General features: G+C 35.7%; 69 protein-coding genes and 1 pseudogene (2 of these 70 only partly in view). 57 read left to right on the top strand and 13 right to left on the bottom strand.

Translation table 11 applies throughout. From position 1 onward, the window contains the following. The 5 genes from SFA27_RS17240 to SFA27_RS17220 form a co-directional block, all read left to right on the top strand. On the top strand, positions 1–26 hold the 3' portion of the coding sequence (locus tag SFA27_RS17240; protein ID WP_407293862.1) for a histidine kinase. It extends 1,768 nt beyond the left edge of the window; only the last 26 of its 1,794 coding nucleotides appear in the window; its start codon lies off the left edge, out of view; it ends in the stop codon at positions 24–26. A 105-nt stretch (positions 27–131) separates the two neighbouring features. Further along, complete coding sequence (locus tag SFA27_RS17235; RefSeq protein ID WP_407293860.1) at positions 132–824, top strand: DUF4386 domain-containing protein; 693 nt, start codon at positions 132–134, stop codon at positions 822–824. Between the two features lie 12 nt (positions 825–836). Next, a complete protein-coding gene (locus SFA27_RS17230) occupies positions 837–1,253 on the top strand; it encodes a DUF6326 family protein (protein WP_407293858.1) in 417 nt (138 codons plus the stop codon). A gap of 97 nt (positions 1,254–1,350) precedes the next feature. Then, a complete protein-coding gene (locus SFA27_RS17225; RefSeq protein WP_264518592.1) occupies positions 1,351–2,085 on the top strand; it encodes a LytTR family DNA-binding domain-containing protein in 735 nt (244 codons plus the stop codon). A 75-nt stretch (positions 2,086–2,160) separates the two neighbouring features. Then, positions 2,161–2,703: a lipocalin family protein gene (locus SFA27_RS17220; RefSeq protein WP_407293856.1), complete on the top strand. Its 543-nt coding sequence runs from the start codon at positions 2,161–2,163 to the stop codon at positions 2,701–2,703. A gap of 62 nt (positions 2,704–2,765) precedes the next feature. Here SFA27_RS17220 and SFA27_RS17215 read toward each other — a convergent pair whose 3' ends face one another. Beyond that, complete coding sequence (locus tag SFA27_RS17215) at positions 2,766–3,239, bottom strand: hypothetical protein (RefSeq protein WP_407293854.1); 474 nt, start codon at positions 3,237–3,239, stop codon at positions 2,766–2,768. A gap of 115 nt (positions 3,240–3,354) precedes the next feature. On the opposite strand from SFA27_RS17215, the gene SFA27_RS17210 reads away from it, so the two are divergent. The 4 genes from SFA27_RS17210 to SFA27_RS17195 all read left to right on the top strand — a co-directional run bounded on the left by SFA27_RS17210 (position 3,355) and on the right by SFA27_RS17195 (position 12,789). Further along, on the top strand, positions 3,355–4,605 hold the full coding sequence (locus SFA27_RS17210) for a CinA family nicotinamide mononucleotide deamidase-related protein (RefSeq protein WP_264518591.1): 1,251 nt from the start codon (positions 3,355–3,357) through the stop codon (positions 4,603–4,605). Between the two features lie 87 nt (positions 4,606–4,692). Then, positions 4,693–8,091, top strand: a complete 3,399-nt coding sequence (locus SFA27_RS17205; protein ID WP_407293851.1) for a polysaccharide deacetylase family protein — start codon at positions 4,693–4,695, stop codon at positions 8,089–8,091. Positions 8,092–8,278: 187 nt separating this feature from the next. Then, on the top strand, positions 8,279–10,336 hold the full coding sequence (locus SFA27_RS17200; protein ID WP_047377146.1) for a M13 family metallopeptidase: 2,058 nt from the start codon (positions 8,279–8,281) through the stop codon (positions 10,334–10,336). A 356-nt stretch (positions 10,337–10,692) separates the two neighbouring features. After that, on the top strand, positions 10,693–12,789 hold the full coding sequence (locus SFA27_RS17195; protein WP_407293848.1) for a M13 family metallopeptidase: 2,097 nt from the start codon (positions 10,693–10,695) through the stop codon (positions 12,787–12,789). Between the two features lie 61 nt (positions 12,790–12,850). Here SFA27_RS17195 and SFA27_RS17190 read toward each other — a convergent pair whose 3' ends face one another. Next, on the bottom strand, positions 12,851–13,897 hold the full coding sequence (locus tag SFA27_RS17190) for a hypothetical protein (protein WP_047377143.1): 1,047 nt from the start codon (positions 13,895–13,897) through the stop codon (positions 12,851–12,853). A gap of 353 nt (positions 13,898–14,250) precedes the next feature. Between SFA27_RS17190 and SFA27_RS17185 the strand changes: the two genes are divergently transcribed. From SFA27_RS17185 to SFA27_RS17140, 10 genes are all read left to right on the top strand, one after another. Then, positions 14,251–14,697, top strand: coding sequence for a type VI secretion system contractile sheath small subunit (locus SFA27_RS17185; protein WP_047377213.1), 447 nt, complete (start codon positions 14,251–14,253; stop codon positions 14,695–14,697). Positions 14,698–14,717: 20 nt separating this feature from the next. Next, positions 14,718–16,079 carry a DUF5458 family protein gene (locus SFA27_RS17180; RefSeq protein ID WP_047377142.1) on the top strand — a complete coding sequence of 454 codons (1,362 nt, stop codon included), beginning with the start codon at positions 14,718–14,720 and terminating at the stop codon, positions 16,077–16,079. 78 nt (positions 16,080–16,157) lie between these two features. Beyond that, entirely contained in the window at positions 16,158–16,619 is a 462-nt protein-coding gene (locus tag SFA27_RS17175) for a hypothetical protein (RefSeq protein WP_264518589.1), read from the top strand. A gap of 165 nt (positions 16,620–16,784) precedes the next feature. Then, complete coding sequence (gene mutY, locus SFA27_RS17170) at positions 16,785–17,819, top strand: A/G-specific adenine glycosylase (RefSeq protein WP_407293845.1); 1,035 nt, start codon at positions 16,785–16,787, stop codon at positions 17,817–17,819. A 44-nt stretch (positions 17,820–17,863) separates the two neighbouring features. Next, complete coding sequence (gene gldD / locus SFA27_RS17165; RefSeq protein WP_047377138.1) at positions 17,864–18,421, top strand: gliding motility lipoprotein GldD; 558 nt, start codon at positions 17,864–17,866, stop codon at positions 18,419–18,421. A gap of 27 nt (positions 18,422–18,448) precedes the next feature. Then, positions 18,449–19,372 (top strand): PfkB family carbohydrate kinase, encoded by a 924-nt coding sequence (locus SFA27_RS17160; protein ID WP_047377137.1) that lies wholly within the window; start codon positions 18,449–18,451, stop codon positions 19,370–19,372. An 86-nt stretch (positions 19,373–19,458) separates the two neighbouring features. Beyond that, the gene (locus SFA27_RS17155) at positions 19,459–20,826 is read left to right on the top strand and encodes a peptidylprolyl isomerase (RefSeq protein WP_047377136.1); all 1,368 of its coding nucleotides are present in this window, start codon (positions 19,459–19,461) and stop codon (positions 20,824–20,826) included. Between the two features lie 61 nt (positions 20,827–20,887). Next, positions 20,888–21,385: a hypothetical protein gene (locus SFA27_RS17150; RefSeq protein ID WP_407293842.1), complete on the top strand. Its 498-nt coding sequence runs from the start codon at positions 20,888–20,890 to the stop codon at positions 21,383–21,385. 72 nt (positions 21,386–21,457) lie between these two features. After that, entirely contained in the window at positions 21,458–22,447 is a 990-nt protein-coding gene (locus tag SFA27_RS17145) for an NAD(P)H-dependent flavin oxidoreductase (RefSeq protein WP_407293839.1), read from the top strand. Positions 22,448–22,462: 15 nt separating this feature from the next. After that, complete coding sequence (locus tag SFA27_RS17140) at positions 22,463–23,239, top strand: alpha/beta fold hydrolase (RefSeq protein WP_407293837.1); 777 nt, start codon at positions 22,463–22,465, stop codon at positions 23,237–23,239. 87 nt (positions 23,240–23,326) lie between these two features. Here SFA27_RS17140 and SFA27_RS17135 read toward each other — a convergent pair whose 3' ends face one another. After that, positions 23,327–23,944, bottom strand: a complete 618-nt coding sequence (locus SFA27_RS17135; protein WP_407293835.1) for a hypothetical protein — start codon at positions 23,942–23,944, stop codon at positions 23,327–23,329. Positions 23,945–23,972: 28 nt separating this feature from the next. Beyond that, on the bottom strand, positions 23,973–24,272 hold the full coding sequence (locus SFA27_RS17130) for a rhodanese-like domain-containing protein (protein ID WP_309432708.1): 300 nt from the start codon (positions 24,270–24,272) through the stop codon (positions 23,973–23,975). Between the two features lie 176 nt (positions 24,273–24,448). Here SFA27_RS17130 and queG point away from each other — a divergent pair, with 176 nt between their 5' ends. From queG to SFA27_RS17090, 8 genes are all read left to right on the top strand, one after another. Further along, positions 24,449–25,387, top strand: a complete 939-nt coding sequence (queG, locus tag SFA27_RS17125) for a tRNA epoxyqueuosine(34) reductase QueG (protein WP_047377211.1) — start codon at positions 24,449–24,451, stop codon at positions 25,385–25,387. Between the two features lie 359 nt (positions 25,388–25,746). Further along, positions 25,747–26,430 (top strand): TIGR02117 family protein, encoded by a 684-nt coding sequence (locus tag SFA27_RS17120; protein WP_264518582.1) that lies wholly within the window; start codon positions 25,747–25,749, stop codon positions 26,428–26,430. Positions 26,431–26,433: 3 nt separating this feature from the next. Further along, complete coding sequence (locus SFA27_RS17115) at positions 26,434–27,081, top strand: murein L,D-transpeptidase catalytic domain-containing protein (protein WP_407293832.1); 648 nt, start codon at positions 26,434–26,436, stop codon at positions 27,079–27,081. 51 nt (positions 27,082–27,132) lie between these two features. Next, a complete protein-coding gene (locus tag SFA27_RS17110; RefSeq protein WP_407293829.1) occupies positions 27,133–27,585 on the top strand; it encodes an SRPBCC family protein in 453 nt (150 codons plus the stop codon). Positions 27,586–27,951: 366 nt separating this feature from the next. Continuing rightward, positions 27,952–28,203, top strand: a complete 252-nt coding sequence (locus SFA27_RS17105; RefSeq protein ID WP_156118414.1) for a hypothetical protein — start codon at positions 27,952–27,954, stop codon at positions 28,201–28,203. A gap of 59 nt (positions 28,204–28,262) precedes the next feature. Next, the gene (locus SFA27_RS17100) at positions 28,263–29,351 is read left to right on the top strand and encodes an efflux RND transporter periplasmic adaptor subunit (protein ID WP_407293827.1); all 1,089 of its coding nucleotides are present in this window, start codon (positions 28,263–28,265) and stop codon (positions 29,349–29,351) included. Between the two features lie 28 nt (positions 29,352–29,379). After that, positions 29,380–32,502, top strand: coding sequence for an efflux RND transporter permease subunit (locus SFA27_RS17095; RefSeq protein ID WP_407293824.1), 3,123 nt, complete (start codon positions 29,380–29,382; stop codon positions 32,500–32,502). Next, on the top strand, positions 32,483–33,934 hold the full coding sequence (locus tag SFA27_RS17090) for a TolC family protein (protein ID WP_407293822.1): 1,452 nt from the start codon (positions 32,483–32,485) through the stop codon (positions 33,932–33,934). Before SFA27_RS17095 ends, SFA27_RS17090 begins: the two co-directional genes overlap by 20 nt. 445 nt (positions 33,935–34,379) lie before the next feature. Here SFA27_RS17090 and SFA27_RS17085 read toward each other — a convergent pair whose 3' ends face one another. Beyond that, positions 34,380–34,802 (bottom strand): cold shock domain-containing protein, encoded by a 423-nt coding sequence (locus SFA27_RS17085; RefSeq protein ID WP_047377124.1) that lies wholly within the window; start codon positions 34,800–34,802, stop codon positions 34,380–34,382. Positions 34,803–35,538: 736 nt separating this feature from the next. Between SFA27_RS17085 and SFA27_RS17080 the strand changes: the two genes are divergently transcribed. Beyond that, entirely contained in the window at positions 35,539–36,294 is a 756-nt protein-coding gene (locus SFA27_RS17080) for an SDR family oxidoreductase (RefSeq protein ID WP_047377123.1), read from the top strand. 78 nt (positions 36,295–36,372) lie between these two features. Here SFA27_RS17080 and lgt read toward each other — a convergent pair whose 3' ends face one another. After that, positions 36,373–37,209 carry a prolipoprotein diacylglyceryl transferase gene (lgt, locus tag SFA27_RS17075; RefSeq protein WP_047377122.1) on the bottom strand — a complete coding sequence of 279 codons (837 nt, stop codon included), beginning with the start codon at positions 37,207–37,209 and terminating at the stop codon, positions 36,373–36,375. A 218-nt stretch (positions 37,210–37,427) separates the two neighbouring features. On the opposite strand from lgt, the gene SFA27_RS17070 reads away from it, so the two are divergent. Next, positions 37,428–38,123, top strand: coding sequence for a VIT1/CCC1 transporter family protein (locus SFA27_RS17070; RefSeq protein WP_407298179.1), 696 nt, complete (start codon positions 37,428–37,430; stop codon positions 38,121–38,123). Positions 38,124–38,203: 80 nt separating this feature from the next. Here the strand turns inward: SFA27_RS17070 and SFA27_RS17065 are convergent, their stop codons facing one another. From SFA27_RS17065 to SFA27_RS17055, 3 genes are all read right to left on the bottom strand, one after another. Further along, positions 38,204–39,274, bottom strand: a complete 1,071-nt coding sequence (locus SFA27_RS17065) for an acyltransferase family protein (RefSeq protein ID WP_407293819.1) — start codon at positions 39,272–39,274, stop codon at positions 38,204–38,206. Between the two features lie 538 nt (positions 39,275–39,812). After that, positions 39,813–40,352: a hypothetical protein gene (locus SFA27_RS17060; RefSeq protein ID WP_407293816.1), complete on the bottom strand. Its 540-nt coding sequence runs from the start codon at positions 40,350–40,352 to the stop codon at positions 39,813–39,815. Then, positions 40,345–40,824: a Panacea domain-containing protein gene (locus SFA27_RS17055; protein ID WP_407293814.1), complete on the bottom strand. Its 480-nt coding sequence runs from the start codon at positions 40,822–40,824 to the stop codon at positions 40,345–40,347. Before SFA27_RS17055 ends, SFA27_RS17060 begins: the two co-directional genes overlap by 8 nt. A gap of 245 nt (positions 40,825–41,069) precedes the next feature. Here SFA27_RS17055 and SFA27_RS17050 point away from each other — a divergent pair, with 245 nt between their 5' ends. Beyond that, positions 41,070–41,492 (top strand): hypothetical protein, encoded by a 423-nt coding sequence (locus SFA27_RS17050; RefSeq protein WP_407293812.1) that lies wholly within the window; start codon positions 41,070–41,072, stop codon positions 41,490–41,492. A gap of 8 nt (positions 41,493–41,500) precedes the next feature. On the opposite strand, the gene SFA27_RS17045 is transcribed toward SFA27_RS17050, so the two are convergent. After that, positions 41,501–42,031, bottom strand: coding sequence for a DUF4468 domain-containing protein (locus tag SFA27_RS17045; RefSeq protein WP_407293810.1), 531 nt, complete (start codon positions 42,029–42,031; stop codon positions 41,501–41,503). Positions 42,032–42,249: 218 nt separating this feature from the next. On the opposite strand from SFA27_RS17045, the gene SFA27_RS17040 reads away from it, so the two are divergent. From SFA27_RS17040 to SFA27_RS17030, 3 genes are all read left to right on the top strand, one after another. Then, positions 42,250–42,543 (top strand): hypothetical protein, encoded by a 294-nt coding sequence (locus SFA27_RS17040; RefSeq protein ID WP_407293808.1) that lies wholly within the window; start codon positions 42,250–42,252, stop codon positions 42,541–42,543. Between the two features lie 100 nt (positions 42,544–42,643). Next, positions 42,644–43,042 carry a hypothetical protein gene (locus SFA27_RS17035; RefSeq protein ID WP_407293806.1) on the top strand — a complete coding sequence of 133 codons (399 nt, stop codon included), beginning with the start codon at positions 42,644–42,646 and terminating at the stop codon, positions 43,040–43,042. A 1-nt stretch (position 43,043) separates the two neighbouring features. Then, positions 43,044–43,286: a hypothetical protein gene (locus SFA27_RS17030; protein ID WP_407293804.1), complete on the top strand. Its 243-nt coding sequence runs from the start codon at positions 43,044–43,046 to the stop codon at positions 43,284–43,286. 7 nt (positions 43,287–43,293) lie between these two features. Here SFA27_RS17030 and SFA27_RS17025 read toward each other — a convergent pair whose 3' ends face one another. Next, positions 43,294–43,770, bottom strand: coding sequence for a hypothetical protein (locus SFA27_RS17025; RefSeq protein WP_407293802.1), 477 nt, complete (start codon positions 43,768–43,770; stop codon positions 43,294–43,296). A gap of 231 nt (positions 43,771–44,001) precedes the next feature. Between SFA27_RS17025 and SFA27_RS17020 the strand changes: the two genes are divergently transcribed. The 16 genes and pseudogenes from SFA27_RS17020 to SFA27_RS16945 all read left to right on the top strand — a co-directional run bounded on the left by SFA27_RS17020 (position 44,002) and on the right by SFA27_RS16945 (position 51,929). After that, on the top strand, positions 44,002–44,232 hold the full coding sequence (locus SFA27_RS17020; RefSeq protein ID WP_407293800.1) for a hypothetical protein: 231 nt from the start codon (positions 44,002–44,004) through the stop codon (positions 44,230–44,232). Positions 44,233–44,245: 13 nt separating this feature from the next. Next, complete coding sequence (locus tag SFA27_RS17015) at positions 44,246–44,461, top strand: hypothetical protein (protein ID WP_407293798.1); 216 nt, start codon at positions 44,246–44,248, stop codon at positions 44,459–44,461. Between the two features lie 65 nt (positions 44,462–44,526). Next, positions 44,527–44,916, top strand: coding sequence for a hypothetical protein (locus tag SFA27_RS17010; protein ID WP_407293796.1), 390 nt, complete (start codon positions 44,527–44,529; stop codon positions 44,914–44,916). A 79-nt stretch (positions 44,917–44,995) separates the two neighbouring features. Beyond that, positions 44,996–45,226, top strand: coding sequence for a hypothetical protein (locus SFA27_RS17005; protein ID WP_407293794.1), 231 nt, complete (start codon positions 44,996–44,998; stop codon positions 45,224–45,226). 103 nt (positions 45,227–45,329) lie between these two features. Beyond that, positions 45,330–45,551 carry a hypothetical protein gene (locus SFA27_RS17000; RefSeq protein ID WP_407293792.1) on the top strand — a complete coding sequence of 74 codons (222 nt, stop codon included), beginning with the start codon at positions 45,330–45,332 and terminating at the stop codon, positions 45,549–45,551. Between the two features lie 2 nt (positions 45,552–45,553). Then, positions 45,554–47,065: a hypothetical protein gene (locus SFA27_RS16995; RefSeq protein ID WP_407293790.1), complete on the top strand. Its 1,512-nt coding sequence runs from the start codon at positions 45,554–45,556 to the stop codon at positions 47,063–47,065. Positions 47,066–47,076: 11 nt separating this feature from the next. Further along, positions 47,077–47,310, top strand: coding sequence for a hypothetical protein (locus SFA27_RS16990; RefSeq protein WP_407293788.1), 234 nt, complete (start codon positions 47,077–47,079; stop codon positions 47,308–47,310). A gap of 57 nt (positions 47,311–47,367) precedes the next feature. Continuing rightward, positions 47,368–47,523, top strand: a complete 156-nt coding sequence (locus SFA27_RS16985; protein WP_407293786.1) for a hypothetical protein — start codon at positions 47,368–47,370, stop codon at positions 47,521–47,523. Between the two features lie 84 nt (positions 47,524–47,607). Further along, on the top strand, positions 47,608–48,090 hold the full coding sequence (locus SFA27_RS16980) for a hypothetical protein (protein WP_407293784.1): 483 nt from the start codon (positions 47,608–47,610) through the stop codon (positions 48,088–48,090). Next, positions 48,090–48,821 carry a lambda exonuclease family protein gene (locus SFA27_RS16975; RefSeq protein WP_407293782.1) on the top strand — a complete coding sequence of 244 codons (732 nt, stop codon included), beginning with the start codon at positions 48,090–48,092 and terminating at the stop codon, positions 48,819–48,821. The genes SFA27_RS16980 and SFA27_RS16975 overlap by 1 nt, the downstream gene beginning before the upstream one ends. Continuing rightward, a pseudogene (locus SFA27_RS16970) lies at positions 48,800–49,066 on the top strand (DUF3127 domain-containing protein); the annotation flags it as partial. The gene SFA27_RS16975 and the pseudogene SFA27_RS16970, both read left to right, overlap by 22 nt. Before the next feature lie 8 nt (positions 49,067–49,074). Further along, on the top strand, positions 49,075–49,209 hold the full coding sequence (locus SFA27_RS16965) for a hypothetical protein (protein ID WP_407293780.1): 135 nt from the start codon (positions 49,075–49,077) through the stop codon (positions 49,207–49,209). After that, positions 49,178–49,588: a hypothetical protein gene (locus tag SFA27_RS16960; RefSeq protein ID WP_407293777.1), complete on the top strand. Its 411-nt coding sequence runs from the start codon at positions 49,178–49,180 to the stop codon at positions 49,586–49,588. The genes SFA27_RS16965 and SFA27_RS16960 overlap by 32 nt, the downstream gene beginning before the upstream one ends. Positions 49,589–49,661: 73 nt before the next feature. Further along, entirely contained in the window at positions 49,662–50,321 is a 660-nt protein-coding gene (locus SFA27_RS16955) for a hypothetical protein (RefSeq protein ID WP_407293775.1), read from the top strand. Beyond that, positions 50,309–51,766, top strand: a complete 1,458-nt coding sequence (locus SFA27_RS16950) for a replicative DNA helicase (protein ID WP_407293773.1) — start codon at positions 50,309–50,311, stop codon at positions 51,764–51,766. The genes SFA27_RS16955 and SFA27_RS16950 overlap by 13 nt, the downstream gene beginning before the upstream one ends. Next, positions 51,747–51,929, top strand: coding sequence for a hypothetical protein (locus tag SFA27_RS16945; protein WP_407298193.1), 183 nt, complete (start codon positions 51,747–51,749; stop codon positions 51,927–51,929). The genes SFA27_RS16950 and SFA27_RS16945 overlap by 20 nt, the downstream gene beginning before the upstream one ends. Here the strand turns inward: SFA27_RS16945 and SFA27_RS16940 are convergent. Together SFA27_RS16940 and SFA27_RS16935 are read right to left on the bottom strand one after the other, a co-directional pair. Beyond that, positions 51,918–52,229, bottom strand: a complete 312-nt coding sequence (locus SFA27_RS16940) for a GIY-YIG nuclease family protein (RefSeq protein WP_407293770.1) — start codon at positions 52,227–52,229, stop codon at positions 51,918–51,920. The genes SFA27_RS16945 and SFA27_RS16940 overlap by 12 nt on opposite strands. Positions 52,230–52,278: 49 nt before the next feature. Further along, positions 52,279–52,491 (bottom strand): hypothetical protein, encoded by a 213-nt coding sequence (locus tag SFA27_RS16935; protein ID WP_407293767.1) that lies wholly within the window; start codon positions 52,489–52,491, stop codon positions 52,279–52,281. Positions 52,492–52,608: 117 nt separating this feature from the next. On the opposite strand from SFA27_RS16935, the gene SFA27_RS16930 reads away from it, so the two are divergent. The 8 genes from SFA27_RS16930 to SFA27_RS16895 form a co-directional block, all read left to right on the top strand. Continuing rightward, complete coding sequence (locus SFA27_RS16930) at positions 52,609–52,854, top strand: hypothetical protein (protein ID WP_407293765.1); 246 nt, start codon at positions 52,609–52,611, stop codon at positions 52,852–52,854. A gap of 604 nt (positions 52,855–53,458) precedes the next feature. Beyond that, positions 53,459–53,767 carry a hypothetical protein gene (locus tag SFA27_RS16925; RefSeq protein WP_407293763.1) on the top strand — a complete coding sequence of 103 codons (309 nt, stop codon included), beginning with the start codon at positions 53,459–53,461 and terminating at the stop codon, positions 53,765–53,767. Next, positions 53,764–54,141, top strand: a complete 378-nt coding sequence (locus tag SFA27_RS16920; protein WP_407293761.1) for a hypothetical protein — start codon at positions 53,764–53,766, stop codon at positions 54,139–54,141. The genes SFA27_RS16925 and SFA27_RS16920 overlap by 4 nt, the downstream gene beginning before the upstream one ends. A gap of 11 nt (positions 54,142–54,152) precedes the next feature. Next, entirely contained in the window at positions 54,153–54,425 is a 273-nt protein-coding gene (locus tag SFA27_RS16915; RefSeq protein WP_407293759.1) for a hypothetical protein, read from the top strand. A gap of 54 nt (positions 54,426–54,479) precedes the next feature. Next, a complete protein-coding gene (locus SFA27_RS16910) occupies positions 54,480–54,830 on the top strand; it encodes a hypothetical protein (protein WP_407293757.1) in 351 nt (116 codons plus the stop codon). 46 nt (positions 54,831–54,876) lie between these two features. Beyond that, positions 54,877–55,131, top strand: coding sequence for a hypothetical protein (locus tag SFA27_RS16905; RefSeq protein ID WP_407293755.1), 255 nt, complete (start codon positions 54,877–54,879; stop codon positions 55,129–55,131). Between the two features lie 17 nt (positions 55,132–55,148). Continuing rightward, entirely contained in the window at positions 55,149–55,598 is a 450-nt protein-coding gene (locus SFA27_RS16900; RefSeq protein WP_407293753.1) for a hypothetical protein, read from the top strand. 82 nt (positions 55,599–55,680) lie between these two features. After that, positions 55,681–55,934: the 5' portion of a hypothetical protein gene (locus SFA27_RS16895; protein WP_407293751.1), read on the top strand. 217 nt of this gene lie beyond the right edge of the window; the window shows 254 of its 471 coding nt (coding positions 1–254); it begins with the start codon at positions 55,681–55,683; its stop codon lies beyond the right edge, outside the window.

Raw genomic sequence — 55,934 nt, 5'->3', positions numbered from 1 at the left:
TTACTATAAAAATAAAAATACCATAAACCCCTGAAAATAGTCTTTTACCTATTATCTTTTACTCCCACCTTAAAAAATCTGTAACCATTTTGAACAAGTTATTGTCTTAACAGATAAAAACGTAACCCAAAATGACTACAACTCCTAAAATAACCAGACTCGCGGGATTTTTTTATCTCATTGTGATTATAACCGGATTTTTCAGTTTAATGTACGTTCCGTCAAAGCTGATCGTCTGGGAAAATTCTGCATTGACTTTTCAAAATATTTCGTCTTCAGTGCAGTTATTCAGAGTAAGTATAGCAAGCAGCATTATTTGTTATATTGCTTTTACTTTACTTCCTTTAGTTTTGTATAAACTATTGGAAGTTGTAGATGATCGTTATGCAAAACTGATGGTTATTCTTGCCCTTATCAGTATTCCTATTTCCTTTATCAATCTCCAAAACAAATTTTCTGTTCTTACTATTATTGAAGGAGCTGATTATCTGAAAATATTTGATCTGAAGCAGCTGCAGGCCCAGATGATGTTCTTGCTGAGCAGTTATAACAAGGGACTTTTAATTGCACAGATCTTTTGGGGATTATGGCTTTTCCCTTTTGGATATCTGGTGTATAAGTCAGGATTCTTACCCAAAGTTTTAGGCATCTTCTTAATGTTGGGGTGTTTTGGATATCTGATCAACGTTTTTGGAAGAATTGCAGTTCCTCATTTTTCAGACTACCTGATATCAGGTTATATTACATTACCGGCAACAATAGGAGAGATAGGAACCTGTTTGTGGCTGCTGCTGGTTGGGATACGAAATAAAAAAATAAATTAAAAAATCATAACCATGAACAATTCTACAAAATTTGAAGATGTACAGATCAATGTGAAAATCATATTGGCAGGTCTTTGGGCTTCAGTTACTCTGTGCTATCTGTACGGTGATTATTTCGAGCTTTATACTCCGGGGAAAGCACGCAGTCTGGTGGAAGGAACCAATTTATTAGATTCTCCGCCGAAATTATTTCTTGCTTCTGTTGTTCTGACAATTCCAGCGGTGATGGTATTTCTTTCTCTGATCCTGAAACCAGTGATCAACAGAATTCTCAACATCATTTTTGGTACATTTTTTACTTTGGTTATGTTGTTTATTGGTGTTATTTCCTTCTCGGATTGGTATTTGTTTTATGTTTTCCTTGCAATGGTAGAATGCATCATTACAATATTAATCGTAAAGTACGCATGGTGCTGGAAGAAAGTATAGCCTTTATCCACAGATGGTTTGGGTAAGATTGTAAGGTTGATTAAATATTCCTAATTTGCACCTGCAACCTATTATCCTCCACCTAAAATCTGATGTAATGAAAATAAAAGCTGTCATTGTAGATGATGAACTCATAGCAAGAGAAGTTTTACGAAGCTATCTTACCAAATACTGCCCGCAGGTGGAAATTCTTGGTGAAGCTGAAAATATTAAAGAAGCCGTACCATTGATTGCTGAAAAGCAGCCTCAATTGGTTTTTCTCGATGTAGAAATGCCTTTTGGAAATGCTTTTGACGTTCTGGAAGCCACCAAAGATTTCTCCTATGAAACCATTTTCATTACTGCATTTTCACAATACTCTTTGCAGGCTTTAAATAAATCGGCAAGTTATTATATTTTAAAACCTATTGATATTCAGGAGTTGATTCTTGCGGTGAATAAAGTGGTGGAAAGCCTTGAGAAAAAAGAAGAACTCAACCGGAATAAGATCCTGCTTGAAAACCTGAAATTAAAACCAGAAAAGCAGCAGCTGATTCTTCCAACCCTGCAGGGATTTGATGTCGTAAAGACTGAAGATATTGTGAGACTTCAGGCTGATGGAAACTTTACACAGGTTTATCTTACCGACGGTTCCAAGAAAATGGTGTGCCGGTTTTTAAAACACTTTGATGACCTGTTGGAAAGCCCTTTTGTGAGAGTTCACCGTTCCCATATTATCAATACGGGTTTCGTAAAATCTTATCATAAAAGCGGAACTGTAATGTTGTCTGACGATACAGAAATTGAAGTTTCAGGTAGTTTTAAAGATAATTTCCTGAAGGTATTTTCATAGAATTTATTGTTCCTTAACAGCTTTAAGGCATTATTTTTGAAGTTTTTATAAGAACCACACAAAAATATTTCTGTCATGAAAACTATTCATAAAATTATACTCCCCGTTTCGTTGGGAGCATTAGGGCTTATCGTTTTTAATTCCTATTCTGCAAGAATTCCCAGAGGAGCATCTGCGGTAAAGAATTTTGATCTTAAAAAATATCTTGGCAGATGGTATGAGATCGCCCGTTTTGATTACAGGTTTGAAAAAAATATGGATAATGTTACTGCTGAATATACGGAGAATCCGGATGGAACAGTTCAGGTCAGAAATAAAGGGTTCGACTACATAAAAAAAATATGGAATGAATCGATTGGGGAAGCAAAATTTGTAAAAGATACTACGGAAGCCCGCCTGAAAGTTTCATTTTTTAAACCAATCTGGGCTGGTTACAATGTCATAGATATTGATGAAGACTATCAATATGCTCTGGTGGCGGGAAGCAGTTTAAAATATTTATGGATTCTTTCCCGTACAACAAATATTCCGGAAAGCATTCGTCAGCGTTTCATTCAGAAAGCAAAAAAAATAGGTTATAATACCGATGAACTGATCTGGGTGAAGCATAATCAATAAAAAGTAAAAGAGCAAAATCGTAGAAAAATTGATGGATTTCAGTGATTTTGCTCTCTCGCTCTTTAGTTTTTAATATACTCTTTCCATTCCTCAAAACGGTGATCAATAACCTGTTTCATCAGATCATAGTTTTCATAGGTATCCTCAATGTGATAGAAGGTTTCATATTCATAGTCATTTTCCTCTGCTTTAGCATCAAAAATATTTACATAATCATCAGCAAATGAGCTGTGTCTGTTTCCGAAATCGGTATCATCTGCATAATAATCCTTTGCAAAAAGATTTCCCAGCTCATTCAGGTCATATTCAGAAAATTTCCCGTCGCAGGAATCCATAATGAATTCTGCAACGGTAATTTCTCTTCGTTTTAATTTCTCAATTTCCTCTTTACCATCTTCTTTCAGTTCATCAGAAATCAGATCATTCTGAATGCACCAGTTCAGGAACATTCCTGTATGTGTTGCTCCGTTTTTCTGAGGAAGTCCTTCAGGAAAATCACCACCATAATGCCATGAAGCATCATCATATTTAGACATAATTCTTATTGTTGTTTTAAATAAATTTCGTCAAAAATAGAAAAAATCAATTTATATTGTCGCTGCCACATAATTTTCCGTCATTTGCATAGAATTTTTTTCAACAAAAAAGCATATGGAAAAAGCTGTTCTGATTACGATTGGTGATGAAATCCTTTCGGGAAATACGGTAGATACCAATTCTAATTTTATTGCTGCTGAACTTAAAAACATAGGAATAAAAGTTACTCAGATTCTTACGATCTCAGACGAAATTGAAACCATTAAAGAGGCACTCGGTGTTGCTTTTGAAGCAGGCGACTTAGTCATTACAACAGGAGGGCTGGGGCCTACCAGAGATGACAAAACCAAAAAGGCACTGGCTGAATATTTCAATGATGAAATTGCCCTGGATGAGGTAACGTTCAACCATCTTAAAGACTATATGGAAAGAAGAGGACGGGCAGATATTCTCGAAAGAAACAAAGAACAGGCTTTTGTACCCACCAGATCCATTGTTTTTCAGAATCATTACGGAACGGCACCCTGTATGATGATGGAGCAGGACGGAAAGCTGTGCTATAGTCTTCCGGGAGTTCCTTACGAGGTGAAACCGCTTATTAAAGATCAGATTATTCCTTATTTGCAGCAAAGATTCAGCCTTCATTATATTCATACCAGAATTGTTTCCGTAGTGGGAATTCCTGAGAGTATCCTTGCAGACAAAATTGAAGATTGGGAACTTGCACTTCCGGAAAATACAGCACTGTCTTATCTTCCGGTAGGCACTCGTGTAAAACTCCGCCTGACGGCTTCCGGTGATAATGAAGAATTATTGAAAGAAAGAACAGAAGAAGAAATTCAGAAGCTGCTTCCCTTGGTAGAAGGCCATGTCATAGCAGTATCTGAAGATAAAATTGAAAATATTCTGGCAGAAATGCTTACGGAAAGAAACTTGACAATTTCCACTGCTGAAAGTTGTACCGGAGGGGAACTGGCAAAAATGATTACTTCAGTTTCCGGCAGTTCAAAATATTTCCTTGGTGGAATGGTGGCTTATGCTACAGAAAAGAAGATTAAAATTTTGAATGTTTCTAAAGAAACCGTAGATCATTTTACTGTGGTAAGTGAAGAGGTAGCTCAGGAAATGGCAAAAGGCTGCCAGGAATTATTTGAAACCCATATTTCCCTTTCTACAACGGGTGTAGCCGGCCCGGGAAAAGGAGAAGACGGTAAAGATATTGGGACGGTTTACTACACAATAAGAATTCATGAGAAAACGGTAACCTCCAAATTATATATGCCGCATCTGGAAAGAGTAGACTTCATGGATTTCGTTTCTCAAAAGGTGATTCAGGATCTTGTAAGCCTTCTTATAAACAGTTAGATACATTTCTGTTTTTTAATTTTTTTTTAATTAATTTTAGTAGGGTTTTTCACAGTTTTTGAGAGTCATTCAATAAATTTCAAAATCGTGGAAAATTCCAATCAGATTTTTCAGACCAACAGCAAGAAACGTTGGAAAAGTGTACAATGGGGAAGCCGTATTTTTATCTTTGTAGGAATTCTGCTTTTGCTTGCTTTGGGGCTGATGATGACTCTGGACAGAAGTCCTAAAATTCCTTTTAAAGAGGATTACAAAGCTGTAATTACGGCCAATAAACCCTATCTTCAGGAGAATAAAATTTCCAAAGAATATAAAGGTTTCAGAAGCTTTATCTCAGAAAAAACAATCCATACCAATCTCGACAAAATCCAGAAGGCGAGAGCAGAAAGATATAAAAATCAGAACAGAAACTGGGCTCAGTTTCCAGGAGGAATCCGGTCTGCATTTTATGTAGCATGGGATCCCCAGTCTCTGATGTCTCTGAAACGAAATATCAGACACGTTAATCTGGTTTTCCCGGAATGGTTTTTCCTTGATCCCAAAACAGGTGATTTGAAAACCAATGTGGATCCGGAAGGATATAAAGTGATCAAAAGAACAGGAGTTGCTGCAATGCCAATGTTGAGTAACAACTCTGACCAGGAATTTCATTCGGAAGGATTAGTGAAAGTGCTTAATGATCCTCAGAAAAGAACAAATCTGATCCAAAAAATTACCCAGCAGTGTAAAAAATATCATTTCAAAGGAATTAATATTGACTTTGAGGATATGAACCTTAATTCTGATGAAAACCTGATTGCCTTTATGAAAGAGCTTTCAGAAACTTTCAAAAAGAACCAGCTGCTGGTGACGATGGATATCATGACGGATAATGATGATTACAACATTCCTAGATTGAATCCTTATGTAGATTACTTTGTGCTGATGGCTTATGACGAATATTCTGCAGGAAGTGATGCCGGTCCGGTTTCTTCTCAAAAATGGATAGAAGAACAGACAGGAAAAATTGTAAAACAAACCTCTCCGCAAAAAATTATACTGGGCCTGGGAGCTTATGGCTACGACTGGAGTTCCAATACAGATGATAACACCTCTGTTACCTACATGCAGGCGATTACAAAAGCCAGTGCCAGTAAAGCTGTCATTGATTTTAATGACAATACGTTTAATTTAAATTATTCTTATACTGATTCTAAAAATTTAACCCACACTGTGTTTTTCAATGATGCGGCTTCTATTTTCAATACAATGCGCTTTTCCTCAGAATATCCATTGGCAGGAACAGCACTCTGGAGACTGGGAAGTGAAGACAGCAGAGTCTGGAATTTTTATGATAAAGACCTTACGTTTGGTGGTCTTTCCAAGCTGAATCTGAAAACCCTGGAAAATGTAAAAGGGCAGACCATGGTGGATTATATCGGTGATGGAGAAGTGCTGGATGTTCTGAATACTCCTCATGACGGAAAAATAGCACTGGAAATTGATCCGAAAGAAAAAATAATCACAGACGAAAATTATATTACCTACCCAAGCTCTTATGAGGTGAAAAAATATGGAAGTGCCCCACAAAAAGAACTGGTGCTTACTTTTGACGATGGTCCGGATGAGACCTATACTCCGCAGATACTGGATGTGCTGTCTAAATACCATGTTCCGGCTGCATTCTTTCTAGTAGGATTAAATGCAGAAAAGAACCTTCCGCTTGTTAAAAGAATTTATCGTGAAGGACACGAAATCGGAAACCACACCTTCACCCATGAAAATGTAGCGAAAGTAAGCCCGGAAAGAGCTTTGCTGGAACTGAAACTGACAAGGTTACTGATAGAATGCGTGACAGGGCACAGTACTATTCTGTTCAGAGCTCCCTATAACGCAGACTCTGAGCCTACCACTTCAGAAGAGATTATTCCGGTAGCACTGGCAAGACAGCAAAACTATCTGGATATCGGGGAAAATATAGACCCTGAGGACTGGCAGCCGGGAATAAAAGCAGATGAAATTGTAAAACGGGTAATGGCCGGGCTCAAACTACAGAGAGGAAATATTATCCTTCTTCATGATGCTGGTGGAGATACGAGAGAAGAAACGGTAAAAGCTTTAAAAATTCTGATCCCTACACTTCAGAAACAGGGCTATCATTTTACAAACCTGACCAGTATTCTGCATAAAACCAGAAATGAACTGATGCCTGAGGTTCCGAAAACAAAGTCATATTATATCATGCAGCTTAACCTTGTACTGGCCACCATTATTTATGGAATAAGTCATTTTCTGGTTGCATTATTTACCATTTTCATTGTTTTAGGACTAATCAGACTGGTATTAATGGCGTACTGGGCTTTTAAAGAAAGAAAAAAAGAAAAAAAACTGGGCGGATTTCCGATTTTGGAATCCTATCCGAAAGTTTCCATCATTGTACCTGCTTATAATGAGGAAGTGAATATTGTTTCTTCCCTGCATAATCTGTTGAAGCAGACCTATCCTAATTTTAACATCATTATGGTAGATGACGGAAGTAAAGATTCTACTTATGAAAAAGCATTGGAAGCATTTCCGGATCACCCGAAACTGAAAATTTTCACCAAAAGAAACGGTGGAAAAGCCACAGCTTTAAACTTCGGAATCTCAGAAACTGATGCAGAATATGTAGTATGTATTGATGCTGATACCAAACTGCAGCAGGATGCTGTAAAATATCTGATTGCAAGATTTTTAAACTCAGATCCGGAAGAAAAAATTGCAGCAGTAGCAGGAAATGTGAAAGTTGGAAACAGAGTCAACTGGCTCACCAGATGGCAGGCTATAGAATATACGACAAGTCAGAATTTTGACAGGCTGGCATACGCGAATATCAATGCGATTACTGTCATTCCGGGAGCTATCGGTGCATTCAAAAGATCTGTGATCATGGAAGCTGGAGGCTATTCATCCGATACCTTAGCAGAAGATTGTGATATTACCGTTAAGATTTTAAAAGCAGGATATACGGTTGCCAATGAAAACAGAGCTGTTGCAGTTACTGAAGCTCCGGAAACCGCGAGTCAGTTTTTAAAACAGCGTTTCCGCTGGACCTATGGGATCATGCAGATGTTCTGGAAACAGAGACAGACTTTCCTTAACCCCAAATATAAAGGATTGGGACTTTGGGCAATGCCGAATATTTTATTATTCCAATATATCATACCATTTTTCTCACCGCTGGCGGATGTGATTATGTTCTTTGGAATTCTGTCCGGAAACGGTGATAAAATATTTACCTACTATCTGATCTTCCTTTTGGTGGATGCTTCCTTAGCTTTAGTGGCATTCATCATGCAGCGAGAAAAATTAATCAACCTGTTGTATATTATTCCGCAGAGATTCGGGTATAGATGGCTGATGTATATTGTATTGTTTAAAAGTTTAAGAAAAGCATTGAAAGGCGAAATGCAGTCCTGGGGATTCCTGAAAAGAACCGGGAATGTAAAAGAGATAGCAGCTTCTTAAGAAGCCGGGAAGCCGGAAGAATGATGCTGGAAGTTATTGTATGATTTTCATAATTTCCAGCTTCCTTCTCCCAGCTTTCATCTTTTATAAATTTTTATAATGCTGTAATGTTATTTGTTTAAATTTGTTTGCTTAAAAAGTAACAAATAAGAAATAAATCATACATATTCTAAAAATTGTTATCATAATGAAAAAAATAACGCTTTCTTTGTTTTTAATAGCAGGGATTTGTACTCAGACGACTATGAGCGCACAAGCTAAAGCTGCTAAAGTAGCAGTAAATAACACAGACAAAGGTTTAGACCTTAGCTTGATGGACACTTCAGTGCGTCCTCAGGATGATTTTTACAACTATGTAAGTGGAACATGGATGAAAACTGCCAAAATTCCATCTGACAAACCAACTTGGGGAAGTTTCAATAAACTGGCTGAGGATACGGATAACAATTCCATGACAATCCTGAACTCTCTTCTGAAAGATAAATTTGCTGACGGAAGCGAAGGTAAAAAAATTCAGGATCTGTATGCTACTTACATGAATATGGAGAAGAGAAATGCAGACGGAATCAAGCCTATCCAGGAAAATCTGAATAAAATTGATGCCATTAAAAATATGGCAGATCTTCAGACTTATCTTACATCGGTAACCAAAGAAGGAGAAAATGTTTTCTACGGATGGGGTGTAGATGCAGACCTTAAAGATTCTAAAATGAATGCCGTTTACTTAGGAAATGCTTCTCTAGGTTTAGGAAGAGATTACTATCAGAAAGTAAACGAAAAAAATACAGAAGCCATTGCTGAATATCAGAAATATGTAGCTTCTATGCTAAAAGAATTAGGATACAAAAATGCTGATGAGGCAGCAAAAGGTATCGTAAATTATGAAAAAAGTATCGCACAAACTTACCTGACAAACGAGCAGAGCCGCGATAACACACTTCAGTACAATCCTAAGACGATGGCTGAACTTTCTGCTTTGGTAAAAAATGTTGATCTTCCGGGATATCTTAAAAAAGTAGGAGTAAATTCTGACAAAGTAATTATCAGTGAATTAGGATTCTATAAGAATTTCGATAAATTAGTAAATGCTCAGAATCTTCCTGTAATTAAAGATTATCTGAAATTCCACATGATCCACGGAAGTGCTTCTTACTTAAGTGAAAACTTAGGAAACATGAAGTTCGCTTTCTATGGTAAATACCTTAGAGGACAACAGGAACAGAGAGCTCTTAACAAAAGAGGGTTTGAGCTGATCAACGGTTCTTTGGGAGAAGCTTTCGGAAAATTATATGTTGAGAAATATTTCCCTGCTGAAGCAAAAGCTCAGATGGTAGAATTGATCGACTATTTAAAGAAAAGCTTCGCCGTTCACATCAATAACTTAGCTTGGATGTCTTCTACAACTAAGGAAAAAGCAATGCAGAAACTGAATAAGTTCACTGTAAAAGTTGCTTATCCGGACAAATGGAAAGACTATTCAAAGTTAAATATCCTTTCTGAAGCAAATGGTGGAAACCTTTATAAAAACCTTCAGAACATTGGAGAATGGCAGTACAACAAAGACTTAGCTAAGATTGGTAAGCCGGTAGATAAAACAGAATGGGGAATGACTCCACAGACTGTAAATGCATATTACAACCCGGTAAACAACGAGATTGTATTCCCTGCTGCAATCCTTCAGCCGCCATTCTTCAACCCTAAAGCTGATGCTGCTGTAAACTTCGGAGGTATTGGTGCTGTTATTGGTCACGAAATGAGCCACGGATTTGATGATTCAGGAGCACAGTTCGATGCAGATGGTAACTTAGTAGACTGGTGGACTCCTGAAGATAAAGCGAACTTCGAAAAAGCAACAAAAGCTCTAGCTTCTCAGTATGATAAATATGAGCCTGTAAAAGGAACTTTTGTAAACGGTACTTTCACAAACGGTGAAAATATCGCTGACTTAGGTGGAGTAAACATCGCTTATGATGCTCTTCAAATGTATTTAAAAGATAAAGGAAACCCAGGAAAAATCAGTGGATTCTCTCAGGATCAGAGATTCTTCCTAAGCTGGGCAACTGTTTGGAGAACATTATCCAGTGAGAAATATATGGTGAATCAGGTGAAAACTGACCCGCACTCTCCGGGATATTTCAGAAGTTTTGGTCCGCTTATCAACGTTGATGCCTTCTACAAAGCATTCGATGTGAAAAAAGGAGACAAACTATACAAAACTCCGGAAGACAGAATCAAAATCTGGTAAAAATAACAACCGCTCAGCAATGGGCGGTTTTGTTTTTTAGGAGGTAGCAGGTGATAGGTAGCAGGTAAAAGGTTATAGGGATTAGGGATTAGGGAATCGGAAGAGTACCTTTGTCATAACGGCTTTTATCATTCCCCTCCGAGGGAGGGGTGGCAAAAATTCAAAGAATTTTTGACGGGGTGGTCTACCCATTAACTTCAAACCTTAAACCTTAAACCTTAAACCTTAAACCTTAAACCTTAAACTCAAAACTTTAAATTTTTAACCTTACATTCCCATATATCAATTATCATTCATTACATATCATTAAAGTTTGTATATTTGATAAGTTTGTGTAAAATCAAAAATTATCTTTAATGAAAAAGCTAAATATTGGAATACTTGCCCTTTCAGGTATTGTATTTCTTAATTCGTGTGGTGCAGCTAAGACTGCAGGGACAGAGAATAAAACTGAAGCTACAGCAAAAGTGGCTGAACCGGTAAAAGAAGAAGCAAAAGAGGAGGGGATCAATTTATCGTATATGGATACCAGTGTCCGTCCACAGGATGACTTTTTTAGCTATGTGAACGGAAATTGGGTTAAGACTACTCAGATTCCTTCCGATAAAGCCAATTGGGGTTCTTTCAATGCGTTGAGAGAAAATGTGGATGATGCTTCATTAGATATATTAAACAAAATCCTTACAGAATCATATCCTGCCGGATCTGAAGGGCAGAAAATCCAGAATTTGTATGCCTCTTTTATGGATACCAATAAGAGAAATGCAGAAGGTCTGGCGCCTATCAAGGCTGATCTTGCCAAAGTAGATGCTATTAAAAGTCTTGGTGACCTTCAGAAATACCTTTTGGAAGCTACAAGATTGGGAGACAACTCTTTCTATGGATGGAGAGTGGGCGCTGATATGAAGAATTCCAATATGAATGCGGTATATCTTGGCGGTCCGGATCTGGGATTGGGAAGAGATTATTACCAGAAAGTAAACGAAGCAAACACTAAAACACTTGCAGAATATCAGACTTACATTGGAAAACTATTCGGAGTTTTAGGATATAAAAACTCTACTCAGGCTGCACAGAATGTCGTTGATTTTGAAAAACAGCTTGCCAATTACTTGCTGACACTTGAGCAGAACAGAGATGCCAATTTAAGATACAATCCTAAAAATGTATCTGAGTTATCTGGTGTTGTTAAGAATGTAGACCTTGCAAAATACCTGAAAGATGCAGGTGTAAATACAGACAGAGTAATCATAGGAGAACTGAAATATTATCAGAATATGGATCAGTTCATCACACAGAAAAACCTTCCTTTGCTGAAAGATTATCTGAAATATCATATTATCAACGGAAATGCAAGCAATCTGGATGACAGCTTAGAGCAGATCAGATTCGATTTCTATGCTAAATATTTACAGGGCCAGAAAGAGCAGCGTCCAATGAACAAAAGAGGGCTTACCCTTGTGAATGGCGTTCTTGGAGAAGCGTTCGGGAAATTGTATGTAGACAAATATTTCACTCCGGAAGCTAAAAAGCAGATGGAAACTTATATTGATTACCTTTTAAAATCATTCAAAACACATATCGCTAACATAGACTGGATGTCTCCTGAAACTAAAGTAAAAGCTCAGGAAAAACTTTCCAAGTTTACCGTAAAAATCGCATATCCGGATAAATGGAAAGATTATACTCAATTGAAAGTAGACTCTCCAAAAGAAGGTGCTACACTATATTCTAACCTTCAGAATGTAGCAGCATGGCAGTATCAGAGAAGTTTAGATAAAGTAGGAAAACCTGTTGACAAGACAGAATGGGGAATGTCTCCACAAACTGTAAATGCTTATTACAGCGGATCAAATAACGAAATTGTATTCCCTGCAGCTATTCTTCAGCCGCCTTTCTATAACCCTAAAGCTGATGCAGCAGTGAACTTCGGAGGAATTGGTGCCGTTATCGGTCATGAAATTTCTCACGGATTTGACGACAGTGGTTCCCGTTTCGATGGAGATGGTAACCTTAATAACTGGTGGAGTGATGCAGACCGTAAAAACTTTGATGCAAAAGTAGGTCAGCTGGCAGCTCAGTACAGTGCTTATGAGCCTGTAAAAGGGAGCTTTGTGAATGGTAAATTTACAAGCGGTGAAAACATCGGTGACTTAGGTGGAGTAGCTGTTGCTTACGATGCCCTTCAAATGTATTTAAAAGACAAAGGAAATCCAGGTAAGATCAGCGGATTCACTCAGGATCAGAGATTCTTTATGAGCTGGGCTACTGTTTGGAGAACTAAAGCTACCGATCAGTATATGATCAATCAGGTGAAAACAGACCCGCACTCTCCGGGAATGTTCAGAGCTTTCGGACCACTGGTAAACCAGGATTCATTTATCAAAGCATTTGATATCAAGCCGGGAGATAAACTATACAAAGCTCCTCAGGACAGAATAAAAATCTGGTAATTTTACCTGAAAATTGTTAGAAAAGAAAGAATCCGCCTCAATATGAGGCGGATTCTCTTTTTTAATATTCTTTCTTATAATTCCGGAGAACAAATTTTATTCCGGTTTCTATAATATCTCCCATGGTTGTACAATACTTGAAATTCACATCATAAGTGAGTTTTTGTAAAGCGGTCTTTAGTTCTTTAACATTGGCTTCCGGCGCAATATTATCTTTTTTCATAATAGAAATGAGTTCATCAAATCTGTTTTGGCTGCTCGTTACTCTTTTTACGATCTGTGAGCGTACCTCTTTACGGTACTGCTCTATAGAACTGGGCTTCAGCTTTTCTAATACCATATTCACCATCTGACTGTTTTCTTTGAAATACTGTGGAAGATAGACTTTCAGATTTCCCTCATAAGACTGCTGGTCAAAATCAATAGGACGAATTCTGTAAATTACCTGGTCGAAATCATGTATGGGAATAATCACATAATTATAAGAACGCATATCACCAAGAAGTCCAATAAGGCAGCGCTCATTGAATTTCACAAATTCCTTGGAAATCTGTGCCTTTTCCAATTCCGTACAGTTGAACATATGCTTTTGGATAAAAACATCCCCGGGAATTCCCAAAATATGTTCTTCAATCAAAGTGTTTTTGTAAACCAGAAAATTAATCCGGTTGGGAGAAAGCAAATCTTCAAGTTCCAGCCCGAATATTCGGGAAGCATCCGCCTGCTTAATATAAAAATAAGTATAATTATCGTTAAGGATATTTCTTACCCGAACCCGAAAAGGTTTAGAATTTCCGAAGGTACAAAAGTCAATTGTATCCACTTTCAGATAAGGTAAAGTAGCGATGTCTCCATCAGAATGAAGTAGAGTATAAATCTTATTTAAATTGGCTTCTATTTCTTTAAACTCAAATTCAGGATACAATACCCCAAGCCACAAAGTATCTTTTCCGTCTTTATCCAGAATACTCACACTGTCACTGAACCTTAGAAGGTCTTCATACAAAAACTTAATCTTGGTAGTTCTGTTATATTTTTCCAAATATTGCTGTAATGCTTCTGAAACTGGAAATATCGGTTTTCTGAACGCTATTTTTACATCTTTCATGACACTGTTCACTTTGATTAAATATAAAGAATATTTTTTGTAATAACTGAGGAATCCTTATTTTAACATTCATTGGATACTTTTGTATAAGAATAAAGCGAACAAAAATTTTATTTATTTTTTCTTGAATTTTTTTATTTATTTTTTCATAGCTTAGTGATATCGTAATATGGTGATTTTATGTTGAATAAATGTAGATAAATTTAGATGATTCAAGAAAAATCTTAGTAAAATTTTTTATGTTACAGTTTTTTTTTAAATTTAAACACTGGATTGGTAATTTATTTGATTCATCTGTAAATTACTCAAAGACAGATCCAAACCAGAATAAGAAATCTCAAAATAACAATAATATGGCAATGTTTAATTATGGTGTTGGCGGAAACGAAGTAAAAGTAGACGCTAATGAAGCTATTCAGGAAATACAGGAAAATAAATCACTGATAGTAAGCCAGCTTACAACAGAAGAGTCTTATACCCCTGAAATCGTAACAGGATTAAAAACAGTGGAAGACGTTTTCAAACATTTTCAGCCTTCAATATCGGTACAACACGAAACAGAAGACGGAGGAATGGTAGAAGAAGAATTCCGTTTTCAAAACCTTGGAGACTTTACCCCTAAAAGCCTTACTCAGAAGTCAGATTATCTGCAGCAGCTGAGCATGGAGCAGGAGCAGTACAATAAAATAGTACGTCAGCTTAAAACAAACAAAATTCTACGCAATATGCTGGAGAACGATCAGACAAGAGCTGCGTTCATAGAGGTATTGAAAGAAGTGGCACAAGAACTTGAAAAATAATTAAAGACTTACATTAAATCATGGATAGCAAATTACAGGCACAAGAAAGCCAGCAGCAGGGTCAGCAGCAGCACTCGGGACAACCGAAAGGCAACCCGCTTGCAGAGCTCAATAAAATGGGAGGATTTGGCTTTGTTGAATCCGTTGTAGACGGTATTGCCAATATGAACCCAACAAGAAAGGCAAGAAAAGAAATCTTCCTGAATGACAGCAATAAAGCAGATGAAAGAAAAGAACTTCTTCAGAAGATCAATCTTTGGGTAAACCTTTTAGAAGGCAGCGAATCTGCAGATAAAATGGCTGATACGTGCAAAAGTAAAGCACAGCAGGCCGATCAAAACTTAAAGACAAACTTAAAAAATACACTGGATGCCGTTCGTCTGTTGGAAACCAACTACAGAACAGTAGCTCAATTCTACAAAAATACAGAATTGGATAAAGTGGACAACGTAAGTATTGTAAACGCAAGCATCGAACAGGTTTCAGATTTGGATAATCCTCTGTTTATTGATGCAATCTCAGAAGAATTTAAAAATTATTACGACCGTCTTGACCTTAGAGATAACTACTCAATCCTTGCAATACCAGGATATTTAGGATCCAATAAGGTCATCGAGAAATGGGCAAAAATCTGTAACGAAAACAAAGTAATGATGGTTACAGACTTCGCCAACCTTGATAAGCCGGATGATGTGGTAGACTTATTCCACTCTGCCAATCTTACAGGAGGTGAACTTCACAGAAGTAACGTTATTATGACGTGTAACTGGCTGGTAGGACGTGGTAAAGCAGAAGAAGTAGGAGAAGAAGAAAACGTAGAACTTCCACCTTCCACTTCATTAGCAGGAAAAATCCATAAAACCCTGATGTCTCAGGTAGCAGCAGGTAAAAAACATGGTAACATCAACGAAGTAGACGCTGTAAAATTTGAATTGAAGAAAAGTGAAATTTCTCAGTTGGAAAAAATGGGTCTTGTACCAATGGTAAACGAGTACGGAAAAATTATGGCCTTCTCAGCGAAGACATTATTTACAGGAGACAATATCGGTCTTCAGACGTATTCCGTAGTTCGTGTATTCGACTATGTAACCAAAGTATTGCTTGACTTCCTTAACAGAAGAGCTTTTGAAAACTGGAATGCTAAAAACGAAGATGATTTGAGAAGACAGATCGTAACCTTCCTTGATAATATCAAAGGACCGGACAAATTGATCGAAAAATTCAAAATTGTTCGTTTCGAGCAGGATAGAGTAAACAAAGACAGAGTATGGCTGGATATCCGTATGACACCTTATTTCCCTACAAAAAGTTTCGTTATTAAACTTGACGGACACAAAGGAGATGATGGTAACGAATGGGATGCAGAATACACTCAGGAGTAACATAAACGTACTTTATATATCAAAAACCGATGCAATTTTACATCGGTTTTTTTTCAACCAACACCTATGAAATTTAATATGAATAAGAAACTTATCATTAGCTTACCTGCTATATTAATGGTGATTTTGATAAGCTGTGAAAAAAAATACCAAAGTCCCGGACAATACGAAAACGATCTTTTTGCAGACGAGCATCAGGAAGGAAAAGCATATATCATGAATAGAGATGAATGCTTTGATGGCAGTGAGCTGGTTATCGCAAGCTCAGAGGTAAAACTGGCAGACAGCTCAAAAGGCCGTGGAAAATCATTCTTCCTTTACAAAGTAAGATCGGGAAAAGTACTGAAAACAGTAAGAGATTCCACCGTAGAAATGCCAATGCTGTTTTTATCCCAATATAAATTGAAAATGAAAAATACCGATTCCATGTATGTTTACCTTAAAAAACTGGAAGGATACCGTTTTATAGCTAAAGACAGAAACCTTAAATATGAATGGCTAAAAGCAGCTCCCGTATATTCTGTAAAAGCTGATAAATAAATTTTATCTTTGCATAATATATAAGATGCTTCGTGAACTATGTTCGTTATGAAAATGTGAATACCTTTGGAAAGCAATTAGTATTAGCAATGTCATACTGAGGATAAACTGAAAGTTCACGAACGAAGTTCACTAAGTATCTTTTAAAAATCAAAACAAAAATTTTTGAAGAAGGATAGCAGAAATTCGGATTTTCTACACATTGGCAGCAAAATTCTGGGATGGTACAGCAATAATGCAAGAGATTTACCTTTCAGACAGACAAAAGATCCGTACAAAATCTGGATCTGTGAAATTGTATTTCAGCAGACGAGGATCAGTCAGGGATTGAATCACTATAATAATTTTATCAAAAGATTTCCCGATGTAAAAACTTTGGCAGAAGCTGAAGAAAACGAAGTTTTACTTTATTGGAAGGGACTAGGCTATTATTCCAGAGCCATCAATATTCATAAAGCTGCCCGTCAGATCATAAATGATTATCAGGGTGTGTTTCCCAATCAGTATGAAGAAATTCTGAAATTAAAAGGAGTAGGAAAATATACTGCAGCAGCTGTTTCAAGCATATGTTTTGGTGGAAGAATGCCTGCAGTTGACGGGAATTTCTACCGCGTTTTGAGCCGTCTTTTTGCGGATGATTTTGATATTTCAAATTCAAGAGCGTTTACTTATTTTTCTGAGCTGGCTGCTTTGGTGATGCCTGAGAATGTGGGAGACTTTAACCAGGCGATGATGGATATCGGTTCAGAAATCTGTAAACCCAAAAATCCATTGTGTGGGGAATGTCCTGTGAATGAAGACTGCCTTGCATTTGCTATGCAGAAAATTTCAGATTATCCGGTAAAAACAAAAAAAGTAAAAACAGAAGATCTTGCTTTAACCTATTATTTTGTTCACAGAAACGGAAAGTTTTTAATCCGTCAGAGAAAAGATGACTTCATTTGGAAAAAACTGTTTGAATTTCCTGAGACTATTTCTTCAGAAATGGAAGCATTCATTACAGGTTCAAAAACAGTGAATCATAAACTTACTCATAAGAATTTAAGTATTGAAATATTGAATGTTGAGGTTACTTCAGAAAAGATATGGAATGATTTTATCGCTGAAAATCAATACCTGATTACAGATGTTGAAGGCTCTCATGAAAAATCGTTTCCGAAACCCCTGGAAAATTACATTCAAAACTCTCTGAAAGACTGAAATTTGTCTTCTGAAATCTGAAATCTAATTTGTACTTTTGCAAAATGATTAAAAAAGTCATTTTTATTTTTGTATCACTGCTTTTAATTTCATGTGGAAAAGACCCTTCCCCAAAACCTTATGGAGAACTGCGTCTTGAATATCCTGCACCGAAATACCAAAAGTTTGAAAACGATTGTGCCTATACCTTTGAGTACTCGGACTTTGCTTCTATTGCACCTGCTAAAAAACCTTGCTGGTTCTATGTGAATTATCCTAAAATGAAGGCAAAGCTTTTCGTTACCTATTACCCTATACAAAACGACTTTGCAGACCATATCAAAGAAGCAGAAAAAATGGTATATGAGCATACCATCAAAGCCAGTTCCATAGATACGAAATCCTTTGAATACCCTGAAAAGAAAGTATACGGGAACTTCTATGAACTGAAAGGACAGAGTGCTTCCAACCTTCAGTTTTACATTACAGACAGTACGAAACACTTCGTTACTGCTTACTTATACTTTAATACGAGACCGAAACCGGACTCTCTTGCGCCTGCAGTGAACTATATCAAAAATGATATGAAACATATGCTGGACACTTTTGAATGGAAAAAATAATTACTTTTAATATACATTGAAAAATATATGAAACTTTTAGTTGTAGGAAGTGTTGCATTTGATGCAATTGAAACACCATTTGGTAAAACGGATAAAATCTTAGGAGGTGCAGCCACTTATATCGGAATCACTTCATCAATTTTAGGCGTTAAATCCGGAATTGTTTCTGTAGTAGGAGGAGACTTTCCACAAGAACATCTTGATATGTTCACAGACAGAGATGTAAATATCGAAGGAATTGAAATCGTAAAAGAAGGAAAAACATTTTTCTGGTCTGGAAAATACCACAACGATCTGAACACAAGAGATACTTTGGCTACAGAAGTAAACGTTTTGGAGAATTTTGATCCGAAAATCCCGGATTCAATGCAGGATGCCGAAATTTTATTACTTGGAAACCTACACCCTGGAGTTCAGTTATCTGTACTTGAAAAAATGAACAACCGTCCTAAACTGGTAATCCTTGATACCATGAATTTCTGGATGGATTCTGCATGGGATATCCTGATGGATATGATTGCTAAAACAGACGTTATTACCATCAATGATGAAGAAGCAAGACAGCTTTCAGGAGAATATTCTTTAGTAAAAGCTGCTAAAAAGATCCACACAATGGGTCCTGATTACGTAATCATCAAAAAAGGAGAACACGGAGCTTTACTTTTCCATGACAATAAAGTATTTGCTATTCCGGCACTTCCATTGGAAGATGTTTTCGATCCAACAGGAGCGGGAGATACTTTCGCAGGAGGTTTTGCTGCATATCTTGCTAAAAAAGAGAAAATAGATTTTGATACAATGAAATCAGCTCTTATCGTAGGATCTGCTATGGCTTCATTCACTGTGGAGAAGTTTGGAACAGAAAGAATAGAGGAAGTGAGCGAAGCAGATATGTTCAGCAGATTAAGACAATTCAAAGAATTAACGACTTTTGATGTTGAACTGCAGTAAATAAGTCTTTTTAAGAAATATTTATAATAAAAAATTGAGTGAAATTCGTTAAGAATTCTAAATTTGCAACTTGTTAAAATAGTAAAATGACAAATAAACTAAAAATCACTTTTCTTCTTGGGATTTTCATCATGATATTCTCTTCAAATATGATGAATGCCCAGCTAAAACAAGGAGATTTGGTGGATGGTATTGCAGCTGTTATCGGGGATGAGATTGTTTTGGAATCTGATGTACTTGAACAAATGAATTATGGGAAACAGCAGGGAGCTGCCAACACAGATAAGTGTGAGTTCCTGGAAAACCTTATCAGCAACAAGCTTCTTGTATACGAAGCAAAAAAAGATACCTTAATTGAAAACCGTTCTGCAGCAATCAAAGAACAGGCTAACGCAAAATACCGTCAGTTGCTTTCTCAATTTCCGGATGAAAAAACATTGCTTGCCGCTTATAAGTTCAGAAACGCTTATGAGATGAAAAATGCTATCGAAAAGATAGATACAGACCAGTATTACGGACAGGCAAAATACCAGAGAGTTACCGATAAAGCTGACGTTACTCCAAATGAGGTGACTGATTTCTACAATATGTATAAATCACAGCTGCCACAGGTAAAAGATGAAGTTACTTTAGCTCAGATCATGATCTATCCTACATTAACGGAAGCACACAAACAAGAGCTTATCAACAGGTTGAAAAAGATCAAGCAGGATATTATTGGAGGGGAGACTTTTGAGAGCCAGGCCAGAATTTATTCTGAAGATGAAGGATCTGCCGCTAACGGAGGATTATATAAAAATATCAATAAAGGGCAGATGGTGAAGCCATTTGAAGCTGCAGCTTTGAACCTTCAGGAAAATGAAATTTCAGATCCTATTGAATCAGAATTCGGATTCCACATTATCCAGTTGTTGAAAAGATCAGGTAAAGTATATGATGCAAGACATATCCTGTTAAAAGCAGTACCTACTGATGAAGAGCTTAAAACAGCAAAGGCAAAACTAGACAGCATCAGAGGTCTTATCCTAAATGGTAAAATGACATTTAAGGATGCTGCTTTTAAATTCTCAGATGATAAAAGAACAAAGTTCAACGCAGGGGTGATTCCTGGGGCTGATGGTTCTGATAAAATTGAAAGAGAAAGTATCCCAGGTACAATCAGCTACGAATTGGCAGGATTGAACAAAGGAGACATGACTACCGCTTTTGAAGATGAAGAAAACAAGAGAAAGCAGATTAAAATCATTAAAATTGAAGATGTGATTCCTTCTCACCAGATTACACTGGAAACAGACTTCAGCAGAATCAAGCAGATGGCACTGAATAAAAAGAAAAGTGAAATGGTTGAAAAGTTTGTCAACTCTAAGTTACCAACAACTTTTATCTCCATTGACGGACGCTACGACAACTGTAGCTTCAAGTCTAACTGGAAGAAACAATCCATGGCAAAATAATAAAAAAACCTTCAGAACTTCTGAAGGTTTTTTTATTGATATATTTACAAAAACTGAGCATATGGATAATACGCTTTACCTTGAAAAATTTCATCTTGCAGCATCTGAAATTTCTGAAGAAACACTTAGTAAATACAGACTGAAATTATCGGTTGATACCATTTTAGAATCTGTTGTATTTAAAGTTTATAAACCGGAATGGTCCGGAGATCTATTGTCACCTTTAGACGCCGAGGGACGGATTTTCTTTTCGGTTTGGGTAAATGATGAGACTATCCGCGAAAATAAGATCTATTATAACATTCATGCTCTTAAACTAAGAACTTTGAAAGACTATAAAATACCTGCAAGAGATTTTGCACAGGCCTTTAGAGAAGAATTTCTTAAACACCGGGAAGACTGGCCTAATATAAGTGTAGATTATGGTCCACTGACTTTAATGCAGGGCTGGATAGAATTAAATATAGATGATTTAGAAAAGAATATCGCTGAACTTGCTCAGAATTTTTTCAAAATAAGTTCTGTTATTGACCATATTTTGGAACGGTATAAAAAATGATAATATGAGGTTTTCTGCATATTTTTTAATCATGGAAGGCTCTGGAAATCGTTGTTTTTAGTATTTTTACACATGAGCAATTTTATAGATTTCAACGCTGCAAAAAAACTTCATGATATGGAGACCACCCAAAATAGAATTTCACATCTTTTTAATATCAAATATCCCATTATCCAGGCAGGAATGATTTGGCATTCCGGATGGAAGCTTGCTTCTGCGGTTTCCAATTGTGGTGGATTGGGCTTACTTGGAGCAGGAAGCATGTATCCTGATATCTTAAGAGAAAATATCCAAAAATGCAAACAGGCTACAGATAAACCTTTCGGGGTAAATGTACCCATGTTATACCCTAATATTGAGGAGATCATTCAGATCATTCTTGAAGAGGGAGTCAAAATTGTATTTACATCAGCAGGTAACCCGAAAACTTATACAGAAACCCTTCAGAAAGAAGGAATAAAAGTAGCTCATGTAGTTTCTTCTACCAAATTTGCTGTAAAGTGTGAAGACGCAGGAGTAGATGCTGTCGTTGCAGAAGGTTTTGAAGCTGGAGGCCACAACGGAAGAGATGAAACAACTACATTCTGTCTTATTCCAAACGTAAAGAAACATATTTCCAAGCCGTTAATTGCAGCAGGAGGAATTGCTTTAGGTTCACAGATTAAAGCAGCAATGATTCTTGGAGCAGATGGTGTACAGATAGGTTCCCGTTTTGCTGCCACTACAGAAGCCAGTGCCCATGAAAACTGGAAAAAGAAAATTACAGAACTTCAGGAAGGAGATACTCATCTTACTTTGAAGGAACTTGCACCTGTAAGAATGGTTAAAAATAAATTTTTCAACGAACTGGAAGACATCTATCAGATTGGAAGAAATAAAGATGCTTTGGTGGCCTCATTGGGAAGAGCCAGAGCAAAACGGGGAATGTTTGAAGGAGATATGGAAGATGGAGAACTGGAAATAGGCCAGGTTTCTGCCCTGATTGATGAAATTCTCCCGGTGGAAGCTGTTTTCAGTCATCTGTTAAAAGAATTTGAAGACGTAAGAATGCCAACTTTTTAAATATAATTTTATTCAATGGAGGAAAGAATAATTGATGTAAAGGGTAAAAAATTATATATAGAACACCATAATCCGTTTGAGGGCAGGCCAACCATTGTTTTTCTGCATGATTCACTCGGTTCAGTACAGCTTTGGAGAGACTTTCCGGCCAAATTATCCGAAGCTACACAATGCAATATACTTACTTATGACCGTTTAGGTTATGGAAAATCAGACCCCATGCCTACTCATGTAAGACCTGTGAATTATATGGAACTAGAAGCTCATGTATTGAATGAACTCTTGCTTGAAATTGAACCTGATATTGAGGATGTTATTTTATTCGGACATAGTGATGGAGGAACAATCGCCCTGATTATGGCAGCGGTTTATCCGGAATGGGTAAGAGCCGTTATCTGTGAAGCGGGACATATCTTTGTGGAAGACGTAACGTTGAAAGGTGTTTATGACGCATGGGATGCTTATAAAACGACTAATCTTCCAGAACGTTTACAAAAATATCATGGGGATAAAGTAGAAATGCTTTTCAGAGCCTGGACAGAAACCTGGACGCGGGATGACTACAGAAGCTGGAATATTGAACACCTTTTGAAACATATCACAGCTCCATTGTTATTCATCCAGGGAGAAGCTGATGAATATGGAACATTAGACCAGGTTGAAAAAACCGTGACCCAAGTGAGTGGAAGTGCAGAAAAATACATTATTTCCGGTATTGGACATACACCGCATAAAGAAGCTCCGGAGCTTGTATTGAAGAAAGCAGCAGAATTTATCAGTAAATTTTTTTAACACATAATGAGCGGTAACAATATTTATAAGACATCTTGTAATCAGGATGTCTTTTTCAATGGGAAAACTTAAAGATATACTGTTGAATTAAAGTAACTGAAGTTCCTTAGCAATATTTTCCTTTGCCTGAGCTTCATACTTTTCTTTAAAATATTCTGTTTTAAAAATACTTTCAAGTTCCAGAAAATGCTTAAGCACTTTTTTTCTTCCCGATTTATAAAGAAAGTCAGGATAAATAGAATATTCTTTTCTGATATTTTGAGTGTATTCCAGGTAGGTTTTAAAATCTTTGCCCAATACAGAAAGATCAGCATCCAAAAGATAATTCGTGTCTTCCTGATCAGAACGCTGATGAGATTTTGTGTCAAGAATCTGCTCAGAAATTAATGAAATTTTGTCCTGATTGACGTGAAGTTCAGCAAGTCTTTTTTCTGCCTTAGCAGCACTTTTCTCTTCATTAGCTTTGGAAGTTGCATCATAAATCACATCATGATAGAATACAGAAAAAGAAAGAGCTGTAAAATCTGAGATATTCATTTTCACTGCGTCAAGCTCCCGAAACATATTTTCAAGATGAAGAAGATTATGATAGTGCCTGCCTTTTTCAGAATACCTGGTTTCAATCTCCTTCCACAGATCGCTGATTAATTGCTGATCTTCTGTGAATGGAGAACAAAGCTGGTTAAAGTGATTTTTCAGATTCATAGAGATAATGGTATAAAAAAAGGAACTTTTAAAAAGTTCCCTGATTTGCTTCCAGAACAGCCTTTAGCTCAGCCCAGCCTCCGCCGTTATAACCGTCCTTTAATCCTTGATTGTTAAGATAATCCAATGCTTTTCCGCTTCTGTTTCCGCTTCTGCAGAATAAGATTACCGGTTTTTCAATAGATAGAATCTCATCCTGTCTATCTTCTACTTCACCCAGAGGAATATTCTTAGCACCATCTATATTGCCGTCCATTTCAAGCTCCATTGGCTCACGAACGTCAATTAATTCATAGTTTCCGGATTGTATTACTTCTATTAAAGACATAGTTGTTGGGTTTAAACATTAAATAAGTAACGAAATTACGCAATTTTTTTTTGAAAAAAATCCTAATTAAAACATAATTTTTTCAGAAAAGAAGCAGGATAGAAACAGGAGTTCAGATGAACCTCCGCAGAAGCCAGAAGATTGATAAAATAATCTTAATTTTGCAGTGTGAAATTATGAATGCAGGCGCTGAAAAATATTCCCAACTGATAAAGTCCAAGGCAAAAAGTTTTGGATTCCAGAGTTGTGGCATTTCTAAAGCTGATTTTCTGGAAGAAGATGCTCACCATCTTGAAAAATGGCTTAAGAACAATTATAACGGCGAAATGAAATATATGGAAAATCATTTCGATAAAAGACTTGACCCACGGCTTTTGGTAGAGGGTTCCAAATCTGTTATTTCACTTTCATACAATTACTTTCCCGAGGAAAAAATTTCAATATTAGAGAATTATAAAATCTCAAAATATGCTTATGCAGAAGATTATCACGAAGTAATCAAAGAAATTCTCCGTGAGATGGTGGCAGAGCTGCAGGAGGAAATAGGGGAGTTCGGATTCCGTGTTTTTGTAGATTCTGCACCCATTATGGAAAGAAGCTGGGCCAGAAAATCCGGAATTGGCTGGGTGGGAAAAAATGCAAATCTTATTACCAAACAAAACGGGTCTTTTTACTTTCTGGCTGAAATTATCTGTGATCTGGAACTGATTGCTGATCATGCCACTACAGACCATTGCGGAAGCTGCAGAAAATGTATTGATGCATGCCCCACAGATGCTATTGTTTCTGAGAAAATTATTGATGGAAGCCGCTGCATTTCTTATGCAACCATAGAGCTCAAAAATGAAATTCCGGACTATTTTAAAGATAAAATGGAAGACTGGATGTTTGGCTGTGACATCTGCCAGGATGTTTGCCCATGGAACCGTTTCTCAGCGCCCAATAAACAAAGCCGTTTCAAACCTAATGAAGCCTTGAAAAACTTCAAAAAAGGAGAATGGAAAGAAATTACCCAGGAAATTTTCTCGGAAATCTTCAGAAAATCCCCTGTGAAAAGAACCAAATTTGCTGGGCTCAAGAGAAATATTGAGTTTTTACAGAAGTCTTCTGACTGATTTTTCCCTGAACTTTCGGTGACAATCCCTCCTTTGGAATTTTTCATAGTTCCAAACCAGAGCTGATAATCGACCATTCCTTAAATTTTCAGCTTTAAGGAGGTAAAGATTTATATCAATAAGTTTCTTGAAAAGCCTTTCCTATAAAGAAAAAAAGATTTTCAGGAGATCAGAATCTCACCGAAAATCAACGTTTTTTTTGTATTCTTTTAGGAGCAGTTTTTACTCTTACTTTAAACCTTTTTTGGGATTTAGTATTTTTACGCATATTTGTGAATATTTCGTAACTAAATATAGCTAATTTTTCGATTAAAACAAATACTTTTACTAAAATTAAAGATTAAATTTTATTAAAAAACATGACCGTGAAAACTATATTAATGTATCTTCTGAAAGTGATAGGAATTATTTTAGGAATTGTGATTATTTATGTAATCCTTGGGTTATTGATTCCTTATATCCCCGTTTCTGCAAAAGATGATGGACAGAAGAAAGAAATTCCAATCTATATATATACCAACGGAGTACATACTGATATCGTAATGCCTGTAAAAAACGACCTTCAGGACTGGAGCCTGAAAATTCCTTTTGCCAATACAAAATCAAAAAAAACAGATTATCAGTATATCGGAATAGGCTGGGGAGATAAAGGATTCTATCTTGATACTCCCACATGGGCTGATCTGAAATTTTCAACTGCTGTGAAAGCTGCATTCTGGCTAAGCGATTCAGCAATGCACTGTACCTATTATAATACTATGAAAGAGGGTGACGATTGTAAAATGATCATGGTCAGCAGAAAACAGTATGAGAACCTGGTAAAATTTGTAGAAGATAAATTTGACAGAGATCAGAATGGTAACTTCATGTTAATTCCTACAAATGCAGTGTACAGTGATAATGATGCCTTTTATGATGCCAAAGGTACCTATAGCTTTCTTTACACTTGTAATACCTGGTCAAATAATGCTTTAAAGGCTGCAGGACAGAAAGCAGCACTTTGGACTCCATCGGATTTCGGAATTTTTCAGCACTATAAATAACTCATGAAAGGGATTTATCTGTTTTTCATTGCGCTTTGGCTGTGTTCATGTTCTCAGGAGAAAAAAAACAATACAATAACAACAATGGAACCGCCTTTGGTTACAGAAAAAAGACCTGAAGCCGATCTTTCCAAATTAAAAATAAAAGCAGAAGAAGCATTGAAGTTCTGCAATTCAAAGGATCTTAATAATGATTTCTGTATCCTTATTGATATGAGTCTCCATTCAGGTGTTAACCGCTTTTTTGTCTGGGATTTTAAAAATAATAAGATTTCAAAAAAGTATCTGGTAGGTCATGGCTGTGGTTCCAATTCATGGAGTAAAGATGATTCTAAAGCAAATCCGGGATTCAGTAATGAAGACGGAAGCCACCTTTCCTCCTTAGGAAAATATAAGCTTGAGGGCAGAGGTTACAGCGACTGGGGAATCAATATTAAATATCTGATGCACGGCTTTGAAGAAACAAACAGCAATGCTTTAAAAAGATTTATTGTCTTTCATTCCTGGAATATGATGAGTGATACTGAAGTTTTCCCGAACGGATCTCCAGAAGGTTGGGGTTGTCCCACCATTTCCAACAACGCCATGAAGGAAATTGATCCGATGATTCAGAAATCAGGAAAACCTGTACTGATGTGGATATATAATTAAATCTTTGTTATACATTTGTTTCGTAACCATCATGTAAATTGATTCCCTCTTATGAAACATACCCTTTTCCGCGAACAACAGCTAAATTGTGATATAGAAACTGCCTGGAAATTTTTTTCTTCTGCCAATAACCTTTCAGAAATTACTCCGAAAGACATGGGCTTTATTGTATTGACGGAAATGACAGATGATGAAATCTATGAAGGAATGCTCATCGACTATTATGTTTCTCCATTGTTTGGTATTAAAATGAAATGGCAGACAGAAATTACCCACGTTGATTTTCAAAAAAACTTTATTGATTTCCAGAAAAAAGGCCCGTATAAATTATGGAACCACCATCATGAATTTATTCCAAATGACGAAGGAGTTCTGATGAGAGATACCATAGACTATGAGCTGCCTATGGGATTTTTAGGAGAAATTGCTCATCGTCTTTTCGTCAAAAAGAAACTGGAACATATCTTTGATTACCGTTTCAGAATTCTCAGTAAACTGTTTTAATCATTCAATAAAAAAGAGCTTTAGCCCGTTTAAAATAATAATCAAAATTTCATCTGGCTTTAGCCAAATCTTTAATGACTTATTTTAGATTCCTACGGAATGACAAACAGGCCGCTAAGTTTATGTGTGTATTTGTCATCCCGTAGGAATCCAAATTCTAAATGATGGAATTATTCATCCATTGTTTAAGTTTTTTTAACAGTTCAATGACCGGATTTTCCAGTAGAAATGCCTATTTTTGCAGGAATATCGTTTTTACTAAAAAACTAATGTGTTCTGATTGACATGGCAGGTCTGAGGTCATTTTTCATATTCTATATCATACTGGTTTTTTCCCTTTTCAATTCGAATTGGGCAGAAAAATCATTGGAGAATATTCCTCATGTTCCCCATGTAACCAATATTTATCTTCTGGATGTTTACGAAGAGGCAGATATGAACACACATGCATTACCTGCTGCTGCCAAAATTGTCAAACATTCCGTTAAAAAAAATGATCCCGCAATTGCAGATTTTTCAGGAATATTAAAAGTTATTCCCAAAATCACACTTCCGGAGATTGCTGTATCTACTATTTGTGGGGTTAAATCCTTTCTCCATCTCCTCCAGTTGTACTAGGTTTAAGTTATTGAAAATCAAATTACTTTAACGAAATTTTATAACTTAAACATTTAATAATGTATTTTAAAACTGTAATAATTTGCCTTCTGGCAACATTATTCGCTGTGTCATGCAGTAAAGACAAGGAGAAAAATAATAAAAGAGATAAAGAAGTTCCCGTACTGGAAATCAAAGAAAGAGATACATTGGTGAGCAACCAGTTTGTCACTGATATCCAGGCTAAAAAAAATGTTGAAATGCGTTCCAGAATTGGAGGTATTATACAGCATATTTATGTAAACGAGGGACAATTTGTGCATCAGGGGCAGGCTTTATTCAAAATCAATGATGCCGAGCTGCAGATGGAACTTTTGAAAGCTAATGCGGCACTAAAGCAGACAGAAGCTGATGTCCGTATTGCAGAAGTAGAATTGAAGCAGATTCAGAGTCTTCATGCTAAAAAATTTGTAGCCAATAACGAACTGGAAATGGTGAAGGCAAAATTGTCCTCTGCCAAAGCAAAACATGCATTTGCTGATGCAGAGAAGAGAACGGTTCTTCAGAAAATAAGCTTTACAAAGATCACGGCACCTTTTGACGGGGTGATTGATGTGATTCCCCATAAAGACGGAAGTTTGGTGGAAAATGGCACTTTGCTGACTACTTTGTCTCAGTTGAATGAGGTATACGCGTATTTCTCCATCCCTGAAAACTTATACTTTGAGCTTTTGGCCAACGATAAGATCGGAAGTCACCAAAAGATTGAACTGACACTGCCGAACGGAGTCAATTACCAGTTCAACGGAGCTTTGAAAACCGCTGAAGGGGAAATCGACAGAGCCACAGGTTCCATCCGTTATAAAGTGCTGTTCCCCAATCCGGACCGTCTGATCAAACACGGAACTTCCGGAAAGCTTATTATTTCTGAGCAACAGAGTAAAGCAATTCTTATCCCACAAAAATCAACCTTTTCCATTCAGGATAAGACCTATGTTTTCGTAGTGGATAAACAGAATAAAGTGAAAATGACCAGCATTAAGATCGGAACTACTTTAAGGGATTCTTATATGGTAGAAAGGGGTCTTAAAAAAGGAGATTTAATCATTTATGAAGGAACTCAGTCTTTGAAAGACGGCGATATCATCAAAATCAAAAAGAAGTATTAACCTTTCATAATCTTTAAATCTATTTACTATGGTAGAAATGTTTATAAGACGAAAGGTTCTTTCGTTGGTTATTTCCATATTATTTGTATTACTGGGAATTATGGCATTACTGAAGATGCCGATCACCCAGTTTCCGGATATTGTACCGCCTTCAGTAACCGTTACGGCAAAATATACAGGAGCTAATGCCGAAGTATCTGCCAATGCAGTAGCGCTGCCTCTGGAAAGGGCGATCAATGGAGTGCCGGGAATGACATATATGTCTACGGTTACTTCAAATGATGGTCTTACCCTTATTCAGGTGTTCTTTGAAGTGGGAACAGATCCTGATGTAGCAGCGGTAAACGTTCAGAATAGGGTAACAACCATTCTTGACGAACTTCCTGAAGAGGTGATCAGGGCCGGAGTTACCACTGAAAAAGAGGTGAACAGTATGCTGATGTACCTCAATATCACAAGTACAGATCCAAGCCAGGATGAGCAGTTTATCTATAACTTTACGGATATTAATGTCCTTCAGGAGCTGAAACGTATTGACGGAGTAGGGCGTGCTGAGATTATGGGACAGAAAGAATACTCAATGAGAGTATGGCTGGATCCGCAGAAAATGGCAGCTTACAGTATTTCTGCAGATGAAGTGATCACTTCCCTGCAAAAGCAGAATATTTCCGCAGCACCAGGAAAAGTGGGAGAAACATCTGGAAAAACCTCCAGCCAGCTTCAGTATGTCATCAAATATAAAGGGAAGTTTTTTGAGCCTAAACAATATGAAGAAGTTCCCATCAGATCGGATGTTGACGGAACAATTTTAAAACTTAAAGATATTGCTAAAGTTGAATTCGGAGCGATGAACTACGGAATGGTTTCCAAAACAGACGGAAGACCATCCGCTTCCATCATGATGAAACAACGCCCCGGTTCCAATGCTTCAGAGGTTATTGAAAGCGTAAAGGCAAAAATGGAAGAATTAAAAGTCACTTCCTTTCCCCCCGGAATGGAATATAATATGGCTTATGATGTTTCCAGATTTTTGGATGCTTCCATCAGTGCGGTATTGACAACCCTTATTGAAGCTTTTATTCTGGTAGGAATTGTCGTATTTATCTTCCTTCAGGACTGGCGTTCCACTTTAATCCCTGTATTGGCTGTACCGGTAGCATTGGTAGGAACTTTTGCCTTCATGAATATGCTGGACTTCTCAGTGAACCTCTTAACGCTTTTTGCATTGGTTCTTGCGATCGGAATCGTAGTCGACAATGCTATTGTCGTTGTTGAAGCCGTTCACGTGAAAATGGAAGAAGGAATGAATGCGATGGATGCTACCATCAGTGCTACCAAAGAAATTGCAGGAGCTGTAGTTGCGATTACGATTGTAATGTCTGCTGTATTTATTCCTGTAGCGTTCCTTGATGGCCCGGTAGGAGTATTTTATCGCCAGTTTTCATTGACATTGGCTATCAGTATTGTGATTTCCGGAGTGAATGCATTGACGCTTACCCCAGCGCTTTGTGCTATCATTTTAAAACCCCATAATCATGATAAAAAGAAGACCATTATCGACAGAGCTTTCCAGAGTTTCAATACAGGCTTTGAAAGGCTGACCAATGGGTATGTAGGTATTTTATCAAAATTTGCTACAAGAACTACTGTTACTTTCGGACTGTTGTTTTTATTTGTGGGATTGACTTTTGTAACCAGCAAATTCCTGCCAACAGGGTTTATTCCGATGGAAGATCAGGGAATGGTGTATGTAAGTGTGACCACTCCGCAGGGAGCAACGGTGGAAAGGACTGAAAAAGTATTGGATGAAGTTACGGTTATTGCCAAAAAGATTAAAGGAGTAGAAAATGTGACCACGCTTGCGGGATACAGTATTGTAACAGAAATTGCAGGTTCATCTTATGGAATGGCGATGATCAATCTTAAAGACTGGAAAGAAAGAAATATTTCAGTGAATGATCTGATCACAGAGCTTTCTGATAAAACAAAAAGCATAGCAGATGCCCAGATTGAGATCTTCGCACCACCTACAGTTCCGGGATTCGGTAATACAAGTGGTTTTGAACTTCGTTTGCTGGACAGAACCGGAGGAACCATTGAGAATACAGATAAAATCACTAAGGATTTTGTTAAAAAACTAAATGAAGCTCCTGAGTTACAAAACAGTTTTACCAGTTTTGATGCCACTTTCCCGCAATATATGATTAATGTGGATTATGATATGGCAGCGAAAAAAGGAATTTCTGTAGATAACGCGATGTCTACATTACAGACGATGCTGGGATCTTATTATGCTACGAATTTTATCCGTTTCAGTCAGATGTACAAAGTGATGGTGCAGGCAAGTCCGGAGCACAGAGATACCCCGGAAAGCATTCTGAATTTATATTTAAAAAATGATAAAGGTGAAATGGTTCCGTTCTCCACATTCATCACTATCGAAAAGGTATATGGACCTGAAGTGCTGACGAGGTACAATATGTACATGTCTGCCATGATCAATGGAGAACCTTCTGACGGCTACAGCTCCGGAGATGCCATTGCTGCTGTAGAACGTGTTGCCAAAGAGACACTGCCAAGAGGGTTTGATGTTGAATGGTCGGGGATGACAAGAGAAGAGATCTTATCAGGAAACCAGACAGTTTATATCTTCGCGATCTGCCTGCTGTTCGTTTATCTTTTACTGGCGGCACAATATGAAAGCTTTCTTCTTCCAATGCCTGTATTATTGAGTCTTCCTACAGGAATTTTCGGTTCCTATATCGCATTGGTAGCAATGGGATTGGATAACAATATTTATGCACAGGTAGCATTGGTGATGCTGATCGGACTTTTGGCTAAAAATGCGATTCTGATCGTGGAATTTGCCGTAGCAAGAAATAAACAGGGCTATGATATCATCCCGGCAGCTATTGAAGGGGCGAGACAGCGTCTGAGACCTATTCTGATGACTTCTTTTGCATTTGTGGCAGGACTTATTCCTCTATGTATTGCATCAGGAGCCGGAGCTATCGGGAACCGTTCCATTGGTACCGCTGCAGCTGGAGGAATGTTAATCGGAACCATCTTCGGATTGGTCGTGATTCCGGGACTGTATATATTCTTTGCAAAACTTGAAAATAAGAAGAAAGATGAAAAGATTAAATCATAGAAATATATTGTATGGAATAGCATCACTGAGCCTTATTTCATGTGCTGTTCCCAAAGTAACCGAGTTGAAAAAAGCCCAGGAACTACCGATTGAAATTATCAAAACAGGTAAAAATAAAACTTCGGATGAATTTCAGCAGATCAACCTGAAGGCTTACTTTACAGATCCGCAGCTGCTTGAACTTTTTGATAAAGTGGTTCAGGCCAATCCTGATTTCCAGATTGCCCAGCAAAGAGTGGAAATTGCGAATAGTTTTCTTCAAAGATCAAAAATGGATTTATTGCCTTCCCTTGAAGTAGGGGTGGAGGCTTCCGGAAACCGATATGGAAAATATACGATGGAAGGAGTAGGGAACTATGATACTAACCTTTCTCCCAATATTACGGAAGATCAGAAGATCAACAGAAATTTTACTCCTAATTACTGGCTGGGAGCAAGAAGCAGCTGGGAAATTGATGCGTGGGGCAAGCTGAAAAACAAAAAAATTGCTGCCCAGAAGAAATATCTGGCCTCCACAGAAGGGCTGAGACTGTTGCAGGTAGAGCTTTTTACTGATATTGCTAATCTGTATTACCAGTTGGTAGCTTTAGACAATCGTCTTGCTATTTACCAGAAGAATTACAACCTTCAGCAGAGAGCATTTGAAATTGTTCTGGCACAGCGTGAAGTAGGAAAGGCAACAGAATTGGCTGTACAGCAGTTCAAAGCACAGAATAACAACTGGCTGGCTGAGATCGAACATATAAGGGTAGAAATAGTTACGGTAGAACAGGCTATTACCACGTTGACAGGAAGCTACGGCGGAGATGTAAAACGCGGGAAACTATTGATGCCTACCAATATGGAAGTATTAAATAAAACCATTAATGTGGAAGGAGTCATCCATTCCAGGCCGGATGTTGCTGCTAATTATTATGTTTTAGAAGCTTCTCAGGCTGATGCCAAGGCTGCGAGAGCCGCTTTTTATCCTAAAATTGATCTTGGTGCAGGTTTCGGAATGAATTCTTTTTCTGTAGAGACCTTCTTTAAACCAAGTTCTCTGGCAGGGCAGTTGTTGGGAGGGTTGATGGTTCCTGTTTTCAATAAAGGACAGCTGAAATACGAATTTAAAGTAGCAAGCAAAGAGCAGGAAATTGCTTTTTTAAACTATCAGAAAAGTATTACGACTGCTTTTAACGAGCTTCAATCGATTCTGAAACAGACTAAGATCTATGAACGTGTTTTGAAGCTTAAATCAGAAGAAGTAGGTTTCCTTGACCGTGGTGTAGAGGTTTCCAACGATCTGTATCTGACAGGATATGCCAATTATTTTGAACTGATTAACTCTCAGAAGAGCAAATTGACTGCTGAATTGGATTTATTGCAGTTCCAGCACCAGAATACCAGAAATAACGTCCTGCTGTTTAAAGCACTGGGAGGGAAACTGGATTGATTTTTACTTTTTTTTACGATGAAGGAAGCTGTCTTTTAGGCAGCTTCTTTTATTTTTTATCCTGTTCTACGGATTTCCGTAATTATCATTGAAATAATTCCAGGATATTTATCATCTGACAAATAATGGTAATTATATACATTTTTACATTAATCCTGCTATCTTAATTATTATGACTAACGCAGTGAAATGAAGAATCTAAGCTTTACATGAGATTCTTCTTTCGTCAGAAATCAAAGATTCGAGGTAGTCAATGACAATGGTGTAAAATTGAATGTTGGGATCCTGAGTTTACAGATGGTCACCTCATTTGTCTGCGTGAGAATCTAACTTTAATAAGTTGAGATATTTTATATGATTAAAAAAAGAGACTGTCCAAAGGGCAGTCTCTTTCTGTATTTTTTAAAACATAGCTGTATATAGCAGAATGTTTTATGCGTAAGTATTATTTAACAAGATGAATTTCAACAGCAGAGAATCCTTTAGGAGACTTTTCTTTTTCAAAAGATACTTTGTTTCCTTTTTTTACCGGTTCTGCACAGTTGTTGTTGTGGAAGAAGATATTTTCTTTAGAGTTATCTTCAGTGATGAAACCATATCCTTTTTCACTAAGGAAAGTAACAATTCCTGTTTTTCTTGGATCTTCCTCAATAATAGGAGCAGCACCCAGTTGAATATCATCAAGGTTCACTTCCTGTCTTTGTTCAGGTGGAGTAGAAGTTAATCTTCCGAATTCGTCTACATACATGAAAACATCCTCCGCTCCTTTGTTGTTGTTAGTTTTACGTTCTTCGCGTCTTAGCGCTTTTTCTTTTTGCTTTTGAATTTTTTTCTTGAAATTTTCCTTTTTAGAAAAAGAATCTGCCATAAATTATTTTTAGTATTTAGTTTCTATAAATTAATTGGTTCAATCTGGTCTGTTTTAGACCCCTATAAAGCCTGGCTATGTTTTCTGTTTTGGATCATCCCAATCATACAGAGCTTTAAAATTCCGACAAGTATTGTTCTTAGTAGAAGAATAAAAGTTTAAAATATGGCTGCTCAAAAAGCAAAGACTGAATAAAAAATATTCAGGTCGTTACAGAAAACAAAGTATTGACTTGGTTATTTAATGTACAAATATACAACAATAAAATGAATTATCAGGTTTTAAATGATTGATTATCAGAAATGGTTTTTACGGAACCTCTGTCGGTATACTTTATAGTCTGAGTGTAAGACGATAATAAGAGCTAAAACAAGGGCATAAAAAAAATCCCCAGAATACTGAGGATTGTAAAAAAATATATTATAAAAATGAAGTGGTGTATAATATGGCTGGAAAAGCATCAAATGTTATGCCTAAAATTGATGCGTAATAGTGAATTATATTGCTTTGTTTAATGTAAAAGGGTTATATCAAGTCATATCTGGTTGGTAAATAGTACTCTATTAAAAAATATTGTTTATATAAAAAATATAAATATTTCTCTCTTATTTTAAAATTAGAATCAGAAAAACAGCTGATAACCCTGTTGAATTTAATACAATTCCCGAAAACTTCACCATGTTGAGGCCATTTTTATTATCCATCTTTGCTTCATTAACATTTAAATATAAAATCAATGTCAACACAAAATGTAAAAGGAAAAGTTGTTTTAATTGCCGGAGGGGGAAAAAACCTGGGAGGACTTTTAAGTAGAGATTTTGCAGCGAAAGGCGCAAAACTGGCAATACATTACAACAGTGAAAGCTCAAAAGCAGATAGCGAAAAAACACTTGCTGAGGTACAGGCATTAGGAGCAGAAGCATTTTTGTTTCAGGGAGATCTTACCAAAGTAGATAATATTACAAAATTCTTTGATGAAGCAATTTCCCGTTTCGGAGGGATTGATATTGCGATTAATACTGTAGGAATGGTACTTAAAAAGCCATTTGCTGAAACTACAGAAGAAGAATATGATACCATGTTTAATGTCAACTCAAAATCAGCTTACTTCTTTTTGCAGGAAGCCGGTAAAAAGCTGAACGATCAGGGAAAAATCTGTACTATTGTTACTTCATTGCTGGCTGCTTATACAGGTCTGTATTCTACTTATGCAGGAGCAAAAGCACCGGTAGAGCATTTTACAAGAGCGGCTTCCAAAGAATTCGGAGCAAGAGGAATTTCGGTAACTGCTGTAGCACCTGGACCAATGGATACTCCTTTCTTCTATGGACAGGAAACTGATGATGCTGTGGCTTACCATAAATCAGCATCAGCATTGGGAGGGCTTACAGATATTAAAGATATTGCCCCGCTGGTAGAATTTCTGGTAACAGAAGGCTGGTGGATTACCGGGCAGACTATTTTTGCTAACGGAGGATATACAACAAGATAATCTATCAGATAATCCATAAAAAATAAACTCACTGAAAACAGCTTTCAGTGAGTTTTTATTGTAGAAGAAATCAGGAAATTAAGTGGTTTTTACCTTTCCTTTTTCCAATATACTTTTGATGATAAAGAATAAACCGAGAAGAACAAAAGGAATACTCAGCAGCTGTCCCATATTCAGGCTCATTCCGTGCTCAAATTCTACCTGGTCTACCTTGATGAACTCGATCAGAATTCTCATGATGAAAATCAACAGAATACTGATTCCGAAATAAAATCCTTTTCCGATTTTAAATATGTTTTTCTTATAAATGAAATACACAGAAAGGAAAATAATAAAATAAGAAATAGCTTCATAAAGCTGGGCTGGGTGTCTCGGAAGATCATCTACCTGACGGAATATAAAAGCCCATGGAACATCCGTAGGAATTCCAATGATTTCAGAATTCATAAGATTGGCCAGCCTTATAAAAGTACCACCCAACGGAAGTACAATCGCTATAGCATCTAAAATCGTCATGAATGGAATAGAAAACTTTCTTGCATAGATAAGAAGCATGATCACCAACCCAATACCACCACCATGGCTGGCAAGTCCTGCAAATCCTGTAAAGTGGTAAGTTCCGTCCACTCCTTTCTGAATCGGCAGCAATATTTCAAGCGGGTGCTGGGAATAATAATCGAAATCATAAAAAAGACAATGTCCCAGTCTGGCACCCAATAGAATTCCTATCAATGCATAAGAGAATAAAGCTTCATGAGCCTGCGAACTAAGACCTTCTTTTTTATAAATACGTTTTAAAATATTTAAACATAAAACAAGTCCTGCAAGAAATAGGAGTCCGTAATATTTTAAAGGAAATCCTAAGATATTGACGATTTCGGGATTGACATCCCAGTTGATATATAATAAATTCATTCCTGCAAAGATAAGAAATTAGGAATTTCTGAACTGAATGGCCGTATTCCTGGATTTTTCAATTTGATTTTCAGAATGCTATGGATGGATTTCGTACAAGAGATAAAATTATATTTCTGAGGAGAATAGGTCGTTACCTGTGATAAGAATGAACATAATTTAAAATGATTCTTGATGAAACATTTGGTAACTTTAACGTACCACCAAAACAAAAAGCTATGCATCATCAGTTGGAAAAACATTATGTAAACAGGGTAGGCTGGCTTCGGGCAGCCGTATTGGGAGCGAATGACGGCTTGTTATCCACTACAAGTATTGTCATCGGGGTTGCCGCTGCTGAACCAGACCGGCATATCATTATTCTTGCGGCGCTGGCGGGTATGATTGCCGGGGCTATGTCTATGGCAGCGGGAGAATATGTTTCCGTGAGTTCACAGGAAGATACGGAGAAAGCAGATTTACTTCGTGAAAAACGTGAACTTGAGCAAATGCCTGAAATAGAACTTAGAGAACTTGCCAAAGTGTATGAAAAACGTGGCTGTACCAAAGAAACAGCGATGCAGGTAGCCATTGAACTTACAGAACATGATGCATTGGGAGCACACGCCCGTGATGAATTAGGCATTAATGAAATAACACAGGCGAAACCACTGCAGGCCGCGATGGCTTCATTCAGTTCTTTTGCAGTGGGTGCTTTATTGCCGTTTAGCGTTTCTCTTTTGGCACCTCTTAAGCAAATGGTATATTTTCAATACGGATTTTCAATTATATTTTTAATGCTTTTGGGAGCAATCTCTGCAAGAGCGGGAGGTTCCAGCATTAAAGTGGCGGTATTAAGGATTTGTTTCTGGGGAACCGTTGCAATGGGAATTACAGCATTTGTAGGACACATTTTCGGAGTCAATGTAGCGTAAAAATATTTCTGTCTGAGCTATACAAAAGACCATCTGCAAAACGCAGATGGCCTTTTGTATTATTTAATTGAAGATAATTATTACTTATTTAGAAATCTCTTTTCAACCAGATGATAAAAAATAGTTGTTACAGGGATTATAAAAATGAAAATAAATCCAAAGATAACCCATTGCCGGGCATCGTTTGTGAGTTCAAAGTTTTTTAATAAATAAAGGTTTATTAATGCAAGGAACGGACCGTGTATAAGATATAAACTGTAAGATATTTTTCCTAAAAATTCTAATGGCTTGTTTTCCAGAATCACAATTGTTTTTCCTGTTAATTTTTTATAAGTGACTAATGCATACAGTAAAAAAGAGAAAGTTACCCCTGTAATCAATATCATTAAAAAACCGTTAATATCTAACAACGCGAATACTACTAAACTTCCTATGAAAAGAGTTACCGCTGACGGAATTAAAAATTTATTGATTGTTGCTCTTTTAAATGATAGATAGCAACATATAACTCCCATGAAAAATAGAATTATAAATTCAGGTTTCGCCATCGGAATCAGCTTTTTTAACAATAATGCCAATATAACGAATAGAATAAATGATACATACATATTAATTCTTTTCCAAAATATAAGCATGAGAGGAAAAAGCCAATAAATCTGCCATTCTGTAGCTATGGACCAATGAGCTCCATTGATCTTATAAATCCATGAAGAATCTAAATTATGAACTAACCCGATATGGCTGATAACCGACCCCAAAGTGACAGGTATTTTACTATCCCAGGCTGTATTTTGTGCTGTTTGTAATAAAGGGAACAATAAAATCATTAATCCTGATAATAATAAGGCAATATAATATGGCGGAATTAATCTTTTAGCTCTTCTGCTGATGTATCTTTTAAACCCACCTTTGATTTCCATGTTATTGTTAACTACCGGAATGGCAAGACAAAAACCGGAAAGAACAATAAATATGGATACTGCCAAATGACCAATTGATGTAGATTTTTGTATAAAGTGTAGAATAAGATCATTAGACCATTTAATATCGTGAGCGGTAGAATAGCCATTAAATAATAAAGAATGATACAAAACGACCCATAATGCTGAAATTCCTCTGATCCCGTCAAGAAACTCAAATCTTATCTTCATAAAAATATTTTCCGCAAAAGTAAAGTAAAATACGAAGCCGTGAAAAAATAATGTCACTCTTAACTTTTATTAATAAATCTGTTTAAATTATTTCTAATAGTTGGAAAAAATTAGAATAATATCACAGGAGTAAAAGTGCAGCCCCATTTGTTGCGCTTTGAAATACTAAACCCGGAATTATTTATGGTATGAATTGTAATTGATAAAAGTGAAGAATTATTAATTACGAAAAGAATAGGGGAGTGCAAAAAGTCTTCCTTTTGATCTCATAAAAATTAAAAACCTCTGAAAATCAAATGATTTCAGAGGTTTTTTGTACCCAGGACCGGGATCGAACCGGTACTCCTAAGAACTGGTGTTTGAGACCAGCCTGACAGTATATTTCATTTTCTAACACATTGATTGTTAGATATTTCGTTTTTGTTGTTTTGTTGAAATAACACGTTTTAACACCCTTTTTACACGGCATTTTACACGGTAATTATGATGCGAATATATTAAAAATTAAATAAAAAAAGCGTCATTAATAGGCCATGTTTTATTTTTTTTCCTGAGATTGCTTGTCTTCAATTTTGTTAGGAAATAGATTTTTTATTACAGTGAGATAGAAAATTAAAATAGACGCTGTCAATGTTCCACAAACAAAAATAAATTCAGTTTCTGATAATGTAAATGGTATTGTTACAAGTTTAGTAAAGAAAGGTACTTTAATAAATTTTATTCCATGTAATAGTATAAAAAGACCAATAAAACTCGCCCATAAAGCAGAGAATCTAAAAGCTAATACTGCATTTTTTTCTCTTAATGTCCTTTCTGACTCGCTATTAAGAGTTTTTTGCTTTAATTCCTCTTTTTTAACATGGATCTCAGCCATCAAATTTTCATACTTTCTATAGTGCTTATCACTATTTGAAATGTACTGAACCCAAAGACCTATATGCTCGGCTCCTAAAGTTTCAATACTTATTCCAAATAATGCGTTTCTTTCATTGATAGATTGCCCATCGTCATTACCTGTACTAGAGACTGGACGTGGGTTAGTATTAAAATAATTCTGAACATCGTTAATACTAGGCATGTTCTGCAGTTTCTATTTTTGGAGGATTCGCAATTAAATTTTTATAATACTTTTCAATAGTAGCATTATCAATAACTTTATTGAAAGAACCGTCATATGTTTCTTTCCAAGGAGTGTCATTTAAGTGCGTTTTAGTAGAAAGATCAAGACCTGAGAATTGTTTGTAATTATCCCAAATAACTTTTAAGAATTTAGCGTCGTCTTCTTTTAATTCAGTAGTTGATCTTATTTGAAATGTGTTTATATCTACATTGCTAAATCCAAATGTTTTAGTAACATGATAAAGGTCTGGGATTACAGGCCCATATTTCCATGCTTCAATCGTATTTGAAATTAATGGCTTACCAAAGAAACCTAAATGCCAGCCATGAGCAATATAAGTCAACTTCAGAAGTTTCATTGGCTCTATGCCAACACCGTCTTCTTTGGCTAACTTAAGAAATTGTTTTGCAACATCAAAGCAGTTATACATAGCATTTATTTTTTTTAAATATACAATTATTTATTCAAAAAGCAAAAAGTTTGCAAAAGTAGTTATTTCGTTCAAAAAAACAAACATTTGATTCTCATTACTTTTCAACAAATATCCCAAAGGGTAGCGACAAAACTCGTCGTATTATAAAAAAGGCCCCGTTTGGGGCTTTATTTTTACCAGTTGTTATTACTTTCGTGCGGGTTAGCCATAGCTTTTTTGTTTAGAAACCGTAACTTTATGTTATGAAAAATACAATTATAAAATCAGAGGTAATCGAATTAGTTAAAAAAGATTTTATATCAAATCTTCCTTTTAATGCTGACCGTAAACAGTTTATTAAAGATAATATATCCGTCGAATATTTGGAAAAATATTTTTCTGAGCTCACAGATCCGGAAGAATTAAAGAGTATCAAAATAGATAACTCATCTTTTGAATCAATGCAGGACTATTTATTATTCTCAAATAATTATATCAAACTTAATGTAGTTACACTAATGCTGAACGCTGCAGTAAAACTTAAACTAATTTCAGAAGAAATGACTTTTGACGAAAAAATAAACTACCTAATTGATTTAAAAAATATAGACCAAGCAGACGCATTACAGAGAGTAATAGCAGATACGATTGAGAGTGATTTAAGAAAATGCGACAACAAGCCCTAATCCTGCTTTTACCAATCGTTATTAGTTTCATGTTTTTTATTCATAGCATCATTCAAAGAGGAAATTAACCTTTCAGCAGTTATATTTGCTAATTCTTTGACTTCTTTCCACCCTTTATTAGGTTGGTTCGGGTGCTCTTTTTCTTGTGTTAAAATACCATATGAAACTAAGCCTCCACCTCCTGGACATCTTGTTCCTTCGTGTATAAATGTATGGAAGTTATATTTATATCTTCCATCCTTTACATATATATTTATTTTATAAGATATATATCCAGTCGCACATAATGCTCCAAAATAAAATCCTCTTGGTTCATATCTTATAGCTCCATTACCTGAAATTTCGCCTAAATTTTTATCGTCAATACTCATTACATCCTTTTCACTATTAAATGTATCTGCATACCAGCTTCTTGCTCTATTATACAGCTCGTCTTTGGTTGTAAGTGAGTCAACTTTAACAACGTCTTCAAATTTCAGTTCTTGAGAAAAATAAAATAATGATAAAAATAAAAGGAACCCGGATAATATATTTTTCATGATTAATTTTTACCGCAAATATAAAAATTAAAAAATATTATCATTTTACGGAAACCCGTATTTATACGGATTGCACAATTAAAATGTTTTGCTATAGATGTGTAAAAGTCATTGTTTATTGAAATAAAATATTATATTCGCAATAACATGATGAAGGTTTAGTTAGCTAAACATCTTTTTATAATTAGTATTTTTGAGTTCACTTTAAAATAAACAAAATGAAACCATTAAAACTAATTTTAGCAGGAATTGCTTTAGTTACTTTACTTTACTCATGTTCAAACGACCGAGATGAAGATGTAAGAAAGGAAGCAATTGAAAAGGTCAAAGCTAGTAACCAAGGAAAAATTAAGTTAAACAAATCTGGAATGCAGTCCCGTGATGGTGATCCGCAAACAGTCAATGATACGATCATTGTCAAAAGTGGAAACGCAACTATGGCGGACGATCCAGATACAAATCTAGATCCAGTAAATGAAGGCGACCCAAAGGACGTTCCTCCAAGAAAGTAAAATAAAGAAGTCAAAATCAGCAAAAATAGGGTCGGTACTTTTAATAGTATCGGCCATTTTACCTTGTATTGACGTTATTTTTAAAAGATATGTTCCTGGAATGGACACTTTAAAGGATTCTCAGGGGGTACTTGTGACTGTAGATATATGGCTTGTAACATTGTTTATATCGCCAGCTTTAATTTTATTAGCAATTTCTTTTAAACCCAATCCAAAATTGTATTTTTTTCCTTTGTTAACTTCATTCTACAGTGGTACGGTTTATTTTTCCCCAATTATCGGAAATAAAGTAGATTTTTTAAAAGTTAATAGTTGGACATTTTTCACAGTATCTGTAATTGGAACTATTTTGTATATGTGGTTATTGAAATATATCAGACGAGTTAGGCTCGAAGAGGGGGCGTCAGATAACTTTCAAAAAGATTTAATAGAAGAGATAGAAAAACTTAGCGCAGAAAATGATCGTCTGAAAAATAAACTAAACCAAGAAACAAAATAATATGAAGGATCATGAGTATTTACTATTAAAGAAGATGCTTGATAAAAACCGACGGCATTATAAAAAAGGGAAAATAGATTTCCCTGAATACATTGAAAATCATTTATTGCTTATAAATAAGCTTAAACTGTCAATTACAAGTATGGAAAAGATTGATATTGATTATCTGGTGGCAATTGATTTAGATGAAAGTATAGAGAAATTTAGAAAAGGTATTTTAATTGTAAAATACAATTTAAACTAAAAAAGGATTACGTTTTGTTATCCTTTTTTTTTGGTTTCATACTTTCCGTCATGAAGTCAAATACCGGTTTAAAATATTCTTCAACAAAGTCTATTATTTTTTCAGTGTTTTTAGCGTTTTCATCTTTTTCTTTTTTTAGTTCGGTTCTTAAATCAGCAATCTCCTTATGTAGTAAATTTAACTGGTCTCCAATTGGAAGATCTTTAAAAAAAGCAGAGGTTGTTTTAGATATTTTTTCCTCCTGTTTACCCAATAACATTTCGCCTTCACCATGTAAAACCCATACTTTGTTTAATTCAGGAAAGGTAGCTGAAATTTTGTAATCAAATGTTTTATCGGAAATAGTATTTACTATATTATTTACATATCCGTTTGATAAACCCACCTGTTTTTCAAACTTTGACTGAGATAATCCTTTACTATTGATAAAGTGAATTAATCTATTTTTCACAGAGTGTAACTCTGTGTTTTCTGTTTTATTCATGTTGTTGTTGAATTGGATTGCAAAATAACCACTATTTACTCATAATAAAAACCGTCTTTTTACGGTAAAATTCTATTAAAATTCTATTTTGTGAAATTCAGATGAAAAATAATATATCTGAAAATCAATTACTTACATGTTTGAAATAGAAAATACAGAATATTTATTGGTTTTTATTTTGAATATACAGAATAATATTCTATATTTGCTATATCAAAATGATAGAACAAAATGAAAAGTCAAGCAAATATACTAAAACCTCGAAAAATAAAAGGTGAAGTATTTAGAATGATTCTAGATGATTACACTTTATTAAAGAAAATTGCAGAGGAAACAGGAAGTAGAGAGTCTACAGTAACAAATTGGGCTTACAGAGAATCAGAAAAAGTTTCAAACTACTTCGCAGTAAATGCAATCAAAAAGCATACTGGCTTGAAAGATAAACAAATATTTCAATCATAAAACTAAATCAACCATGGGCGCTTTGGAAAAAGAGATTCAGGCTTTAAAAATGAGGCAGCTTGGCATTGAGAAAAAACAGGAGAAGGATAATGATGAAGTTTGGAGCAGGATCAAATTATTAGAAAAATTAGCATTAGAGAATGAATCCGGAGTGGATGCCGGAGAAATTAATCCAAGTGTCCAGGTTGCTTTATTAAGAGTTGCAAATAGAAGAGGCTACAGAAAATAAAATGAGTCGCACTGCTGTAACAGAACGACTCGGCAAAAACGAAATAGTAATAAAATCACTACATCATGGCAAACTTACAAAAAACAATTTTAGGAAAAAAGATCAAGGGCTTTAATTTTTACAAGATGCTTGATTATAGAATTAACAGAGAAAGAGTACATGGAATTGTGTGGCTGGAAGATGGGGAAAGAATCCAAGTTACATTTAATGAGTTTAAAATCATTAATAAGTTAGGGCAAGTTTCGGGAATGGTTTTAAAAACGAATCCGGGATATAAGCAAATAAAGAGAATGATTGCAAGATGGTTTCAAACCTACAGAAAAGGCGGTAAATCATTTTTCAAAGAAAGAGTATCAACGTTTAGAGAAGCGTGTCAACAGGCTGAATATAGTTTGAGGCTTAAGATGATTCAAAGAGGAAGAATATCGTTTAACCATTATTTTACAGCCTCATGAAAGCTTTATTTCTTCTCAAGTGCTGGTTTCTTCAGCAATTCATTTACTTAATTGAATACTTACTTAAAAAACAATAATCATGGAAAATATATCACACGAATTCTTAATGACAAATGGATTCACAAAGAAAGTTTCAGATGAAATTTACTACGAATCTCAAATCACAAGTTCAGAACCTTCAGTAATAGTATATGTCTACAATAATTCTGCTTCGATCCGCATCGGTACAGGTAGGGAAAAAGACATTAAGATTGAAAGTGAGTCTCAGTTCTCACAGTTTTTAGAAACCATTCAAAATACTTTATCATGAAAAGAATAATCGCAAAAATATTCGGTGAAAAAGTAACATTTCTAAATGTCAACACCCGAAAGTATCACACTCAATACTGGTATAAAAACAAATTCTACTAAACATGCCAACAGAATTAATCGAACAATCATACGATCTCTGGTTTTGGGATGATAGATTGAGTTATCAAGAACCGGGAGACACTTCATATGCTACAAGACGGGGTAAGGATGGTAAAAAGAAAAAGATTTACGGAAAGATATTCAGTATTGACAAAGGATATAAAACCGTAACCATCCAAATCGAAAGAAACATCAAATCAAAAGTTAAACAATCAAATCAATAATCATGTCTAAAATAGAAAAACTATCCACCGAACAAGAAAAGCAACTTGAAGTAATAAAAAGTAAATGGCTTGATAAGGTATTTAACTATGATCTATATAAAAAAGCATCATTTGAGAATACTATGAAGCAAATGAAAGATCTTTATTCTTTCTGTAATCTAAATGAGCCTTTAGTATTGTTTTTAGATTCTCCCATGGCTTGCCAAATAGCAGCAAATATGCTTTGTAAAGAAGATAATCAGGTTAGGAATCAGGTTAGGAATCAGGTTGGGAATCAGGTTAGGAATCAGGTTAGGAATCAGGTTGAGAATCAGGTTGAGAATCAGGTTGGGAATCAGGTTTGGAATCAGGTTGAGAATCAGGTTGGGAATCAGGTTTGGAATCAGGTTTGGAATCAGGTTGGGAATCAGGTTAGGAATCAGGTTGAGAATCAGGTTGGGAATCAGGTTTGGAATCAGGTTTGGAATCAGGTTTGGAATCAGGTTGAGAATCAGGTTGAGAATCAGGTTGAGAATCAGGTTGGGAATCAGGTTTGGAATCAGGTTGAGAATCAGGTTGGGAATCAGGTTTGGAATCAGGTTGGGAATCAGGTTAGGAATCAGGTTAGGAATCAGGTTTGGAATCAGGTTGGGAATCAGGTTAGGAATCAGGTTGAGAATCAGGTTTGGAATCAGGTTGATCTTACATATTACACCTTCTCATACTACATAAATTATACAGATTTCGGTATTCTTTCATTTTTCAATTATATGGATGAAGTTCTGAACTTAACACTAAATGTTGATCTTAAAAAATGGAATAATTGGTCAGAGTCATCATTTATGTCAATTCAACTTGATGGGCTTTGTGTAGTTTCCAATTTTCCTTCACAAATTTTACGCAATGTAGAAAATGACCTACATAATTTAGATGGATATGCGATTTCATTCAATGACGGATATGGGATAAACTACGTAAATGGAAAATATTTGCCTGAAAACATATTCAATGAAATTAAGGAATCAAAATATTTACTTGAAACGTTTTTGAAAGAATCAAATGAGGAAATTAAATCAGCTGCTATTGAAATGATGCAATTAGTTCATGGAGATTCTTTCTTAGTGAGGTTTTTTGGAGACAATTTAAAAGAAGCTGATTCATATGTAGACAAAAAAGAAGAAAAATTCTTAAAAGGAACAACTGGAAGTATGAATGTAGGGGTTTACACTTTATACAAAGGGGAAATTAATGAAAACGAAATTGCGTATGTGCAATGTTATTGCCCCTCAACTGATAGAATGTTTTTCCTTGGAGTTGAACCTAAATTTACAAATGCTAAAGATGCTATAGCTTCATTGTACAGAGTTCCTATTATCGTTAAAAACGACATTAAAAATATCTCAAGACAGGGAGAACGGTTCTTCACTTCTTTTACTGAAGAAGGATACCAAAAATTACAATCAACAAAAGAAATAACAGAATATTCAACTATTACAGGTGAAGAATATTTCTCAAAAATGACATACGAATTTTAAAATCAATAAAAATGAAAACAGAAACAAAAATCAACATTGCTCCATCTTCAACAAGCGGGCACTACATTACTAAAACTAAAAAAGTTATCAACCTAGATAACGTCAATGAAACCTTTTTAGTAGAAGAACCTGCCGAATTGATTACATCAAATCACACAACTTTAATTCAGGATGAAAAGGGTTTAATTACCTGCCAAATGGTTTACAATCCATTCGCAAAAATGTTTGAAAAATCCTATGATTAAAAAACTGACCTGGGCATGTCTTAAAACTGCTTTTTAATTTAAAGCAAAAATGAAGATATGGATATTCAAGACTACAGCCGGGGGCGGGATAACGCAAATTCCAAACTCGCATTTCAACAAGTAAAAGTTATGATTCCCAAAATGCAGGATAGGGTTTTAAATGAAGTAGACGGGGTTAGCTCAACTTTAGACATAGCAAATAAACTGGGCTAAAAGCAAAGCAAAAAATCTATCAAAAATCATCAAAAAAGCTCGGTCGTACTTCATATGCCGTGTACACAAAAACAATTAATTAAAATGGAAAAACAATTAAATACTGAGGTTGCAGAAACCGTAAGTAATACTCTTCCAGAAAAAGCAAATCTTGACTACATGTCAATGATTAATTCCAACCCTAGAAAAAAGTGGTTAAAGACAAACCAACAAGCAAATAATGCTTTGTACATACCAATTGGTATCTACTACGAATTATTAAATAAAATTTTCCCGATGTGGCAAATTGAGCAGGTTGGAGAAGTTAAATTAATAGGTAACTCTGTTGTTGTATCTATTCATTTAAAAGTTTATCACCCGGTTTACAGTGAATGGTTAACATACGCAGGCACAGGAGCGGTTCCTATTCAAGTAAAGTCAGGAAGCAATCCGACAGATTTTTCAAATATAATAGGTAATGCTCTTCATAAAAACGTTCCTGCAGCGATGGCATATGCTGTCAAGAATGCAGCATCAAAGATAGGAAGGGTATTCGGTTCTCAGCTAAATAAAACAGACGAAATATAATGGATTGGTTAGATGAAATAGGAAATGATTTCTATGAAGATGAAGTAGTAGAATCAGATAATGAGTTTGTCGATGAAGAATTAGAGTGGAAAAAAAATCGACTGGGTAGCATAACTGGGTCTAATTTCGGAAAGCTAGTTGTGAAAGACAAAAAAGGAGGGTACACGTTGTCTTCTTCTTCAACAGCAGAAACCTTGATTTATAAAATAGCATGGGAGAGATTGCTTAAATCAGGAAACGTTTCTAATGGTCTTGGGAGGCTAGAAATAAATTCAAAAGAAACCAATCACGGTTCAGATTGGGAATCCCACGCAAGAGAGCTATACGAAAAGAAGACAGGTAATAAGGTTATATCTGATAATCAGTATTTCGCAATAGATGAATTTATAGGAGGTACACCAGATGGTTTTGTAGGAGAAGATGGATTGATTGAAATAAAATGCCCATACAACGGAGGTAATCATTTAAAAACAATGTTAACGGGTAAAATTTACAATACTGATTATGAATACCAGGTGCAAGGGTACTTATGGATTACAGGGCGTAAATGGTGTGACTTTATAACTTATGATCCGGATCTGATAGATGAACTTCAGATAAACATTCTGCGAATTGACCGAGACGATAAAATTATCAAAGGAATTGAGTTTGTGATGGATATGGTTAAAGCGAAAATTAAAAACATTTTAGAAAACGAAAAAGTTAATACATGGAACTACAAGGAACAATAAAGAGAATCGGACAAACAGAAACATTTGGTTCAGGATTTCAAAAAAGAGAATTCGTAATACTTACAACAGAACAATATCCACAGCCAGTCAGTATTGAAGTAATGGGTGATAAGATTGATATTCTGGATCCGGTTAAAGAAGGTGATAATGTAAGTATCGGAATTAATATCCGAGGTAGAGAATGGACTTCTCCATTAGGCGAAACAAAATACTTCAACTCAATAGTTGCCTGGAAGATTCAAAAACTTTCCTGATGAAAGAAAAAGACGGATACTGGACTGGCCGTGATTCCAACAGCCTATTCAAATGGAACGAAAAACGCTTAATCCGAATCGACAACGACAAAAAGAAAACCAATGAAAAACCCAAAAACAAACCCAGAAATTGAAGCCATTAAGGCTAGTTTAAGTAAAGAATTAGGTTATCTGCCAGGTGATAAAATCCCAAACAGTAATGTTTCAAAAGCATTAGGTATGCTTGATGCCACCGCCACACTAATTTACGCCAAAACACTAAAACGTAAAGCCAGATTTGCCAAACCGGGAGAATGCCAGTATACAATTGGGCGAAAGACCGTATCGCCAAAACCAGAAGACGGTTTAATTTCTACAGCAAAAGCAGCTAAAATTCTCGAAGTCCAAGCAAGCAACTTAAATGCTATCAGAAAAGCCGGAAAAATTAAAGGGAAAAAAATTGGTGGCAGGTTCTTTTTCAAACCGGAAGAAATTGAAAGATATAGAATCCAAAGAGCTATTGATAAGCTTTAAAAAAACTACCATGCATTAGTGATGTTTTAGCATGGGTAAAACCAAATTGAATTATAAGAATTAAAATGAAGATATGCCTAATAGAATATTACGAGATTGGACCTACTCTGATCTAGTTGACAAAATATCATTTCAGGCAGAAGTTCTTTTTACACGTTTGATCATGAAAGCCGATGACTACGGTTCATATTTCGCAAAACCAAAATTGATAAATGGTAATTGTTTTCCGCTAAAAGATATTAGGGAATCCGACATTTCCCGTTGGCTACAAGAGTTAGCTTCAGCCGGACTGATCGTGTTTTATACTGCCGAGAATAAAGATTACTTAAATATTATCAATTTCAACCAAAGATTACGATCTATGAAGAAATGTTTTCCGCAAGTGCCTGAAAATGTGATAGAAGAATATTCGCGAGCGTTTTGTCAGCAAGTTGACCGCGACTTGACCGCGACATGTCCGCCTGAAGTAGAAACAGAAGTAGAAACAGAAGTAGAAGGGGAAGGAGAAAAAAACATTCCCCCTCCCAATTTTAAAAAAATTACAATTGATCAGTTCCATGAAGAATTAAAACCTTTTGTGGATGAATTTACAAAACCAACTGTTTCCGCTTTTTTCAATTACTGGTCTGAAAAAGACTCAAGAGGTAAAATGAAGTTTCAAAAGCAAGATACTTGGGAAACTAAAAGAAGATTAATAACCTGGAAAAATAAAGAAGGCCAATGGAACAGATAAGCACCAAATTGCCACCAAGTGAAATTGACTTTGAAAGATTGATCATAGGAACTCTGTTAATAGACAAAAAAGCAATAGATGTGTGCATCAAAAGACTGGGGCGTAATTCAGAAGTATTTTACGATCCTAGACATGTTGAAATTTATTATGCAGTTCAAAAATTAAAAGAGTCTGATGTTCCAATTGACATGATGACTATTATCCAGGAGTTGAAAAGAACGGATAAATTGACAATTGCCGGAGGTGATCATTACATTATCAACCTTACAATGGGAATTAGTTCCTCTGCTCACCTTGATTATCATGTGATGGCAGTATGGCAGTCGTATCTCCGCAGGAAGTTGATAAACATTTGTGGGAATCTGATAGAAGAATCTTACAGTAATTCTGAATCAACTCTTGATATTTTCACTAAACTACAAACAAAAGTTTTTGAAATTGAAGAAGAAATTGCAGCACAACAAGAAACACCAACCGCTCAACACTTGTTCCAGCAGGTAATAGAGCAGCAAAAACAGAATGTTATTCCGGGAGTTCCTTGTAAAAACCGAGATATTCAATTCAGAATGAACGGATGGAGAAATGGATCATTAGTTGTTATTGGCGCAAGGCCTGCCATGGGAAAAACAGCCTTTGTTCTTGATGAAGCGCTAGGAATAGCTAAACAGGGGAATCCGGTTGCGTTTGTAAGCTTTGAAATGTCGGCTGTTGAACTGCAAGAAAGACAGATGGCAAATGAACTTGAAATCAATGGAACTAAGTTTAGGGATCGTCAACTTTCAGATCAGGACTGGCAAAGAATTTACCAATGCTCAACATTTGAAAATTTACCGCTTTACATAATAGAGGGAAAAACCGTCAATTTTGAACTCAATAGAACAATTGCTAAGCTGAGGCTTTTAAAGAAGGAGAAAGGGCTTAAAATGGTCATTTGGGACTATATTCAGTTGACTGAGGTGGCCGGATTAGAAAAAGGAAAGAATAGAGAGCAAATTATCTCTACAATTTCAAGAAAAATGAAACAGCTTGCCCAAGAATTAGATTTACCGATTGTTGCACTTTCTCAGCTATCCAGATCTGTAGAACAGAGACCTGGTAAAAGACCTCAATTAGCAGATTTGAGGGAATCAGGAGCTATTGAACAGGACGCTGATGTTGTTGGATTTCTCTTCCGTCCTGAATATTATAAGATTGAAAAATGGGATAATGATCCGGAAGGAGCAGAAACTGATACTAAAGGTCAAGTAGAATTAATGGTGGAGAAATTCAGAGGCGGATCAGTTTTTACTGAAAGAATGAAATTTAGAGGGGATTATCAAAGGTTTTACCCTATCGAAGAAGAGTTTGAATATAAAAATCCGGTTCCATTAGGAAGTCTTTCAGATGCATTTGGCGCTCCGGCTAACGATAAAAAAATAATCCAAGATGAAGAATATCCATTCTAGTGAGCTGGATGATTTCAAAAAGAACTACCAGCAACGCATCGAAAATTTAGCAAAGTCAAAAACGGAATGGATTAAGGTCTTTGTTGAGTCCCAAAAGCCAAAGAAGCCTATTAAGACTGTGGGTGAAATGTATAAGGAGTTGAAAAGAAAATCACTTCTTTAAAACCCCTTTCCTTTGCCTTAATGGATCTAGATGGTAGTACAATGGATTGTCTTTAATGTTTGAGACAGGTTGAAAAAATTGAATAAGTTTTATTTCATGCCAATTAAAATTGAAATTCTTATCAATTTGAATAAACTTAACTGAGTCGAATTTTATTTTTCTTTTGAAAACATGGTTTTTAATTCTGGTTTTCAGATTGTCCGTTTTTCCAAGGTAAATCATGTTTCCATTTTCAATTAAAAAATAAATACAATTTCCATTGAAAGCGCCATCAAAAGTTTTAAAAATACTACAAAACATTACTTTTTATTTTAATGCAAAAGTGATAAAAAATTATCACATTGTATTATTATTCAAGATCCAAGTTAATTATTTCTATAGAAAGCTCTTTTAAGGCTTTTAATGCTGATTCAGCATCTTTCTTAGTGAATTTTCTATTATCATTATTATTTAACTTATTGCTTAAATATTGCTTTGCATACCTATTGTTAGGGAACATCTTTTGCGCGATATAGCCTAATTCAACTGGCGGATTGCTTTTTAAAAATTCTTCAACTGTCATAAAGCAAAGTTAAAAAATAAAATGTAATAAAAAAATATCACAAAAAAGTTTGTTTATGTGATACAATAGTATTACATTTGAAAAAGCAAAAACGAACAACAATTAAAATCAACAACAATGGCAAAATTAACAGCACAATCAGAGACAAAGTTTAATTCAACTGATAAGCCTTTAAAAAAGAAGATCACTTTAGAATTTGTAAGATTTGGAAGAAAAGGAGGGAAGAATACAAAAGAGTATTTCAGAGTAGCAACAGAGAGTGGTATAATTCAAGGAAGAACACTTTACATCACCTTAGAAGATCTTAAGAGAATAGTTGTAGACGCTGAATTGCTAATAAAAGCAGCAGACGGAGAACTTTAGAAGTGTTTAACAAGGCTGGCCACCTATAACGGCTACATGGTTATTAGTTTTTTACTGGGCGGGTTCGCTCGCTCAGTTTTTATAAACAATTAAAATTACAACGTCATGGAAGTAGAGAAACATATTATTTATTACGCTAACAGTCATAATAGAAGTGAAACGCTTTTATACAACAATAGATGCTTTATGATGTATATCAACCCTTCGGTGCTTAGAAAAGATCAGTATGAAGAAAATAGACTTTGGATTTTAAATCACTTCAGCAATGAATTATAATACTACTTTAGAACAATTTAAAAAGAATTGTAAAGCTGTTAGACTTGAACAAAGAATTCAACATACAGGCAGTTTTAGACATACACGGTCTTTTGGTTGTAATTATTACGTTTATGTTTGTCCGATAACTTTTGAGGTATTTAATCCCTTCACAAAAAAACACGAAGGCAGAGAGTATAAAAGTTTTTTCAGTTCTATTTCTGCAGATCACGCAAAAGAACAAGCGTATAATTACATTAAAGGCTCTCATGGTTAGTTTTTCCGGGTGGCGTTTTGATCCATCATGTCGCCCGGTTTTATTTCAAACAAAAATTTAAATCAAAATATTATGAACAACACTAAATTCATAAAAGTGTCGACAGCTGATCGACAGCCGGAGGAAGAAGGAAGATATTTAATTTATCACAAAGGTTTTAGATCGTTTCTTCAATCAACTTTTGAGCCCGATGATCTGGAAAAAGTTAATTATTTCAAAGAAAACATTGAATACTGGCTTATCGAAGTTCCAGACTATGAGGAGGAGATGATGGAGATGCTGGAAAAGGTTTTGAGAATAAATACACATCACAATTTTAACGGGAATTTAATCAATAATCAAATCAAAGAATTACTAACCAAACTAAAAACAGAATCATGAGAGAAATAAATCCATTTGAGTTTGTTAAAAAAATAGCTTTAGAATTTGGGGTTGACGGAACAAAAAAATATAAAACTTTTTTTAGTCAATTTCCAATCAAAAATGGTAAGAAGAAAATTTCGTCTTCCGCAGACGCTATAATAGTTGATGCCATTGGAAATGAATTTCCTTACATGCTTAATCCATACCAAAGGAACAATGATAAATTAAAAGAATTCGATTTCATATATGTCATTAGAAGTAAGGGCTTAAATGAAATCATTAATGAAACAGGAGCATTAGTAAAAACCGAAATATGTAAAATCTGCGAAGGTGGCGGGTGGTATTCTTGGGGAACAAAATATACTTACGGTGATGTTTATTGTGAAATATAAATAATATAACCATGAATATAGATGATATTCTTAATGAGTATAAAAGTAGATATGTATTCCTTCATAATTTATCTGGACAAGAAGAAGCGGTAATAAAGTGCATGCTTCACGAGAAAAACAAACTTATCACAGATGTTATTAAAGAATTGATTTCAGAATTAGATCCTGCTACTCTGTGTGGAAATTATCAAGAAGCAATAGACAAAGCAAATTTATTACTGGAACAATTTACACATTGTACGCAAAGTAAAATAGGTGAAGAAATAAACCTATTTAACTACTAAAATAAACGGAAACCGGACCGTTCTTTCCGGGAAAATAATTTAAACTTTTTATCAATGAAAAAATCAATTTTCATCGGTGCATTAGCACTGATCACACTGGCTGCGTGCCAAAACGAAAGAGAAGAATCAACTCCAAAAGTTGAAGAAAGAGCTGAAATGGCGATTAATGCGGTGAAGATAGACAGTAAAGACCCTTCAATATCAAACACTGGACGACCTGCACAGCCAGAAGCTTCTATTGAATGCCATACGAGTTATTTTGACAATTGGGGTGTTGCATGTGTTCGTGTTAATGGACAGATGTATCAGGTTAGATGGAGTCCTGCTCAAAAAGAACCTGGATCGAATGAGCCTGCTCAAATGTCATACTCTGCAACTGCAGTATCATCTTGTAGCTGTGGCTAATCATTAAAGCCCCTTCGGGGGCATTTTAAACCTTTAAAAAACCAAAATGGAAAACCACCAAGAGAAGCAATGCATATTTGATGCGTATGCAAAAGCAAAAGTGTTTATTAGCTGGATGCATTTAGTAAACTCCTGTAATAATTACGAACTACTGAACCATACATTCGCTGCCTGCGATCTAGTCCAGGAGGAACAACAGAAAAGAATATCGGAGAAGGAAGAAACTATTTCCGGTGACGACTTTTATTTCAGTGGAGTTCCTGTTGACAAAATCATTAATCCCGAAAACAAAATACAATAACAATGAAACTAATATCAATGACAGCTTTTGTTGAGGAGCAATCAAAGCATTATGTCCCGAAAGATTCTTCACAAAGAGAAAAATGGTTAAATGACTTTTACAAAATGTTCTTTAACGACATAACAAATTATGCCAAATTCTTAAAACAACCTCTCACATTGGGAATGTTTGTTCCTGTAGATGAAGAGGGGGGTGTTTTGAAAGAAGAGCCTAAATATTGTTTTGCTTCAAAAGGAAGTGAACATTATGAAAGACATGAAAAATATTGGAAAGCCAAAGAAAAAGTAATGTTTGAAGGATTTGAAATGCAACCGCCAAAGCATAAAGGTCTTTTTGATCTAGTTTCCAAAAATGGGACTTTACTATTGAATCTTAATTTCCCAATTAATGAAGATGTTGAATGGCTATTGACTTTAGGTTTTGGAATTGAATTAACCCATTCCGCTTTAAAACAAATAGGCTTATGAAAGAACTAGAAGAACTAACCCGGGATAAAAAAAATAACGTCTTCCTGACATCGGGGAAACGACAACAAGAAAAAACAAAACAATGAATAAAGACGAACTTTTAAAAATTTACTCAGCTTATCTGCCGTATGATTTGAAACTTCAACACAAGTATGAAAAAGCTAAACATAATGGAGAAACTGTATTGAGAAGTTGGGTCAAGCCTTTAGAGCCTTTAGATTTAGGTTGCTTGTTTCCACATCGAAAAGATAGTTTTGACTGGAGGCCTATTCTCTACGATCTATCCTGTCTAACAAAACCAATAGAAGGAGGTGTTTATTTGATAAATGAAATAGC

It is taken from the genome of Chryseobacterium sp. HR92, from assembly GCF_045689405.1.
GTDB lineage: Bacteria > Bacteroidota > Bacteroidia > Flavobacteriales > Weeksellaceae > Chryseobacterium > Chryseobacterium viscerum_A.
Note: the sequence above shows the minus strand (reverse complement) of the source record. Positions and strands in the feature narration are given on the sequence as shown.

Bases quoted from the DNA above. Each gene is read 5' to 3' on its own strand.
- SFA27_RS17235 (WP_407293860.1), top strand. From the start codon at position 132: ATGACTACAACTCCTAAAATAACCAGACTCGCGGGATTTTTTTATCTC.
- SFA27_RS17230 (WP_407293858.1), top strand. From the start codon at position 837: ATGAACAATTCTACAAAATTTGAAGATGTACAGATCAATGTGAAAATC.
- SFA27_RS17225 (WP_264518592.1), top strand. From the start codon at position 1,351: ATGAAAATAAAAGCTGTCATTGTAGATGATGAACTCATAGCAAGAGAA.
- SFA27_RS17220 (WP_407293856.1), top strand. From the start codon at position 2,161: ATGAAAACTATTCATAAAATTATACTCCCCGTTTCGTTGGGAGCATTA.
- SFA27_RS17215 (WP_407293854.1), bottom strand. From the start codon at position 3,239: ATGTCTAAATATGATGATGCTTCATGGCATTATGGTGGTGATTTTCCT.
- SFA27_RS17210 (WP_264518591.1), top strand. From the start codon at position 3,355: ATGGAAAAAGCTGTTCTGATTACGATTGGTGATGAAATCCTTTCGGGA.
- SFA27_RS17200 (WP_047377146.1), top strand. From the start codon at position 8,279: ATGAAAAAAATAACGCTTTCTTTGTTTTTAATAGCAGGGATTTGTACT.
- SFA27_RS17195 (WP_407293848.1), top strand. From the start codon at position 10,693: ATGAAAAAGCTAAATATTGGAATACTTGCCCTTTCAGGTATTGTATTT.
- SFA27_RS17190 (WP_047377143.1), bottom strand. From the start codon at position 13,897: ATGAAAGATGTAAAAATAGCGTTCAGAAAACCGATATTTCCAGTTTCA.
- SFA27_RS17185 (WP_047377213.1), top strand. From the start codon at position 14,251: ATGGCAATGTTTAATTATGGTGTTGGCGGAAACGAAGTAAAAGTAGAC.
- SFA27_RS17180 (WP_047377142.1), top strand. From the start codon at position 14,718: ATGGATAGCAAATTACAGGCACAAGAAAGCCAGCAGCAGGGTCAGCAG.
- SFA27_RS17175 (WP_264518589.1), top strand. From the start codon at position 16,158: ATGAATAAGAAACTTATCATTAGCTTACCTGCTATATTAATGGTGATT.
- gldD (WP_047377138.1), top strand. From the start codon at position 17,864: ATGATTAAAAAAGTCATTTTTATTTTTGTATCACTGCTTTTAATTTCA.
- SFA27_RS17160 (WP_047377137.1), top strand. From the start codon at position 18,449: ATGAAACTTTTAGTTGTAGGAAGTGTTGCATTTGATGCAATTGAAACA.
- SFA27_RS17155 (WP_047377136.1), top strand. From the start codon at position 19,459: ATGACAAATAAACTAAAAATCACTTTTCTTCTTGGGATTTTCATCATG.
- SFA27_RS17150 (WP_407293842.1), top strand. From the start codon at position 20,888: ATGGATAATACGCTTTACCTTGAAAAATTTCATCTTGCAGCATCTGAA.
- SFA27_RS17145 (WP_407293839.1), top strand. From the start codon at position 21,458: ATGAGCAATTTTATAGATTTCAACGCTGCAAAAAAACTTCATGATATG.
- SFA27_RS17140 (WP_407293837.1), top strand. From the start codon at position 22,463: ATGGAGGAAAGAATAATTGATGTAAAGGGTAAAAAATTATATATAGAA.
- SFA27_RS17135 (WP_407293835.1), bottom strand. From the start codon at position 23,944: ATGAATCTGAAAAATCACTTTAACCAGCTTTGTTCTCCATTCACAGAA.
- SFA27_RS17130 (WP_309432708.1), bottom strand. From the start codon at position 24,272: ATGTCTTTAATAGAAGTAATACAATCCGGAAACTATGAATTAATTGAC.
- queG (WP_047377211.1), top strand. From the start codon at position 24,449: ATGAATGCAGGCGCTGAAAAATATTCCCAACTGATAAAGTCCAAGGCA.
- SFA27_RS17120 (WP_264518582.1), top strand. From the start codon at position 25,747: ATGACCGTGAAAACTATATTAATGTATCTTCTGAAAGTGATAGGAATT.
- SFA27_RS17115 (WP_407293832.1), top strand. From the start codon at position 26,434: ATGAAAGGGATTTATCTGTTTTTCATTGCGCTTTGGCTGTGTTCATGT.
- SFA27_RS17110 (WP_407293829.1), top strand. From the start codon at position 27,133: ATGAAACATACCCTTTTCCGCGAACAACAGCTAAATTGTGATATAGAA.
- SFA27_RS17100 (WP_407293827.1), top strand. From the start codon at position 28,263: ATGTATTTTAAAACTGTAATAATTTGCCTTCTGGCAACATTATTCGCT.
- SFA27_RS17095 (WP_407293824.1), top strand. From the start codon at position 29,380: ATGGTAGAAATGTTTATAAGACGAAAGGTTCTTTCGTTGGTTATTTCC.
- SFA27_RS17090 (WP_407293822.1), top strand. From the start codon at position 32,483: ATGAAAAGATTAAATCATAGAAATATATTGTATGGAATAGCATCACTG.
- SFA27_RS17085 (WP_047377124.1), bottom strand. From the start codon at position 34,802: ATGGCAGATTCTTTTTCTAAAAAGGAAAATTTCAAGAAAAAAATTCAA.
- SFA27_RS17080 (WP_047377123.1), top strand. From the start codon at position 35,539: ATGTCAACACAAAATGTAAAAGGAAAAGTTGTTTTAATTGCCGGAGGG.
- lgt (WP_047377122.1), bottom strand. From the start codon at position 37,209: ATGAATTTATTATATATCAACTGGGATGTCAATCCCGAAATCGTCAAT.
- SFA27_RS17070 (WP_407298179.1), top strand. From the start codon at position 37,428: ATGCATCATCAGTTGGAAAAACATTATGTAAACAGGGTAGGCTGGCTT.
- SFA27_RS17065 (WP_407293819.1), bottom strand. From the start codon at position 39,274: ATGAAGATAAGATTTGAGTTTCTTGACGGGATCAGAGGAATTTCAGCA.
- SFA27_RS17060 (WP_407293816.1), bottom strand. From the start codon at position 40,352: ATGCCTAGTATTAACGATGTTCAGAATTATTTTAATACTAACCCACGT.
- SFA27_RS17055 (WP_407293814.1), bottom strand. From the start codon at position 40,824: ATGTATAACTGCTTTGATGTTGCAAAACAATTTCTTAAGTTAGCCAAA.
- SFA27_RS17050 (WP_407293812.1), top strand. From the start codon at position 41,070: ATGAAAAATACAATTATAAAATCAGAGGTAATCGAATTAGTTAAAAAA.
- SFA27_RS17045 (WP_407293810.1), bottom strand. From the start codon at position 42,031: ATGAAAAATATATTATCCGGGTTCCTTTTATTTTTATCATTATTTTAT.
- SFA27_RS17040 (WP_407293808.1), top strand. From the start codon at position 42,250: ATGAAACCATTAAAACTAATTTTAGCAGGAATTGCTTTAGTTACTTTA.
- SFA27_RS17035 (WP_407293806.1), top strand. From the start codon at position 42,644: ATGGACACTTTAAAGGATTCTCAGGGGGTACTTGTGACTGTAGATATA.
- SFA27_RS17030 (WP_407293804.1), top strand. From the start codon at position 43,044: ATGAAGGATCATGAGTATTTACTATTAAAGAAGATGCTTGATAAAAAC.
- SFA27_RS17025 (WP_407293802.1), bottom strand. From the start codon at position 43,770: ATGAATAAAACAGAAAACACAGAGTTACACTCTGTGAAAAATAGATTA.
- SFA27_RS17020 (WP_407293800.1), top strand. From the start codon at position 44,002: ATGAAAAGTCAAGCAAATATACTAAAACCTCGAAAAATAAAAGGTGAA.
- SFA27_RS17015 (WP_407293798.1), top strand. From the start codon at position 44,246: ATGGGCGCTTTGGAAAAAGAGATTCAGGCTTTAAAAATGAGGCAGCTT.
- SFA27_RS17010 (WP_407293796.1), top strand. From the start codon at position 44,527: ATGGCAAACTTACAAAAAACAATTTTAGGAAAAAAGATCAAGGGCTTT.
- SFA27_RS17005 (WP_407293794.1), top strand. From the start codon at position 44,996: ATGGAAAATATATCACACGAATTCTTAATGACAAATGGATTCACAAAG.
- SFA27_RS17000 (WP_407293792.1), top strand. From the start codon at position 45,330: ATGCCAACAGAATTAATCGAACAATCATACGATCTCTGGTTTTGGGAT.
- SFA27_RS16995 (WP_407293790.1), top strand. From the start codon at position 45,554: ATGTCTAAAATAGAAAAACTATCCACCGAACAAGAAAAGCAACTTGAA.
- SFA27_RS16990 (WP_407293788.1), top strand. From the start codon at position 47,077: ATGAAAACAGAAACAAAAATCAACATTGCTCCATCTTCAACAAGCGGG.
- SFA27_RS16985 (WP_407293786.1), top strand. From the start codon at position 47,368: ATGGATATTCAAGACTACAGCCGGGGGCGGGATAACGCAAATTCCAAA.
- SFA27_RS16980 (WP_407293784.1), top strand. From the start codon at position 47,608: ATGGAAAAACAATTAAATACTGAGGTTGCAGAAACCGTAAGTAATACT.
- SFA27_RS16975 (WP_407293782.1), top strand. From the start codon at position 48,090: ATGGATTGGTTAGATGAAATAGGAAATGATTTCTATGAAGATGAAGTA.
- SFA27_RS16965 (WP_407293780.1), top strand. From the start codon at position 49,075: ATGAAAGAAAAAGACGGATACTGGACTGGCCGTGATTCCAACAGCCTA.
- SFA27_RS16960 (WP_407293777.1), top strand. From the start codon at position 49,178: ATGAAAAACCCAAAAACAAACCCAGAAATTGAAGCCATTAAGGCTAGT.
- SFA27_RS16955 (WP_407293775.1), top strand. From the start codon at position 49,662: ATGCCTAATAGAATATTACGAGATTGGACCTACTCTGATCTAGTTGAC.
- SFA27_RS16950 (WP_407293773.1), top strand. From the start codon at position 50,309: ATGGAACAGATAAGCACCAAATTGCCACCAAGTGAAATTGACTTTGAA.
- SFA27_RS16945 (WP_407298193.1), top strand. From the start codon at position 51,747: ATGAAGAATATCCATTCTAGTGAGCTGGATGATTTCAAAAAGAACTAC.
- SFA27_RS16940 (WP_407293770.1), bottom strand. From the start codon at position 52,229: ATGTTTTGTAGTATTTTTAAAACTTTTGATGGCGCTTTCAATGGAAAT.
- SFA27_RS16935 (WP_407293767.1), bottom strand. From the start codon at position 52,491: ATGACAGTTGAAGAATTTTTAAAAAGCAATCCGCCAGTTGAATTAGGC.
- SFA27_RS16930 (WP_407293765.1), top strand. From the start codon at position 52,609: ATGGCAAAATTAACAGCACAATCAGAGACAAAGTTTAATTCAACTGAT.
- SFA27_RS16925 (WP_407293763.1), top strand. From the start codon at position 53,459: ATGAACAACACTAAATTCATAAAAGTGTCGACAGCTGATCGACAGCCG.
- SFA27_RS16920 (WP_407293761.1), top strand. From the start codon at position 53,764: ATGAGAGAAATAAATCCATTTGAGTTTGTTAAAAAAATAGCTTTAGAA.
- SFA27_RS16915 (WP_407293759.1), top strand. From the start codon at position 54,153: ATGAATATAGATGATATTCTTAATGAGTATAAAAGTAGATATGTATTC.
- SFA27_RS16910 (WP_407293757.1), top strand. From the start codon at position 54,480: ATGAAAAAATCAATTTTCATCGGTGCATTAGCACTGATCACACTGGCT.
- SFA27_RS16905 (WP_407293755.1), top strand. From the start codon at position 54,877: ATGGAAAACCACCAAGAGAAGCAATGCATATTTGATGCGTATGCAAAA.
- SFA27_RS16900 (WP_407293753.1), top strand. From the start codon at position 55,149: ATGACAGCTTTTGTTGAGGAGCAATCAAAGCATTATGTCCCGAAAGAT.